This window comes from Ancylobacter sp. IITR112 (genome assembly GCF_041415945.1).
In the GTDB taxonomy this organism is placed as follows: domain Bacteria; phylum Pseudomonadota; class Alphaproteobacteria; order Rhizobiales; family Xanthobacteraceae; genus Ancylobacter.
In genome coordinates this window covers 2803005-2857827 of the sequence record NZ_JBGCUS010000001.1, presented here as the reverse complement: position 1 = coordinate 2857827, position 54823 = coordinate 2803005, and the positions used below count along the sequence as shown (strand labels likewise).

The following is a 54823-nucleotide window of genomic DNA, read 5'->3' as shown; positions in this document are numbered from 1 at the left end:
GCTTGCTTGTTCACGTCTCGTCTCCCGAAACCGGCACGGCGAGATGGCCGATCAGGGCCTCGATCACCGTGTCGACCATGACTTCCTGCGGCACGTCATGCGACACCACGGTAAGGTCGGCGCCCGCATAGACGGGGTAGCGCTGGTCGATCAGCCGGGCCAGCGTGCCTTCCGGGTCGTTCTTCAGCAGCGGCCGGTCGTCGCGCCGGCGCACGCGGCGCAGCAGCACGTCGAGCTCGGCCTTCAGCCAGACGCAGATGCCGTTGGCGGCGATGGCGGCGCGTGTGTCCGCGTTCATGTAGGCGCCGCCGCCGGTGGCGAGCACCATCGGCCCGGTTTCCAGCAGGCGGGCGATCACTTTCTTCTCGCCGTCGCGAAAGGCGGGCTCGCCGCGCAGGGCGAAAATCTCCGGGATGGTCATCCCTGCCGCCTGCTCGATTTCCGTGTCCGCATCGGCGAAGGGCAAAGCGAGGCGCCGGGCGAGGCGCTTGCCGACCGAGGACTTGCCGGCGCCCATCATGCCGACGAGCACGACGGAGCGCGTGCCCAGCAGCGCACGCAGCCGTTCCGCCTTCTCGTCCTGTTCGGGTTCCGCCGTCATCATCCTGCGCTCACTGGCTCAAGCGCGGACTAGCATCAGCGCGGGGGGGACGCAATGCGAGGCGGGCATCCCTCAGGTAAAGCCCGTGCTGTAACGCTCCGTTCAGACAGAGATGGCAGGCTGGGGCTGCTGCCGCCCGCTTCCAACGCCGCGCCCAACGGCCTTAGGATCGGCGGACCCGTCCTTCGAATCGTGCAGGGCCTGCTCAACCATGCCGAGCCTCATCCGTCTTCTCGTCATTCTCGGCATCATCGGCGGCATCGGCTATGGCACGCTGTGGGCGTTCGCCACGCTGGTGACGCCGCAGATGCGGGAAATGAGCATCGTGGTGCCGCAGGACCGTTTCGCCAAATGAGCGGGCGCGGGGCGGCGCAGCTTTTCCTCGACATGATGGCGGCCGAGCGCGGTGCCGGGACCAACACGCTCAGCGCCTATCAGCGCGACCTCGAGGATTATGAAGGCTTCCTCGCCACGCAGGGCCGCGATGCCGCCGGCGCCAGCACGCAGGAGGTGCGCGCCTGGCTCGCCGAACTTTCCGCCCGCGGCCTCGCCAGCGCCAGCGTGGCGCGCAAGCTCTCCGCCGTGCGCCAGTTTCACCGTTTCCTCTATGCCGAGGGCCATCGCGGCGACGACCCCGCCGCCGTGCTCGAAGGTCCGCGCCGCAGCCGGCCGCTGCCCAAGGTGCTGTCGCAGGAAGAGGTGAGCGCCCTGATCACCACCGCCCATGCCCGCGCCAGCGAGGCGGTGTCGAGCCGTGGAGAGGCCGCGCGGCGGGCGCGCACCGCCTGCTTCGTCGAACTGCTCTACGCCACGGGTCTGCGCGTGTCCGAACTCGCGGCGCTGCCGGCCTCGGCGGCAAATGCGCGGGGCGACGCCATCATCGTGCGCGGCAAAGGCCGCAAGGAGCGTCTCGTCCCGCTCGGCGCGGCGGCCAAGACGGCGATGGCGGCCTATCGCGCCGCGCTGGAGGCGGCGCGGGCGGATGGCGCGGAGAAGAATGCCGGCAAGGCGGCGCCGGAGCGCGGGCGCTGGCTGTTCCCCTCCGGGGGGGCGAGCGGGCACATCACCCGGCAACAGGTGGCGCTGGACCTGAAAGACCTCGCTCTGGCCGCCGGGCTCGATCCGGCGCGGCTCTCGCCGCATGTGCTGCGTCATGCCTTCGCCAGCCACCTGCTGGCGCATGGGGCGGAACTGCGCATCGTGCAGACGCTGCTCGGCCACAGCGATATTTCCACGACGCAGATCTATACCCATGTACTGGATGAGCGGCTGAAAAGCCTGGTGCGCGACCTGCATCCGCTCAGTGAGGGGAGCGGCGATTGAGCGCAGCCGCGCGCCTGCCTTGACGTCGCCACCCTCTCGGGGCAGCTTCCGCCCGATTTCGCGGGCTGCCGCTTCCGGTGGCCCCCCTTTCCTGTGAGCCGGTTCAATCATTTCCAATGCGCAGCTACCTCGATTTTGAGAAGCCCGTGGCCGAACTCGAGGCCAAGCTGGAAGAATTGCGCGCTATGGCGGCGCAGGGCGACGCGGTCGCCATTGGCGACGATATCGCGCGGCTGGAAGGCAAGGCGCGCGACGCGCTGCTCCAGCTCTATGCCAACCTCTCCCCCTCGCAGAAGACGCAGGTGGCGCGCCATCCGCTGCGCCCGCACTTCTCCGATTACGCCGCGGCGCTGTTCGAGGAGTTCGACCCTCTGGCCGGCGACCGCAAATTCGGCGACGACCACGCCATTCTCGGCGGTCTCGCCCGCTTTCGCGGCCGCGCCGTCTGCCTGATCGGGCAGGAGAAGGGCTCCAGCACCGAGACCCGCATCAAGCACAATTTCGGCATGGCCCGGCCGGAAGGCTACCGCAAGGCGGTGCGGCTGATGGAACTGGCCGACCGCTTCTCGCTGCCTGTCATTTCGCTGGTCGATACCGCCGGCGCCTTTCCCGGCCTCGATGCCGAGGAGCGCGGGCAGGCCGAGGCGATCGCCCGCTCGACCGATGCCTGCCTGTCGCTCGGCGTGCCGAATGTCGCCGTCATCATCGGCGAGGGCGGTTCGGGCGGCGCGATCGCCATCGCCACCGCCAATCGCGTGCTGATGCTGGAGCATTCCATCTACAGCGTCATCTCGCCGGAAGGCGCGGCCTCGATCCTCTGGCGCGACACCGCCAAGGCGCAGGAAGCGGCGATGAACATGAAGATCACCGCGCAGGACCTCCTGCGCTTCCATGTCATCGATTCCGTCATTGCCGAGCCGCCGGGCGGCGCGCATCGCGACCCCGAGGCGACGATGCGGGCAACGGGCGACGCCATCGAGGCGGCGCTGGGTGAACTCGACGGCATGGAGCCGGCGGCGCTGCGCAAGGCCCGCCGCGAGAAGTTCCTCGCCATCGGCCGCAATCTCTGAGCCGCCCCCCCCGGCGCGGGGGGGGGGGGCCTCGCCGGGCTGTGAACGGGGCGCGCGCGAGGCGGGATTGCGCGGGCGTCGGACGCAGTATAACGCTTGGCAAGATAACGTCTGGCGCAAGCGCCGCGTGCGTCGGGCAGTCGGGGAGATACCGGGTTTGCAGGGTCGAGCCTTTTCGAGCCGCTGGCGTCAGACGCGCAACCGGGGCCTTGGGGCTCGCTGGCGTGCCGCTCTGCTGGCCGGCTGCGCCGCGCTCGTGCTGGCGGGCTGCAAGGGCAGCGACGACAACTCGCCCATGTCGAAGGCGAGCAAGAGCCTTTCTCCGCAGACGCTGGCGCTGATCGACCAGAAGGGCATGACCAAGTCCAGCCCGATCGTGGTGCGGATCTTCAAGGAAGAATCCGAGCTCGAAGTCTGGAAGGAAACCACCAGCGGCGAGTATGCGCTGCTGAAGACCTACCCGATCTGCCGCTGGTCCGGCGAATTGGGGCCGAAGGTGCGCGAAGGCGACCGGCAGGCGCCGGAGGGTTTCTATGCCATCACGCCCGGCCAGATGAATCCCAATTCCAGCTATTACCTCGCCTTCGATCTCGGCTTTCCCAACGCCTATGACCGCGCCTGGGGCCGTTCGGGCAGCAATCTCATGGTGCATGGCGACTGTTCCTCGCGCGGCTGCTACGCCATGACCGACGAACAGGTGCAGGAAATCTTCGCCCTCGGCCGCGAGAGCTTCTATGGCGGCCAGCGCTCCTTCCAGGTGCAGGCCTATCCGTTCCGCATGACCACGGATAATCTGGTCCGCCACCGCAACAACCCGAACCTCGCCTTCTGGAAGATGCTGAAGGAAGGCAGCGACGTGTTCGAGATCACCAAGGCGCCGCCGAAGGTGGATTATTGCGGCAAGCGCTACGTGTTCAACGCCACGCCGACCGACCCGAACCAGAAGCTGCAGGCGAGCCTGCCCTGCCCGGACTACACGATGCCGGAAGGGCTGGAAGAAGAAGTCGCCGCCCGGCAGAAGGATGTCGCCACCAAGATCGCCAGCGCCGGCGCGCTGCAGCCCGTCGCCCCGGTCAAGACCGGCAAGGATGGCGGCATGCACAAGGTGTTCCTCGCCAAGCTGGAAAATCCCGAGCTTTCCGCCCCGGGTTCCCTGCCGCCGGTGGTGAAGCCGCCGGGCAGCGACTATGGCGTTTCCACCACCGAGCCGGCGCCGGCGGAGAGCATCGCGCTCGCCACCGCCGACACGGTGATGGAGAGCGCCACCGTACCCCTGCCGGCCCCGCGCCCCGACGACGCGCCGGGGGGCCCGCGCACGGCGGTGGCCGCCGCCCCGAGCACGGGCGGGTTTTTCGACAGTCTGTTCAGCGGGCTGACGTCGGCGCCGACCGCCTCCGCGCCCCCGGCTGTGGCTGCGGCGACGCCGGCCTCGGCGCCGACCCCGCCACAAGCGGGTGGCCCGTCTGACGCTACCGCGAATGCGCAGGCCCGGCCGCCGGAGCGGGCAGCGCTGCCGCAGCTCGCCGCGCTCGATGCCGGCAGCAATGGCGGCTTTCTCGACAGCCTGAAGAACCTGTTCGGCGGCAGCGCGGCGCCGGCAGAGGCGCCGCCGGCCGCGCCGATCGCCGATGTGCCGGTTCCTCCCGTCAAGCCGCCCGTGCCGCGGCAGGCGGCGGCGAGCCCCGCTCACCCGCAGGCCCAGGCAGCAACGTCGCCCGCCGCTGCGCCTTCGACTGGCGCCGCGTCGTCTTCCATCGTCTCGGCCAGCCCGGCGGCCGCATCCGGCGCGGTGCCGACCTTGCCGGGCGCCGCCGGCATCCTCGCGCCGGGCAGCTTCTCGGCGGTGCAGTAGGCGTCTTCTGCAGGGCGTCAGGCGAGGGGTGTGCTCTGGGCGCTGGCGACCCGCCAACCTGAGGGCTCTTGTCGCCAGACGCGGGTGAAGCGCAGCCTTGCCTCAAAGGGCGCCCCGCCCGCCGTGCCGGCCGCATCGGCGCGCAGCACCGCAAGCACCAGCCCGGGCGCGAGATGGCTTAGCCGGTAGTCGGAAAAGGCCAGCCGCTTCAGTCGGAAGGCGCCGGTGCGGTGCAGGTCGAGATCGTCCTCTTTGCTCAGCACATGGCCGAACTGGTTGACGAACACCAGATCGTCGGCCAGCAGCGCGTCGAGCGCGGCGACATCGCCCGCGAGAGCGGCGTCGCGCAGGCGCTGTTCGGCGGCGGCGACACGGGCCAGGTCGTCATTTAGAACGCCCTGCACCCCGTCACCCATCGCCCCGCCTCAGACGAACTTGCCGTGGCAGTGCTTGTATTTGAGGCCCGAGCCGCAGGGGCAGGGCTCGTTGCGCCCAACCCGGCCCCAGGTGGCGGGGTCGTTCGGGTCGCGGTTCGGCGTCGCGGCGTCGACGGCGGGGGCGAGCGTCGCCGCGGCGGCGATCTCGGCATCGGCGAGCGCGAATTCGTCCTCGCCGGTGGCGGCGTCGATATGGTGCGGCGCCATAGGAGGCATTTCCTCCGTCTGCGGCGCGGCCATCACCTCGACGCGCATCAACTGGGCGGTCACCGCCTCGCGCAGATTGGCGAGCATGGCCTCGAAAAGCTGGAACGCCTCGGACTTGTACTCGTTCAGCGGGTCGCGCTGGGCATAGCCGCGCAGGCCGATGACCTGGCGCAGATGATCGAGCGTCACCAGATGCTCGCGCCAGAGATGGTCCAGCGTCTGCAGGAGGATCGACTTCTCGACATAGCGCATGATGTCGGGGCCGTATTTGACCGCCTTCAGCGCCATGGCCTCATCGGCCCGGCGCTGCACGCGCTCGCGCATCTCCTCGTCGGCGATGCCTTCCTCCGCCGCCCATTCCTTGACCGGCAGGTCGAGGCCGAGCACACGCTGCAACTGCTCGGCGAGCCCGTCCGTGTCCCACTGTTCGGGATAGGCATTGGGCGGCACATGCTTGGTGACGATGTCCTCGATGACGCCGTGGCGCATCTCGGCCACCGTCTCGGCGACATCCTCGTCCTGCATCAGTTCCACGCGCTGCTCGAACACCACCTTGCGCTGGTCGTTCATCACGTCGTCATATTTCAGCAGGTTCTTGCGGATGTCGTAGTTGCGCGCCTCGACCTTCTGCTGCGCCTTTTCCAGTGCCCGGTTGATCCAGGGATGGACGATGGCCTCGCCCTCCTTGAGGCCGAGTTTCTGCAGCATGCCGTCGAGCCGGTCGGACCCGAATATCCGCATCAGATCATCTTCGAGCGACAGGAAGAAGTGCGAATGACCGGGGTCGCCCTGACGACCGGAGCGGCCGCGGAGCTGATTGTCGATGCGCCGGCTTTCATGGCGTTCGGTGCCGATGACATAGAGCCCGCCGGCTTCCAGCGCCTTCGCCTTCAGCTTGGCGACTTCCTCGCGGATGCGCGCTTCGGCGGCGGCACGCTGCTCGCCCTCCGGCATGTCGCCGAGCTCGTGGGTGATGCGCATCTCGGCATTGCCACCGAGCTGGATGTCGGTGCCGCGGCCGGCCATGTTGGTGGCGATAGTGACGGCGCCAGGCACGCCGGCCTGGCTGACGATGTAGGATTCCTGCTCGTGGTGGCGGGCGTTCAGCACCGCGAACACCTTGTCGTCCGCCGTGCCTTGGTCGCCGTCATAGAGCGGGCGGAAGGCGTCGGGATCGGAAAAATCCTTCTGCCGGAAGCCGCGCTGCTTCAGAAGTTCGGCCAGAAGCTCCGACTTTTCGATCGAGGTGGTGCCGACCAGCACCGGCTGGCCACGGCTCTTGCAGTCGGTGATGAGGTCGATGATGGCGTTATATTTCTCGCCCGCCGTGCGATAGACCTCGTCGTCATCGTCGATGCGCTGCACCGGCAGGTTGGTCGGGATCTCGACCACTTCGAGACTATAAATGTCCTGGAATTCCGCCGCTTCGGTATTGGCCGTGCCGGTCATGCCGGCCAGCTTCTCATACATGCGGAAATAGTTCTGGAAGGTGATGGAGGCCAGTGTCTGGTTCTCGGGCTGGACCTGAACCCGCTCCTTGGCTTCGAGCGCCTGATGCAGCCCTTCGGAATAGCGCCGGCCCGGCATCATGCGGCCGGTGAACTCGTCGATGATGACGACCTCGCCATTGCGGACGATGTAGTCCTTGTCGCGCTGGAACAGGGTGTGGGCGCGCAGCGCCTGGTTGACGTGGTGGACCACCGAGACGTTCTCGATGTCGTACAGGCTCTCGCCCTTGAGAATGCCGGCGTCGCGCAGCAGGGTCTCGATCTTCTCCATGCCGGCTTCGGTCATGGCGACGGAGCGCTGCTTCTCGTCGACCTCGTAATCCTCCTTCGACAGCTTGGGGATATAGGTGTCGATGGTGTTGTAGAAATCCGAGCGGTCGTCGAGCGGGCCGGAAATGATCAGCGGCGTGCGCGCCTCGTCGACCAGGATCGAGTCCACCTCGTCGACCACGGCGTAGAAGTGCGGGCGCTGCACCATCTGGTTCAGCTCGTACTTCATATTGTCGCGCAGATAGTCGAAGCCGAGTTCGTTATTAGTGGCGTAGGTCACGTCGCAGGCATAGGCCGCGCGGCGCTCATTGTCGTCCATGCCGTGATGGATGATGCCGACGGTGAGGCCGAGGAAGCGGTAGACCCGCCCCATCCATTCGGCGTCGCGCTTGGCGAGATAGTCGTTCACGGTGACGACGTGCACGCCCTTGCCCGTGAGCGCGTTGAGATAGACCGGGGAGGTGGCGACCAGCGTTTTGCCTTCGCCGGTGCGCATCTCGGCGATGCCACGCTCATGCAGCACCATGCCGCCGATCAACTGCACGTCGAAATGGCGCTGGCCGAGCGCGCGGCGTGCCGCCTCGCGCACCGTGGCGAAGGCGGGGACGAGGAGGTCGTCGAGGCTGGCGCCCTTGGCCAATTGTTCGCGGAAGGCGACGGTTCGCGCGCGCAGCGCTTCGTCGGAGAGCGCCTTGATCTCGGGTTCGAGCGCGTTGATGGCTGCGATCTTGGGCTGATAACCGCGCACGCGGCGGTCATTGGCCGATCCGAAGAGCTTTCGCGCGAGAGCGCCGAACATGAGACTTCCAATCCGAGTCCGCCAGGGGCAGGTGTCGGACGGGCGGTGACGGGCCGCCGCATCCTCTTGAGCAAGCTGCGGGCGCGAGAGCGCGGGCTGAAGCCTCATCGAGACGCCATTTACGGCCGAAATGGGTCTTCAGGGCCGGGCCGCCGCGAACGGCTTGCGGGTTCTTGCGTCACATAAGCGCGAGTGCCGGCGAGAACCCGCACCGCGTGCCACACTTATGAACGGGTTTGGGGGTTGTCAATCGCAGGCCGGACGACTGTTTCGCCAACCCGCAGGCCGTCGTCCCGGCGGTTCATTTCCCGACGCTCCGGCGGCGAAATATCCGGCATCGGTGATCTACCCGCTTGCAACCTGAACCGGGCTGGGCCAGCTTTCGCGGCCCCGCAGCGGCCAACCGAAATTGAGGAACGCTTCATGACCCGTCATCGCCCGCACACCGCGGCCAAGGTGGCCAAACGCCCCGCCGGCCTCGTGCGCGCCGGTCTTCTCGCCGCTCTCGTCGGCACGGCCGTGCTTCCGGCCCTGCCGGCCTTTGCCCAGGACGCCGCTCCGAAGCCCGCCGCTCCGAACGCCGCCGCTTCCAAGCCCGCCGCGCCGGCGACCACCGCTGCGCAGAGCGACGATCCCGTGCTCGCCACCGTCAATGGCCAGCCGATCCGCCGCAGCGACGTGGATGCCGCCGCCGCCGAACTCGCGCCCAACCTGCCGCAGCAGATCCAGGGCGCCGCGCGCGACGAATATGTGCTCGGCTTCCTCATCGACCTCAACGCCATGGCGCAGGCCGCCGAGGCGCAGAAGCTCTACGAGACCGAGGAATTCAAGCGCGAGATGGATTTCATCCGCAAGCGCGTGCTGATGCAGGCCATCCTCACCAAGGCCACCAAGGACGCGCTCACCGACGCCGCCCTGAAGCAGACCTATGAAGAGGCGGTGAAGCAGCAGAAGCCGGAGAAGGAAGTGCGCGCGCGCCACATCCTGTTCCGCGCCGATCCCAACGACAAGGCGGCGCAGGCCGCCGCCGAGAAGAAGGCGGAAGATGTCGAGGCCCAGCTCAAGAAGGGCGCGGACTTCGCCAAGCTGGCCAGCGAACTCACCGAGGACCCCTCGGGCAAGGCCGATGGCGGCGATCTCGGCTTCTTCACCAAGGAGCAGATGGTCCCGGAATTCGCCGAAGTCGCCTTCGAGCTGAAGCCGGGCGAGGTGTCGAAGCCGGTGAAGACCCAGTTCGGCTGGCACGTCATCAAGGTCGAGGAAGAGCGCGAGCGGCCGGTGCCGACCTTTGACGAGGTCAAGCCGCAGATCGAGCAGTTCCTGGCGCAGAAGGCGCAGGCCGAGGCGGTGCAGAAGACCCGCGAGGCCGCCAAGGTCGAGAAGACCGATGCCGCCCCCAAGCCTGGCGACCTGATCAACGCGCCCGCCGCGACCCCGGCCGCGCCGACGCCCTGATCTTCCGGTCGTCGCGCGGCCGGCGCGCCGCGCGACGACCTTTTTACGGCTCCCGAGACCGCAGCGAGTGAGAGCGTTCTGCCTGAGCAGCCGCTCATCCCCGACCGGGCTCCGGGCGCCTGTCAGTCGGCGAGCGGCAGGCGACGCAGCAACGTGTCGACGCTCTCGCGCCAGCTCAGCCACGGCATTCCGCTCGATTCCACCACCCGGCCGGCTCGCCATCCCGCCAGCCAGGCCTCCAGCGCCGTCTGCAGGTTCCGTGCGCTGGCTCCGTCGAAATAGGTGCCGTGGTCGCCGACCACTTCACGGAAGACCGGGATGTCGCGGGCCAATATGGGCAGATTGTGCCGTGCGGCCTCGATCAGCGGCAGCCCGAAGCCTTCGGCCTCGCTGGCGGCGAGAAGGCAGGTGCAGGTGCCATAGAGCCGCGTCAGCTCCTCGTCGCTGGGACGCTCGATCCAGATCAGCCGATTGCCCGCCTCGGGGTGAAGGCGCAGCCTCTGGATGAGCGCGTCGACCTTCCAGCCCGCCGTGCCGGCGATCACCAGCGCGGCGTCGCTGCCGGCGGACCACAGCCGCTCGAAGGCGTCCAGCGCCAGCGCATGGCCCTTGCGTGGTTCGATGGTGCCGACCATGAGGAAACGAGCACCGCCGCCCGGCGACGGGGCGGGGCTTTTCCTGCGCTCAGCCTGCGCCGTGCGGCTGGTTGCCGTCTCCAGATCCGCGCCGAGGTGGAACCAGTCGATGGCGGGCGCCCGCCCGGTGGCGGGCGGATGCGCGGCGAGGTAGTCGGCGAGTTCATCGGCCACCGCGCGGGAAATGCAGATCAACTGGTCATAGCGCGCGATCGTCTGCAGCCATTGCTCGAAGACCCCCTCGGGAATGGGAAAATAGGCCGGGAGCCGGATCGGCAGCAGGTCGTAGACGATGAAGGCGAGATGCATGCCGGCCGATGCCATCGCATCCAGCGCCCCCTGCATGCGCGGGAGGACCAGGAGCGGCAGGTCCGGCCCGAGCAGGACATCGCCGGGATAGATGTCGACGGGATCGTCCTCCGCCCACATTTCGGGGCGTCCGAGGAAAGCGCAGGTGAACCGGCGCGCATAGCGGAAGCGGCCGAGGGCGGGGTCGCCGAAAACCGGCTCCACCCGCCAACCCGCCGGCGGGTTCGTCAGCAGCACGCCAAGGATCGCCCGCACCACGCGCTGAATGCCGCTATTGGCATCGCCGCGCGAAAGTTCGCTGACATCGACCATCAACTGCCGCAGCCGTGCTCCGGTCGGCAGGCTGTCGGCGGCGGCCTGTGCGAGGGCGGCATCGAGGGCGGCATCAGGCGCCAATCGGGCGAATTCGGCGACCAGCCGGTGCCGGCCTTGCGCGCGGCGGCTGAAGGTCTCGATGGCGTCGCGATAGGCGCGGGCGCAGGCCTCGGGCGAGTGCTGCGCCGCGACCAGCGCCCGCCCTGCCTCGCCCAGTTTCGCGCGCATGTCGGGGGCCCCGATCAGCCGGTCGATGGCCGCCGCGAGATCGCCGGCCGCGAAGGCGTCGGGAATGCGCAGCACACAGTCCGCGGGCAGGTCGGCAAGGCTTCCATGCGCGTTCACGATCACCGCGAGCCCGTGGTTCAGGCAGTCGAGGGCGGCGGCAGAGCTTTCCCCGCGCGAGTGTGTCCTGAGCTGGATGGCGAGATCGGCCGCCAGCAGATGGTCGCGGAACCTCGCTTCATCGGTCCAGCCGGTGATGTCGACGCGGCCGGCCCAGGGGGTGCCGGCGATAAGCTGCATGATCTGCGCATGTTGGTCGCCATCATCGCCCACAAAGAGGAAGCGGACCTTCGGATTGGTGGAGGCGGCGGAGGCGAGCAGTCCCTCAATGAGGCGAAGCGGCAGCTTGGTCGGCGCGATATGGCCGAAACTGGCGATCAGCACCTCGTCATACCCGATGCCGAGGCGCGAGCGGGCCGCGCTTCGCGTGCCGTCGCCGGGTCGATGGAGCGTCCGGGCCAGCGGCACGACCTGCCAGTCGTCGACAGTCGCCGGGTGGTAGAAGCGCTGCGCCAGCCGGTGGGCATGTTCGGAGTGAACGATCACGCCATCCGCCGCCCGCACCGCGCGCGCATTGGTCGGCCAGACGCGGCTCGCCGTGCCGATGCTGTCCTGGCCCTCGGCCGCCGCGCCGAATGGGGGCAGTGCCGCATAGCCATGGTTTTCGGCCAGCAGCCGGAAGAAGCGGGGCAGCGAGGAGGCGCGCTCGATGCCGGAGAGGAAAAAGTCATGCAGGACGACGACGCCCGGCACGTCCTCCAGCAGCTCGAACATGTGGGCGTGGAAATGGGAATTTCCGAACTGGTAGAGCACACGATCGAAGCGGTCGGCATTGGCGCGCAGGAATGCGATGTCGTGTACACGGTAGCGGGCCGCCAGCGCGGGATCGACCGAGCCCGGCTCGCGCGCGATGAGCTCAATGTCGTAATACGCAGACAGGGCGGGTAGGAGATCGGCGCTGTAGAAGCTGATGCCGCTGCGCTCGGGCGGCAGGGGCGAGACGTAGGCCAGCCGCGGCTTGGCGCTGTCGGTCCCGCTTGTCCGCGCCGGCGTCGGCTGTGACAACCGCCCGCGCAGCGCGTCCAGCGCGCGCCGCGCCGTGTCATCCCAACTGAACCGCGCGGCCTGAGCGGGCGCCGACTCCCGCAGTGAAAGGCGAAAAGCCTCGTCCGTCAGCACCTTCTCGATCATCCGCGTCATGTCCGGAATGGAGCGCGGATCGAACAGCGCGTCCTCGCGGACGATGATCTCCGGCACGCTGGAAACATTCGCTCCGATGACCGGCGCACCGCAGCGCAGCGCCTCCAGCACCGGAAGCCCGAAGCCCTCGTACCAGCTCGGGAAGATGAACGCCGCGCACATATTGTAGAGGGCGACAAGCGTGTCGTCGGGCACATGGCCGGTGAGGATCACCGCATCCTCCGGCAGGCGGGCGGAGCGTGCATGGGCGCGAAGCCGCCGCTTGTCATCGTTGTGGGCGCTGCAGATGATGGCAAGCTGATGCGTGTCGATCACCTGCCGGGGAAGCGCGGCGAAGGCGCTGATGAGCGCGGGAATATTCTTACGGGGATCAATGCCGCCGGTATACATCAGGAAGGGGCGGGTGAGGCCAAGCTCCGCGGCGATCCCCTCGCGCTGCGCCGGGTCGAGCGCGAGCGGCCGGAAGCGGGGGGCGACATCTGAGCCAATGTTGACGACCCGCTCCGCCGGCAGGGCGAGATGCTCAGCCGCGTCGCGCGCCGTGCAGGCAGAGATGGCGAGCAACAGATCGGCCTTGTTCAGCGCCGCGAGCTGCCCCTCGTACCAGCGCCGGATCGCCGGATCGGCCAGATACGTGTCGGCGAAAAGGTGCGGGATGAGATCGTAAAGCACAATGGCTGTCGGGATGTCGCCCGTTCCGACCACGCAGTCCTCGGCGAAGCCTTCGAAAAGGCTGGTGACCAGAACCAAATCGGCGGCGCAATCGGCGATGACCGCGTTGCGCAGGGCAACCGCCGCCTGTCGCCTCTCGCCTCCCGCGAGGAAGCTGACGGGCGTCGGGGCGGTCCAGACGCGCATGCGGACATTCGGCCATGCGGCGAAGGCGCGCCGCAGGCCCATATTGTCCTCTCCGACCATGCCGTTCAGCAGCAGGATGAACTCGTCGTCCGGCGCGTGGCGCAGCAGGCCCTCCACCAGAGCGCGCGTATAGCAGCCGATGCCGCGCCGGGCGCTCGAGCGCGACTGGAGGCCTTGAAGGTCAATAAGGATGCGCATGCTCTCCCTCACCCTTCCGTCGGGGCGATGGCGCGTCGCGCCGCGATGCGTCGGGAAAGCAGCGCGGCCGCAGGGCTGAGATGAGGGGCCGATCCCGGCGAGGCGTCGGGTTCCCAGGAGGCACCGGAGCCGGGAGAACCCACCCATGCGCCGGGAAGGCCCTGATATTCCTCGCTGGCGAGCCATCGCTGGAACGGCCGGCGCGGCCGTCCATTTGCGTGGAAGATCACCCACCGGAACGAACCGCGCGGCTTGCCGCTGGTGTGAAAGAGCAGGCGGCGCAGCATCTTGGTCGGCCGGCCCGATTTGCGGAAGAGCAGTTTCTCCCAGGCCGGGCGGCGCATGGGCGGCGCCGTGCCGGCGCCTGGTGGGGAGGTCTGCTGCGCAAGTTGGGCGCGAAGCTCGTCGATCTGCCGCTCCAACTGCTTCAGCCGTGCCGCCGCGTCGCGGCTCGTGGCGCGTTCGTCCGCAAGCAGGCGCTCAAGCGCGTCGACCTGCCCGTCGTGCTTCACGAAATCGTCGAAGACATTGGGCGGGGCGGAGAAGGCCGCCGCGAGGGCCGCGTGTTCTCCGGCGAGGTAGAAACGGTTGAGGCCGTCCCAATAGACGCGGCGATAGCCTGCCGCGATCAGCAGTCCTTCCCAGTCCCGCGACGTTTCTTCCGGTGAATTGGGGCGCGTGGTCTCGATGACGATGAGCCAGGGGCGATAGCGGGCGAGGTCCAGCCCGCGCACCACCGCCGTTTCATGCCCCTCAACGTCGATTTTCAGAAAGTGAATCGTCTGGTCCGGCGCCAGATGCGCGTCCAGGAGCTCGGTGAGCCTGCGCCGGGGCACGTCGATGACCGACACCGCCCAACCCTGAGCGCGATGCAGTTCGGCCAGCGCGGGATCGACCGTTGTCAGGCCACTGTCACCGATGATGTGGAGCCGGGCGGTTCCCTCGCCATCGCTCGCCGCGACGCCCAGATTGAGGTCGCCCGGGCGCTTCGCCTCCAGCTCCGCCAGACGCTCGGGCATCGGCTCGATGTTCACCCCCCGCCAGCCGCGCTCATAGAAGGCGCGGGTGACGCTGTCGACATCCGGCGAAAAAGCGCCGACATCGACATAGAAGCCGCGGCCGACATGGGCGAGCGCCCGCCAGAGCATGACATCTTCATAATTCTGCGCGAACGAAACAAAGGCCACGGCATGTCTCCGAAGGCGGTGAGCGGCGCCACGCCGGCCGAACCCGTGGGCCGGCGGCGCAGGCGCGACGGCGCGCAGGCGGCGGTGCAAGCAGACCGTTCGGCCCCACGGAGGCGCGGGACTCCGGCTTGGCCGCCACGGCCGGCGCCTTAGCTGGCCGGTCCGCCCGGGCGCCAGTCATCATAATCCGACCGGGCCATCATGACCGCAAGCTCGCCAACCGTGACCTTTGGCTCCCAGCCGAGCCTCGTGCGGGCTTTCGTGGCATCGCCGATGAGAAGGTCGACTTCCGCCGGCCGGTAGAATGTCGGGTTCACCCGGACGGCAAGCTTGCCGCTCTTGCGATCCACCGCCTGTTCGTTCGTGCCCTCGCCGGACCAGTCGAGGCTGAGTTCGAGCGCTTCGGCCGCGAAGGTCACGAAATCCCGGATGGGTGTGGTTATGCCGGTGGCCAGAACGTAATCGTCAGCCGCTTCCTGCTGCAACATGCGCCACATGCCGTCGACATAGTCGCCGGCGAAACCCCAATCGCGCCGCGCATCGAGATTGCCGAGTTCGAGCGGGACGTGCTCGCCACGGGCGAAGCGGGCAAGGCCGAGCGTGATCTTGCGCGTGACCATCTCCGCGCCGCGCACGGGACTTTCATGGTTGAAGAGAATGCCGGATGAGGCATGCAGCCCGAACGATTCCCGGTAGTTCACCGTGATGTAATGGCCATAGGCCTTGGCCGCCCCATAGGGCGAGCGGGGATGGAACGGGGTCTCCTCATTCTGCGGCACTGCGCGCACGCGGCCGAACATCTCGGAAGTTGAAGCCTGGTAGAAACGCGCCTGTGGCGCATAGGTGCGCAGCGCGTCGAGCAGGCGGACGACGCCGAGCCCGTTCACATCGGCGACGTAGATCGGGTGGTCCCAGGACGAGCCGACAAAACTCTGGGCGGCAAGATTATAGACTTCGTCGAAGGGCGTGGCACGAATGACGCGGTTGATTCCGTTGATCTCGCCGAGATCGAGGTCGACCAGACGAACGTGATCGGCGATGCCGAGCTTCTTCAGGCGGGTGAGCTTGACCTGAGAATTGCCCCGGACCGCGCCTGTGACCTCATAGCCTTTTTCAACCAGAAGGCGGGCCAGATAACTCCCGTCCTGGCCGGTTATTCCCGTGATCAACGCCTTCTTCACACCGTACTCCCCACCTGCGAGGTCAATCTGGACGAGATTGACTATAAATACATGCCGGCGGCGCCTGTCCAGTGCAACCATTTCCGCATGATGGGTTGTTACTAATATCGCATCTGTTTCAAGATAGGTAAAAAGTCATTTGAGTATGCATGCTATATAATTTGCATAAATAATCACATTCTGATTATGCCCCAAAACAGGCGGCTCGATCAAATAATTTGTTTAATGATATTCGATGTGGCTTCAAATGAATGGGTGCTTTTCAAGTGGAAGAAGCCGGCACGCGCACGTTCCGCAGCGCCTTCCGGTGCGTCATAGATCTCTCGCAGGAGGCTGGCAGCATGGTCGATATTCGGTTCGGCCCAAGAAGAACCGCCTTCGGCGCCCACATAGTGCCGCTCCGTCACAGCGACGGCCCGATAGGTCACGGGAAATCCCGTCCGCTCATTGATGAAATCCCGCGATCCGCCGAAATCGGTGGCGACGACGCATTTGCCGTGCGCCAGCGCTTCCGCGCATCCGAGGCCGAAGCCTTCGGAACGATGAAGCGAGATGAAGACGTGGCACGCCTCCATCAGGGCCGACATATCCACCCGGGTGAGAGTCCTGTCGATGATCGCGATGCGTGGATCGTCCTGCGCGCAGTCAAAGAGTTGCCTTCGCGCCGGCTCGTCGGGCTGGCCGCGCGCCTTGACGACCAGACGGACATCTTCCCGCCCGGTCGGGAACGCGGCGCGAAACGCGCGTATCGCCCCGAGCGGGTTCTTGCGCGCGACATAGGAATCGAAGTCGAAGAAGGTGTGGATGGTGAGCGGCCCGGCGAAACTCTGCTGCGGGGGAGTGGCGGGCAGGTAAACGGGCTGCGGGACGAGGGGCACCGGCCTCGACAGCAGCTCTTCCAGCGCCGTGCGAATGAATGTGGTGGGCGCCCAGCAGGCATCGAAGGCGCCGAATAGCGGCTTCCAGGCGGTGGGAAGCCGCGGCAGTTCCCAATAGGGATAGACGATATTGCGTTGGCCTCGGCAGTTGCGAGGCGCGAACATGCCGACCTCGGCCGCACCGCAGATCGTCAGCGACGTGTCATGCCGCGATGCCCTGGCCAGCCGATCCGCCAGCACACATTCCGACATGCGGCCGGGAAGGGGGACATTGATCAGCCCGGCGGAAATGCCGCCGTGATCAAGCGCGGCCACCATGAGCCGCGCGGCTTCTCCCAGGCCGATCTCCGAGAGGAGGTAGCCGACAATGTCGAGCCCCGGCGGGCGGCATTGCCCGAGAAACTCATGCAGCCAGCATGGCTTTGGCAGCGCAGAAGGGCAATTGGCCGACCGGCAGAGGAGCGCGCGTCTTGCCCGCGCCAGAGACCCGCCAAAGATGTTCCTGGCTGCAAACGCCTGCAAAATACTGGCCTTTCGGGCGAAACGGGAACGGACGGACATGAGGGCGCCGCCGCAGCGCCTTCCGCCGGTTCCTCTCCGATCGTGCCGGCACGACATGCGACGGGGTGCAGCCTTTCGCCCTGGCGGCGCGCGCCCCGAAACAAGGGTAGCGTACGAGGCGGTGCCGCGCGCTTCAATCCCCGTTCCCATCGGCGCCTGATGTGGGAAGGTGGCTGCAACGCCGCAAGGCTGCCTTGGGTCCCGCCGGCGACGGCGGGAGGCGCCGCGCGGCGTTTGTTCGACATCGGGGCGTTCCTGAGGCGCGCCCAGGCCGAGAGGAGCGGAAGGTCCCCCGTGGCGCCGGCGGCGGCGCCGGCCGGCAGGCAGGCAGATCAGAGGGGGCCGAAACGCACTCGCAGGCGCAGCGGCGAGGACCCGCGCGCGGCGCCTCCCGCCATCGCGATCGGCGTTGGGAGAGCGGCCCCGTCGAAGATGATGCACGTCCAGGCCCCCGCAGGAAAAGCGGCTATGGCTTGCCTTCGCGCGCCGCAGCCTGCTGCCGTTCGACCAGAAATCTGCCGACAGTACGGCCGCGCCCGCCCCTTCGCACGGCCTCGCTCCCGCCGCCACGCGGGTTGTACACCCGCACTGGAAGGGAGAGGCCGGGTTTGTGAAACTCCAATACCTGCGTCGGCGCTGGCGAGATGAGCCTCTGTCGCAAGGCGCTTCTGATACCGTCAGGTCGAACCCTGGTTGCGGAACGGATTGAACAGGCTGGCGGGTCCGGGAAGCGGCGATGGCCGGGGGGGACGGGCCGCTCATATGCGCCCGCATTCGGCAGGGGGCGGGCACAGGTAGCGTGCCGCGCCGGGCGGCGCGGGGGCTCTCAGCGCCGCAGGCTGCCGCTGGGCTGCGCATCGCTCTCCGCATGCCACTTCGGCCGGACGCATCGGCGGGATCGAGGCGCGGCGGCGGCGGCGGCCGAGCGCTCCGCCGATCGCGGTGGGCGTGGCATGCCGCGCCCGAGCCTGGGCGCTGCCCTGCGCCGAGTTCCCCGAATCGGCTGCCGGCTGGAGCCGCCGCCCGAGGTCGCGCGCTGTGAACATGCCGCGCCGGGCGGCGAGGGGGCTCTCAGCGCCGCAGGCTGCCGCGGGGCTGCGCATCGCTCTCCGCATGCCACTTCGGCCGGACGCATCGGCGGGATCGAGACGCGGAGGCGGGATCGAGGCGCGGCGGCGTCGGCGGCCGAGCGCTTCGCCGATCGCGGTGGGCGTGGCATGCCGCGCCCGAGCCTCCGCGCGGTCGCGCGCCGAGTTGCCCCGAATCGGCTGCCGGCTGGAGCCGCCGCCCGAGGTCGCGCGCTGTGAACATGCCGCGCCGGGCGGCGAGGGGGCTCTCAGCGTCGCAGGCTGCCGCAGGGCTGCGCATCGCTCTCCACATGCCATTTCGGCCGGACGCATCGGCGGGATCGAGACGCGGAGGCGGGATCGAGGCGCGGCGGCGTCGGCGGCCGAGCGCTCCGCCGATCGCGGTGGGCGTGGCATGCCGCGCCCGAGCCTGGGCGCTGTCGCGCGCCGAGTTGCCCCGAATCGGCTGCCGGCTGGAGCCGCCGCCCGAGGCCGCGCGCTGTGAACATGCCGCGCCGGGCGGCGCGGGGGCTCTCAGCGTCGCAGGCTGCCGCGGGCGATGAGCCGGGCAACGGCGGCGAGGCTGGAGGGGTCGTCTTCCAGCCGCCGCAGCAGCAGGCGTCCCCAGACATAGCCGCTGACGAGGTCGAGGCCGGCGCTGGTGTCGAACTGCTCCGCCAACTCGCCGCGCCGGGCGGCGCGGGCGAAAAGATCGGCGAGCGGGTAGCTACGCTCGGCATGGAAGGCCCGCAGCATTTCGAGGCCGGCAGGATCGGCCTGGGCCTCAACTAGAAGCGCGGCGAAGGCTTCACCCGCCGCTGTCCCGCGCCAGAAAGCGATCAGGCGGCCCAGGGCGAGCACGAGATCGCCCTCAAGCGAGCCTGTATCTATGCCGGAGAGATCGAGCGGCTGACGGGCATAAATCTCGATCAGCAGCGCTGGCTTGCCGCTCCACCAGCGATAGATGGTCGGCTTGCCGGCGCCGGCACGGCGCGCCACCTGCTCGATGGTGAAGCCGGCATAGCCCTTCTCCGCCAGCACCGCTTCGGCCGCCTCCAAAATGGCCTCGGCGGCGGCCTTGCTGCGGCGCGGCCCGGCCGAACCGCGACGCTCGGGGTGGGCGGAGGGCTGCCGGGTCCGCAGGCGGGCGGTCGCAGAAACCATCTTCGTTAACCTTTGCCAGCACCGCCGCTCCTTGACGAATCCGACAGATGACAGGGCGACGACCATCGGGTCCCCGCACGACCACCGCCGGGCGGAAGACGATACGAAACGTTCCGATTCGCGAAACGATACGTTTCGTATCGTTACCAAGTCCTTGAACGGCTAACAATTTGCCGCCTATGCTGCGCTTCGCCGTGCCGTCCGCTCGGCCCTGCTCGTCAGCGCCGCGGAGCGTGGAAGTGGCGCCCTCAACTCGCGAATCACCAAGCCCTACGCCCAATTCCTTGTCGCCTGTTGCCGGCCAAAGGTAAAGATCGCCCGGGCAACGACGCCACGGTCCGACCTGCGGAGCGACCTGCCGGAACAGCAGCCTCGCAGGCGCCCGCGCGGCGCCGGCTCCGACGCCAAGCCCTCCCGGCATGCCAAGAGTGCAGGCCGGGAGGGGGCGCGTGGCGGGCGGTCCTCAACGCGGTGGGGCGGCTCCGCAGCGGGGGGCGGTCGCACCGGCGACGATCTCAAGCATCGGCCGCCCTGCGCTCGTCTGCGCCGCGTCGACTGGCCATGCCTTTGCTCTCGTCCGGGCGTCCGCCTGCGTCTGCTCGGGCCGAGCAGGTGGTTCTCAACGCGATGGAATGGCTTCGCAGCGGGGCGTCGGTCGCACCAGCGACGATCTCCAGCATCGGCGGCGCTGCGCCGCGCTCGCTTGCGCCGCGTCGATCTCCTTTTTCGGGGGCGGACGGCTAGGCGATGAGCGGAACCGGGGAGAGTGCGCGTGGTCGTGGTCCTCGGCGCAATGAGCAGCCCCGGGCTACTTACAGGACCGCGGTCTCTCAGTCCCCCCGTTGCCACGGTTCCCCCGGCGACGCGTGGATCGCGTACCGAGCAGAGGGCCGGGACGGGACCGCTCCGCTGGCGGTCCTCGACACGATGGGGCAGTATCTCGGGGCCGCCTTGCGGAACAGCGGTGGTCTTGAAGAAAGGCGCCATCCCGGTCTCTTGCGCCGCGGCCTCGATCTCCGCTTGCGCCGTTGATCGGTGCGGGAAGAGCGCAAGGCTGGAAGGGGGCGATGCAGCGGGAGGCCTGGCTGGCATCGGCCCGTCCCGCGGCGCTATCGTTGGAAAAAGGTGCAGTCTTGAAGAACTGGGCGGATTCGATCGTCGTCGCAACCTTGCCAACAATATTACGATGAAGAAGTCGAACCGGCGGTCGGACAGGTCGGGAAGGATGCTGACGTTGCTCTCGTCCGGGCGTCCGCCTGCGTCTGCTCGGGCCGAGCAGGTGGTTCTCAACGCGATGGAATGGCTTCGCAGCGGGGCGTCGGTCGCACCAGCGACGATCTCCAGCATCGGCTGCGCTGCGCTCGCTTGCGCCGCGTCGATCTCCTTTTTCGGGGGCGGACGGCCAGGCGATGAGCGGAACCGGGGAGAGTGCGCGTGGTCGTGGTCCTCGGCGCAATGGGCCGTGGCGGCCACCCTTGGGGACGCCCGGTTACAGCAATAAACGAAGGCCGCCGCGATGACGGCGTGGCGGCGAAGCCTCCGGCTCGTTCGCCGTGGCGGCTTGCCCGTCGGTGCAAATCGCTGCCGCGGAACAACAGACGCATGGCGCGCCGGCCGACGGCGCCCGCGTCGCGATGCCGGGGAATAACCTGATCCGAGCTTTCAGGCATACCGGACACAAAACCTGCCCCGCCAGGCGTCGTGCCGGCTCTTGCGGCTGAAGCCGGCGATCGTCTGGCAGCGTGTCCGGAGGTGTTGCCACGCAAGCGCCTGCCGCTCCCGCGCCGCTGGACGGTGCCGGCGATCAACCGCCGGTCGTCCGAGCCCGCTGCTTCCCCACGCACCGCCAACGTTGAGCGGCGGCTCGGCTTCCGCCTCGCCTCGTCTTGCGGATGTTGTGCTTCTCGGGCACATCCTTGGCGCCCTTGTCCCGCGATCGAGTTGCCGCCATGGCCCACGCCGCTCCCGTGTCTCCGCTTGCTCCCACCGTCACGCCAGATGTCGGCCCCGTCGCCGGGGTGCGGTTTGCTACCGCCGAGGCGGGTATCCGCTATAAGGGCCGCACAGATGTGCTGCTGCTGACGCTGGACGAAGGCACAACGGTGGCCGGCGTGTTCACCCGGTCCAAATGCCCCTCGGCGCCGGTCGAGTGGTGCCGCGCCAATCTCGCTCACGGCACGGCGCGGGCGCTGGTGGTGAATTCCGGCAATGCCAACGCCTTCACCGGCGCCAAGGGCCGGGAATCGACCGCGCTGACCGCCAAAATCGCGGCCAAGGCGCTCGGCTGCCGCGAGGAGGAAATCTATCTCGCCTCCACCGGAGTGATCGGCGAGCCGCTCGATGCCAGCAAATTCGAGGGTGTGCTGGAAGAGACGGCGACACGGCTTGCGCCCTTGCCGTGGATCGAGCCGGCCAAGGCGATCATGACCACCGACACCTTCCCCAAGCTCGCGACCGCCAAGGTCAAGATCGACGGCGTGGAGGTGACCATCGCCGGCATCGCCAAGGGCGCGGGCATGATCGCGCCGGACATGGCGACCATGCTCTCCTTCGTCTTCACCGATGCCGCCATCGCGGCGCCGGCGCTGCAGGCCCTGCTCTTCAAGGGCGTGGTCGACAGTTTCAACGCCGTCACAATCGACGGCGACACTTCCACCTCGGACACGCTGATGCTGTTCGCCACCGGCGCCTCCGGTGCGCCGCAGATCACCGATGCGAAGGACCCGCGCCTCGCCCGCTTCCGCAAGGCGCTCACCGGCGTGCTGGCTGACCTTGCCGAGCAGGTGGCGCGCGATGGCGAGGGTGCGCGCAAGCTGGTGAAGATCCATGTCACCGGCGCCACCTCCAAGCGCTCCGCCCGGCGCATCGCCATGTCGATCGCCAATTCGCCGCTGGTGAAGACGGCGGTGGCCGGCGAGGACGCCAATTGGGGCCGCATCGTCATGGCGGTGGGCAAGGCCGGCGAGCCAGCGGAGCGCGACCGGCTCTCCATCTCCTTCGGCGGCATCCGCGTGGCGCATGAAGGCGCGCGCGATCCGGCCTATGACGAGGCGGAAGTCTCCGCCTATATGAAGAACGACGTGATCGACATCGCCGTCGATCTCGGCCTCGGCCGGGGCGCCGACCGGGTTATGACCTGCGACCTCACAAAGGAATATGTCGCCATCAACGGCGATTACCGTTCGTGAGCGGCCCGGGGCAAGCGGCATGAAACTCGTTCTCGTCGCCGCTGCGGCGCTCATCGACGCCGATGGCCGCGTGCTGCTGACCGAACGTCCGGCGGGCAAGCAACTCGCCGGGTTGTGGGAGTTTCCCGGTGGCAAGGTGGAGCCCGGCGAGCGGCCGGAGGAGTGCCTGATCCGGGAACTCGCCGAGGAACTCGGCATCACGGTGCGGGAGCCGTGCCTCGCCCCGCTCAGCTTCGCCAGCCATACCTATGAGAGCTTTCAACTGCTGATGCCGCTGTGGGTCTGCCGGCGGTGGGACGGGCAGGTGCAGGGCCGCGAAGGCCAGCGCCTCGCCTGGGTGAAGCCGGGCCGGCTGCGCGATTATCCCATGCCGCCGGCGGACGAGCCGCTGATCCCGGTGCTGCTCGACCTGCTGGGGCCGGGGCGCTAGGCGCGAGCGGCGGCACGTGTAGGCGGCGGCCGGCGTGGTCGGCGCTACCCGCCCCCGGGCAGCTTGCCTTCCGGCACATTGAGCGCGTCCGCCAGCCTTGTCTTGGCGGAACCGGGCCGGAGCGGCTTCTGCTGGCTTTCGTGCGGCGCCCAGCCGGAAACCCACACGATCTCGAAGGTGGCGCGCAGGCGCCCGTCCGGATCGGCGAAGCGTTCGGCATAGACCTCGAACAGCCGCACCAGCGTCTTCTTCAGCAGCGGCGCGCGGCGCCGATCGGCCAGGGGGTTGGCCGCGCCCATGCGGCGCAGATCGTGCAGCAGCGCCAGCGGGTCGCCATAGCGCACCACCACGCGGTCGACATCGGTGACGGGCAAGGCGAGGCCGGCGCGCTGCAGCAGGCCGCCGAGATCGCGCAGTTCGACAAAGGGCGCGACACGCGGCGAGATGCCGCCCAGCGTGTCGCTCTCGGCAATGGCGAAGGCCTCGCGCAATTCGGCCAGCGTGCTGCCGCCGAGGAAGCCGGCGAGCATTAGCCCGTCGGGCTTCAGCGCCCGGCGGGTCTGCGCCAGCACGCCGGGCAGGTCGTTGATACTCTGCAGGGCGAGGGCGGAGACCACGAGATCGAGCGAGGCCGGCGCGAAGGGCAGGATTTCCGGGTCGATGACGGCATCGACATCCGCCCGTTCCTGCGGGCCGAAGGCGTGATAGCTCCCCACCATGCCGGTGTCCGCCAGCGCATCGCGCAGCGCGCGGGTCGGGGTGCCGAGATCGGCCACCGTATCGAAGCGCCGCTTGACCGCGCTGAGGCGGTCCACCAGGTCTTCCGCCACCCGGTCGAGCAGGAAGGTCTCCGGGCCGAGCTTCTGCGCCCGGCGGCGGCGCAGGGCCAGCGCCAGGGGATCGAACACGCGCTGCGGCGAGGGGGCGGTGGGGTCAGCGGACATGGCAGGCTCCTCGGTGAGAGCCATAGGGCGATGGCGCCGGCGGGTCAAAGGCGGGACGGTCGCACCGTCGCGGCGGGTTGGGGGCGCCCCCTACTGTGCTACTCTTGGCGCATGGTTACGTTGCAACCGCTGAGCCGCGAACCGACCGTCGACGAGGAGGCGCTGCCGCCGGCGCGGGCGGCGCGGCTGCGCGCGCTGGCGGGGCGGCTGTGGGGCGGGCTGGTCGATGTGGCGCTGCCGCCGGTGTGCATGGCTTGCCGGGCGGCGGTGGACACACCGGGGTGCCTGTGCGGGACATGCTGGAGCCGGCTCGCCTTCATCGCGCCGCCCCTTTGCGACCGGCTGGGCACGCCGTTGCCCTATGGCTTTGGCGAGGGGCCGCTGATTTCCCCCGCTGCCCGGGATGCGCCGCCCGCCTATGGCCGGGCGCGGGCGGTGGCTGCCTTTGGCGAGGTGGCACGCGATCTCATCCACGCGCTGAAATATGCCGACCGGCTGGATATCGCCCCGCCCATGGGGCGGATGATGGCGCGCGCCGGGGCGGATATATTGGCCGATGCGCAGGCGCTCATTCCCGTGCCGCTGCATCGCGGGCGGCTGTGGCGGCGGCGGTTCAACCAGTCGGCGGCCCTGGCGGGGGTGATCGGCCGCGCGACCGGGCTCCCGGTGCGGGCGGAATGGCTGGAGCGCCGGCGCGCGACGCGCCCGCAGGTGGGGCTCGACCGGGCGGCGCGGGCGCGCAATGTGCAGGGTGCGTTCGCCGTGCCGGAGATGGCAAAGGGCGAGCTCCGGGGCCGGCGCCTGGTACTTGTGGACGATGTGCTCACGACAGGGGCGACGATCGACGCCTGCGTCAAGGCGCTGCTGCGCGCCGGGGCGGGTCAGGTGGACGTTCTGGTATTCGCGCGGGTTGCTGATGGGGGTGACGCGCCCATATCATGACCGAGCAGGATCACGACCGCCCAGGCGGCCGACGGTTAGGACAAGCCTATGGCGAAGATCGAGATTTACACCACCTCAACCTGTCCCTATTGCCATGCCGCCAAGACGCTGCTCGGGCGCAAGGGTGTCGACTATGCCGAGGTCAATGTCACCGGCGACCCGGTGGCGCGCTCGGCCATGTCGAACCGTGCCAATGGGCGCACCAGCGTGCCGCAGATCTTCATCGACGGACGGCATGTCGGCGGTTGCGACGATCTTTACGCGCTTGAGGAGGCCGGCGAACTCGACGCGCTTCTGGCAAGCTGAGCGAGACTTCCACCTGAGATATCGACCATGACCACCTCCGACCCCGCCGTCCCTGCCGGCACTCCCCCGCTCGGTGCCCCGTTCCGCGCCGCGCTCATCCAGATGCGTACCGCCAAGGATGTCGCGGCCAATGTCGCGGCGGCTTCCGCGCTCATTCGCCGGGCGGCGGCCGAGGGGGCGAGCTACATCCAGACGCCGGAGATGACCGGCACGATGGAAGAAAACCGCGAGGCGCTGTTCAGGGTGCTGCATGCGGAAGAGGACGATCCGGCGCTGGCCGCTTTCCGGGCGCTCGCCGCCGAACTGAATGTGCATCTGCATATCGGCTCGCTCGCCGTGCGGGCGAGCGAGCATCGGGCGGCCAACCGCTCCTATCTGCTCGCCCCCGATGGCAGCATCGCCGCCCGCTACGACAAGATCCACATGTTCGATGTCGACCTGCCCAATGGCGATGTTTACCGCGAGTCCGCCGCCTACCGGCCGGGCGAACTCGCCATTGTCGCGGACCTGCCACAGATCCGGCTCGGCCTGACCATCTGCTACGATCTGCGCTTCCCGGCGCTGTTCCGTGCGCTGGCAGAGGCGGGCGCGGGGATGATCGCCGCGCCGGCCGCCTTCACCCAGTCCACCGGCGAGGCGCATTGGCATATTCTGCTGCGCGCCCGCGCCATCGAGACCGGCTGCTTCGTGCTCGCCGCGGCGCAGGGCGGCACGCATGAGAATGGCCGCAAGACCTTCGGCCACAGCCTCATCATCGACCCCTGGGGCACGATTCTCGCCGAAGGCGGCAGCGAACCCGGCATCATCGCCGCCGAGATCGACCCTGCCGAGGTTGCCAGGGTGCGCGGGCGGATTCCGTCGCTGTCGAACGGGCGGCGCTTCGAACTGGTGATGCCGGCCGACCAGAGCCGGCTGCACCTCGTCTCCGGTGGCGCGGCATGATCCTCTATCGCCTGTCCTGCGAGAAAGAACACAGTTTCGAAAGCTGGTTCCGCGATTCCGCCGCCTACGATGCGCAGCGTGCGCAGGAACTCGTCACTTGTCCGCTCTGCGGCTCGGCGGAGGTGGAAAAGGCGCTGATGGCGCCGGCGCTGGGGCGCGGCACCCGCAAATTCGCGGTCGAGGCGCCCGCAGAAAGCGTGACGCCCGAATCCGTCGATGTGGCGGCAGAGGCTCCCGCGCCGGTCGCGCTGATGTCGGAGAAGGAACAGCAATTGCGGGCCCTGCTGCGGGCCGTGCGCGACCAGGTCGTCGCCCATTCCGTCGATGTCGGCGACGAATTCGCCACCCGCGCCCGCCGCATGCATGAGGGCGAGGAGGAAAGGCGCGCCATTCGCGGCGAGGCGGACCCGGAGGAGGTGCGCGCGCTGATCGAGGATGGCATTGAGGTGCTGCCGCTGCCCGTGCTGCCGGACGAGCGGAACTGAAGGGGCTTTCGCCTGCCACGATCGCCGCCGGAATGCAGGAAGCTCTACGGCGCCGCCGCCTTCGCCTTCTCGATTTCCGGCAGGAGGCGCGTCTTCAGGCCTTCCGCGTCGAGCGGGCCGATGAACTTATAGGCGATGCGCCCGTCCTTGCCGATGACGAAGGTTTCCGGCACGCCATAGACGCCCCAGTCGATCGCGGTGCGCCCATTTGCGTCGACGCCCACCGCCGCATAGGGGTTGCCGAAGCGGCCGAGGAAGCGGCGGGCATTGCCGGCATCGTCCTTGTAGTTCAGCCCGACGAGACGGAAGCCCGGCATCTGCGACAGCTCGACCAGGAAAGGATGCTCGTCGCGGCAGGGCACGCACCAGGAAGCGAACACGTTCAGCACCGTCACCTCGCCCTTGAGCGCGCCGGAGGTGAGGCCCGGCACCGGCTGGCCGTCGCGCGTCAGTCCTTCCAGCGGCGGCAGATCGAGCGTCGGCGCCGGACGGCCGATCAGGGCGGACGGCACGCGCGAGGGATCGCCGGAGAACAGCCGGCCGTAGAACAGCCCGGCCAGAGCCAGAAAGGCGACGAGCGGCAGCAGCACCAGCAGCCGGCGGCCGGATCTGCCCGCTGGGGGCGGAGGCGAAGTCTCGGGCGGGGAAGTCTCGGGCGGGGTGTTCATGCCTCGGTGCGTCCGGCCGAGCGGCGGCGTACGCCACGCGCGTCCATCTCCTCCAGCCGGCGGCGCACGGAGCGGCCATCGACCACGATCCACAGCGCCAGGGCGCCGAGCGCGACGGCGCTCATGGCGTAGCAGGAAAGGATGAAGAAGCCGTGCTCGCCGAGCATTCAGTGGGCCTCACGCATAGGCAGCCTCGGCGGCGGCGCGCGCTTCCAGCACGCGCAGGCGGCGGCGGTAGATTTCGTTGCGCATCGCCGCCATGTGCAAAGCCAGCATCAGCAGGGTGAAGCCGATCGCACAGATCAGCAGCGGCCAGAGCAGGCTGGAATGGATGGTCGGGCCGTCCATGCGGAACACCGAGGCCGGCTGGTGCAGCGTGTTCCACCAGTCGACCGAGAATTTGACGATGGGCACATTGACGAAGCCGACCAGCGAGAGCACCGCCGCCGCGCGCCCGGCCTGATTGGGATCCTCGATCGCCGAGCGCAGCGCCAAGAGGCCGAGATAGAGCAGCAGCAGCACCAGCATGGAAGTGAGGCGGGCGTCCCATACCCAATAGGTGCCCCACATCGGCCGGCCCCAGAGCGAGCCGGTGAACAGACAGAGAAAGGCGAAGACCGCGCCGATGGGCGCCATCGCCTTGTGCGCCACATCCGCCAGCGGATGGCGCCAGACCAGAATGCCGAGGGCGGACAGCGCCAGCATGGAATAGCCGAACATGGCGAGCCACGCGAAAGGCACGTGGATGTACATGATCTTCACCGTCTCGCCCTGCTGGTAGTCGGCCGGGGCGCGGAAGGCGAGAAAGAAGCCGAGCGCCAGCGTCGCCAGCGCAAGGCCGGACAGCCATGGCAGCACGCGCCCGGAAAGGGCGAGAAAGCGGGTGGGGTTGGCAAGGTCCATCAGCGCCATAGCGCGGTTCTAATCCGCCGCTGGCCGCACGGCAACACGCCCGGGCCGTGTCGGAACGCGGATGTGACGCCACAGCCTCGCCAAATCTGCGCTATTGAAAGGGGGCGTCACCGACCGAACAGGATTCGAGCGCTTATGCCGCACATCTCGCCCGCCGCCACGCTTCTCCTCGCGCTCATCGCCCTGCCTGTGGGGGCCGCTTCCGCAGCGCAGGCGCGCTCGACCCAGGACGAGATGATGAAGCTAGAGCCGTCGGAGCGGGTGGAGCAAGTGTGCAACACGCGGGCGATGGGCGAGGTCCAGCGCGCCGGCAAGGGCATGCACCCGGACGAACTCGTCGCCTATGCTTATCGTGATCCCGTGGTGAAGGGTTGGAAGATCAAGGCACCCGGTGCGGCGGTGCGCTCGGGCGGCACCTGGTATCACATCGCCTATGAATGCGAGACGGCGCATGACGGGCTCGACGTGACGAGCTTCCGCTACACGCTCGGCGCCGCCATCCCGACGTCGGAGTGGGGCGCCCACTATCTCGTCGGACAGTGAGCGCCGCCCACGCGAGCGACGGCCTTACCAGGAGCGCAGCGCCCGCAGGGTGGGGGTCTTCTTGTCGAGATGGTCGGCCATGCGGCCGAGCAGCCGGTCGAGCAACTGCACCGCCTCCACCACCGCCGGGCCCTTGTTGAGCATGACGCATTCGGCGCGTGCGGCCATGGCGGCATCGGTCATTTCGCCGCGCGAGGGAATGCCGTCGCGCACCAGATCCTCCAGCACCTGCGTCGCCCAGATCGACGGCACCGCGCCCGCCTCGCAGATCCAGAGCAATTCCTCCTGCATCTCGGCGAGCCGCTCGAAGCCGATCTCGGCGGCGAGGTCGCCGCGCGCGATCATCACGCTGAACGCACCGGAGCGGGCGGCGCGGGCGATCAGGTCCGGCAGGTTGCGCACCGCCTCGGGCCGCTCGATCTTGGCCATCAGGCCGAGCGGGCGCTCGCGCCCGGCGCCGTGGCGGGCGATGGCGGCGTCGAGCAGGTCGAGATCCTCCGGCCGGCTGACGAAGGAATAGCCGATGAGATCGGCGCATTCGATGACGGTGGCGAGATCGGCATCGTCCTTGTCGGTCAGCGGGGAGAGGCCGAGCGCGGTGTCGGGCAGGTTGATGCCCTTCTCCGGCTTGAGCTTGGTGCCGCCGGGGCGGGTGTGGAGAATGCGCAGGATCGCCTCGCCCTCGCGTACGCTCTCCACCACCGCTTCCACCTTGCCGTCGTCATAGCGCACGCGGTGGCCGACCGCGAGGCGGGTGACGATCTCGGGCAGCGACACGGCGGCGCTGAACAGAGCGGCGTCGTCGACGCGCGGCTCGCCCTCGGCGACGAGGCGCAGCGTGTCGCCCGGCAGCAGGCGGCCGGACGGCTTGTCCTTGCGCATCGGCAGCACGGCGCCGGTACGGATCTTCGGGCCGGCAATGTCCATCAGCAGCGTGATGGACCTCCCCACCGCTTCGCCGGCGGTCCGCACATGTTCGGCCATCCGCCGCCAGGCCTGCGGGGTATCATGGGCGCAGTTGATACGGGCGACATCCATGCCCGCCCGCGCCAGCGCGAGGGTGAAGGCGGGGTCATCCGCCGCCTCGCTTGGCAGCGTGACCATGATGCGGGTGTAGCGCCCCTCCCGCTCCGAGCCGAGGCTGGCGACGGCCGCTTTGTCGAGACGCGCCTCGCCGGCGAAGAAGGCGGCTTCGTCGGGCGCCGTGAACGGAACGGGCCGGCCACACAGGGCGGCAAGCGCCGCCAGCACCGCGTCGAGCGTCGGCAGCACCCGGCTTTCCAGCCGCCCGAGCGAGGAGAGCCCGCGCCGCATCAATTGCCGCTGCAGCGGGCGCAACTCATGGCGGCGCAGGGCGAGGTAATGGGCGAGATTGTCGAGCGCCGCGTCCTCGCGCCCGGCCTCGCGCCGGAACCGCTCGATGAGCGGCGCGGCTTCCTCGATCACCGCCGCGCGCAGCGACAGCAGCGTCTCGAACAGGGCAGCGCTGTCGTTGGCGGCGTCGTCGGCGGGGGCGGAAGGGGCGGGGGTGTCGTGCGTCATGACCGGGTTCCTCGCGAGGCTGCGGCACGCTAGAATGGCGCTGTTACGCGGCTGTGACCTCCGTAGTCTCCCGCAAAAGGCCGGCAAAACTTGACTTGGCGGCGCGCGGCGCTTACCAAGCCGGCATCTCTCGCAGAACCCGCGAGCCGATCCGCCGCCCGGTCCATGAGGCCGGAGGTTAACGCCCGACAGCGCTGTGCGCCCTCGGGCGCCGTTTGGCATTGCGCTGTGAGCTGTGGGAAAGCACCGGAGCGAACGCATGTTCGATTCATTGACCGACCGCCTTGGCGGCATACTCGACCGGCTGAAACGACGCGGCGCCCTTACCGAGGCCGACGTGAACGAGGCCATGCGCGAGGTGCGCCGGGCCCTCATCGAGGCCGACGTGGCCCTCGATGTGGTGCGCTCCTTTACCGACAAGGTGCGCGCGCGTGCTGTCGGCGCGGAAGTCATCAAGTCGGTCACCCCCGGCCAGATGGTGGTGAAGATCGTCAATGACGAACTTGTCGCCATGCTGGGCTCCGACGCCAAGGCGATCGACCTCGACGCCGCGCCGCCGGTGCCGGTGCTGATGGTCGGCCTGCAGGGCTCGGGCAAGACGACATCGACCGCCAAGATCGCCAAGCGCCTGACCGAGCGCGGTAACCGCAAGGTGCTGATGGCCTCGCTCGACACCCGCCGTCCGGCGGCGATGGAGCAGCTTGCCACGCTCGGCACCCAGGTCGGCGTCGCCACCCTGCCGATCGTCGCCGGCCAGTCCGCCGTGCAGATCGCCCGCCGCGCCATGGAAGCCGCCCGCCTCGGCGGCTTTGACGTGGTGATGCTCGACACCGCCGGCCGCGTCACGCTCGACGAGGCGCTGATGGCGGAAGTGGCCGAGGTGAAGGCCGCGACCAAGCCGCACGAAGTGCTGCTCGTCGCCGACAGTCTGACCGGCCAGGACGCGGTGAACACCGCCAAGGCGTTCGACGCCCGCGTCGGTCTCACCGGCATCGTGCTCACCCGCGCCGATGGCGACGGGCGCGGCGGCGCCGCCCTTTCCATGCGGGCCGTCACCGGCAAGCCGATCAAGCTGCTCGGTACCGGCGAAAAGATGGACGCGCTGGAGGATTTCGATCCCCGCCGCGTCGCCGGCCGCATCCTCGGCATGGGCGATGTGGTCTCGCTCGTCGAGAAGGCGGTCGAGAATCTCGACGCCGAAAAGGCGATGGCCGCCGCTGAGCGCATGCGCAAGGGGCAGTTCGACCTCAACGATCTGCGCATGCAGCTCGACCAGATGGAGAAGCTCGGCGGCCTTGGCGGGCTGATGGGCATGCTCCCCGGCGTCGGCAAGATGAAGAACCAGCTTGCCGCCTCGGGCATGAATGACGGTGTGCTGAAGCGGCAGAAGGCGATCATCGATTCGATGACCAAGAAGGAGCGGCGCAACCCGAAGCTGCTCGACGCCTCCCGCCGCAAGCGCATCGCGGCCGGTTCCGGCACCAAGGTCGAGGACGTCAACCGGCTGATGAAGATGCACCGCCAGATGGCCGACATGATGAAAGCGATGGGCGCCCCCGGCGCCAAGCGCGGCCCGATGGCCGGGCTCGCCTCCATGTTCGGCCTCGGCGGGGGCGGCGGCATGCCGAGCCCCGAGCAATTGAAGCAGATGGCCGAGAAGATGCCGGGTGGCCTGCCCGGTGGCGGTCTGCCGCCGAATTTCCCTGGCAACATGCCCGGTCTTCCGGGGCTGGGCACCAAGCCGGGCGGGCTTCCCGGCCTGCCGGGCTTTGGTAAGGGGCCGGACAAGAAAAAATGACCGCCCTTATCGAGAAGATGGATGTCGGCGACTGGTTCGGGTTGGCCACTTTGGTCGTGGTTGTGGCCGTCAGTGTTTGGACCGCTTTCCATACTTCTGGTCGTGAAGGTAAACGGAAAGTTGCGGAGGCGCGTCTAAAGTGGAATGATCGCTTTCAAGAGTTGGCCGCAGAGTTACACGACACGTTTAGGGAAATAGAGCGTCTCGATCAGCTAAAGAGATACCCTATTTCCAGAAGAAGAAATCTCGATAAAGCTCAGAAATTGGCAAGTGAGCTTTTGATAATGATTAATCCGGATTCTGCTGACGAGGCCGGTCGGCAAGAGGCCAGAATGGAAACATATCTTGTGTCGAGGTTGGCCTCTTTTGGCCGACCTGTAGATCTCGAATACATAAGAACTTTGCGAGTTGTACTAAAAAGATCTTGGCAAAAGGCCAAGGCTGAATTCTAGAAAGGAAGACCTGAATGTCCCTCAAGATCCGTCTCGCCCGTGGCGGCGCCAAGAAGCGTCCCTATTACCGCATCGTCGTCGCCGATTCGCGCTCCCCGCGCGATGGCCGCTTCATCGAGAAGATCGGCACCTTCGATCCGCTGAAGCCCAAGGATGCGGCCGACCGCTTCACCCTCGACACCGAGAAGGCCAAGGCCTGGCTCGCCAAGGGTGCCCAGCCGACCGACCGCGTCGCCCGCTTCCTCGACAGCCTCGAACTGGTGAAGCGCGCCCCGCGCAACAACCCGACCAAGGCCGTTCCCGGCAAGAAGGCGCAGGAGCGCGCCGCCGAGGCCGCCAAGGCGGCGGAAGCCGCTGCCGCCGCCGCTGCTGCCCCCTCGGCCGAGTGAGGCTGGGCGAGCCCGCGCTGAGGAGCTCTCAGCGGGGGTAGACCATCATGCCCGGCCTTGGGCCGGGCATCTGCGACTTCCGGGCGTGCCGCGAAAGACGTGGATGGCCGGGACGATCCCGGCCATGACGATGGCGGGGTTCGTTCCTGCCGCCCGCGACTTCAGGCGACCGGCACATTTCAGAGCGAGCCCATGCCGCAGGACCGCATCCTCCTCGCCCGCATCGGCGCCCCGCATGGGGTGCGCGGCGAGGTGCGGCTATTCATCTTCGCCGAAGACCCGTCTTCGCTGCTCGACTATGCGCCGCTGACCGACGAGGCCGGAGCGCGGACCTTCCGCATCAAGACGCTGCGGCCGGCAAAGGAGCATTTCGTCGCCCGGCTCGACGGCGTCGACAGCCGCGAGGCGGCGGAGGCGCTGACCAATCAGGGTGTCTACATCGCCCGCGACCTTCTTCCCGAGCCGGAGGAGGAGGACGATTTCTATCATGCCGACCTGATCGGGCTTGCCGCCGAGACCACGGATGGCACGTTGTTCGGCAAGGTGCTGGCGGTGCATGATTTCGGCGCCGGCGACATTCTCGAAATCGCCCCGGAAGCCGGCGGCAAAACGCTCATGCTGCCCTTCACCAAGGCGGTGGTGCCGAGCGTTGACCTCAAGGCCGGCCGCCTTGTCGTCGATCCCGGCGAATGGGTGCGCGAGGAAGCCCCGCCGCCTGAGGCGGACCAGGGTTAGGCGGCGCTCATGTGGCGCGCCTCGCTCATCACCATCTTTCCCGGCATGTTTCCCGGCCCCCTCGGCCTGTCTCTGGCGGGACGCGCTCTGGCGCAGGGCGGCTGGGCGCTGGAGACGGTGGACCCGCGCGATCACGCCACCGACCGCCACCGCTCGGTGGACGATACGCCGGCAGGCGGCGGGCCGGGCATGGTGATGCGGGTGGACGTGCTGGCCCGCGCGGTGGACGCCGCCGCGCCGGAAGGCGACACCCGTCCACGCCTGCTGATGACGCCGCGCGGGACGCCTTTGACCCAGAAGCGGGTGCGTGAACTCAGCGCCGGCGACGGTGTCGTCATCGTCTGCGGCCGCTTCGAGGGGGTGGATGACCGGCTCGTCGCCGCGCGCGGGCTGGAGGAAGTCTCGGTCGGCGATGTCGTGCTCTCCGGCGGCGAGATCGGTGCGCTGGTGCTGCTCGACGCCTGCGTGCGGCTGCTGCCGGGGGTGATGGGGCATCCCGAATCCGGCACGGAAGAGAGTTTTTCCGCCGGCCTGCTGGAATATCCGCAATATACTCGCCCGCAGACTTTCGAGGGGATGGAGATCCCCTCCATCCTCACCGGCGGCGACCATGCCAAGGTGGCGCGCTGGCGCCGAGAGCAGGCGGAAGCGATCACCCGTGCGCGCCGGCCGGACCTTTGGGCCGCCTATCTCGCCGCGCGTGACGGTTCTGCGACGAAGGGGGAATGACAAACCCTTTCGTTTCGCGTATAGGGCGCGCCGTCACTACCAACTGACAACAGCAAGATGCGGGCGCCGGGCCTGACGTGCCACGGTCGATCCCGCCTGAGGTGATAGAAATGGTCGATATTATTCGCGAGCTCGACATCGAGCAGGTCGCCAAGCTTTCCGAAGTGCGCGCCATCCCCGATTTCCAGCCGGGCGATACCGTCATCGTCAATGTGAAGGTGAAGGAAGGCGAGCGCACCCGCGTGCAGGCCTATGAGGGCGTCGTGATCGCCCGCAATGGCGGCGGCATCAATGAGAGCTTCACCGTCCGCAAGATTTCCTACGGCGAAGGCGTCGAGCGCGTGTTCCCGCTCTACTCGCCGAACATTGACAGCCTGAAGGTTGTCCGCCGCGGCAAGGTGCGCCGCGCCAAGCTCTATTACCTGCGCGACCGTCGCGGCAAGTCGGCCCGTATCGCCGAGCGCCAGGACAAGAATGCCGGCAGCCGCAAGAAGGGCGCTGCCCCGGTCGCCGCTGCCGAGTGAGGCCGGCGCCGGCTTCAGCCGGCTGTCCGCACAATGTCCAGGGCGGCTTCGGCCGCCCTTTTCATTTGCGCTGGCGCGTCACTGGTGCGCCGGCGCGTCACTGGCCCGCTGTGACGGGAAAGTCGAAATAGGTGTCGGGGAAGGGCTCGTCCGCCAGCGTGTAGTGCCACCATTCCTCGGCATAGGGTTTGAACCCGTGCCGCTCCATCAGCGTCTTCAGCGTCAGCCGGTTGGCGGTGGCCGCTGAAGCAATCCCCTCGGCGCCGTGATGGGCCCGCACATCGAAGCAGTCATAGCCGGTGCCGAAATCGAGTGTGCCGTCGTCAAACCGCTGGCCCACGGGCAGGGCGCAGTCGGCGAGCGGATCGCCGGGTAGCCAGGGCCTGGCCGGGGCCGCGTCCAGCCGGACCAGGGCGAGATCCACCGTGCTGCCCCGGCTGTGGCCGGATTTCTCGGCAATGTAGCCGCGTGCGAACAGCTCGTCTTTCGGCACGCGGGGATAGAATTCCGGCTTCATCGTCACATCGCCCAGATCCTTCGCCCAGGCGACGAAATCGGCGACAGCCCGTGCCGGCCGGTAGCAATCATAGATCTTGAGCCCGAGGCCCTGCGGCGCGAGTTCTTCCGCCGCCTTGGCCAGTGCTTCCGCCGCCGGACGGGTGAGGATGCACTCGCTCGCCTCATAGCCGCGGATGGGCCGACCGACGAAGTTGTGGCTGCCGGTATAGCGGAGGTCGTACTGAACACCGGGGGCGAGGCTTTTCAGCCGCACGAAGCCGTCCGGCAGATCGGCGCTGTGGGCGGGGACGGTGAGGGCGGCCGGGACTGCGGCCGCGAGCATCAGCAGGAAGATCCGGAGCATGGCGCAACCTCGTGGACGGGGGCACAGGCGATGTGCCACCCGCATTGGCGGCTGTCCAGCACGGCTTCCCAGGCACGGTTCCGGTCAAAACCGGCTCACCGGCGCGGCGCGACATGGCGTATCTGACACCCGCTCTTCATGCAAATCGCAGCTTTCATGGGGATCGCGGTCTTCAGGCGGATCGCCATACACGCCGCCTCAAAGCGGAAGGGCGCCGCTTCAGCAATCGCGGATGTGCAGCACGCGGGTGTTTGTCTGCTGCTCGACCAGCAGAGTGCCGTCGCCCAGCATGGCCGCCTGCATGACGGTGGCGAAGTCCGGCTTGCGCAGCGGGCAGGTGATGAGGGTGGGGTGCTCGATCTTCGTCACCTCATGCGGCAGCATGTCCACCCGATTACCGGCCTCGACGGCGGCGAAGGTGGCAAGAGTTGCGGCAATCAACGCGATATCCGACAGGCGCATCGTCCACTCCCTTCCGGACATCAGCTTAGCTCCATGGCTGACGCTACGCCATATCGAATATAAAGAGAAAGAACCCGTGCTCCTTTGCCAGCAACAGCCCGTCTATACTTTTGAATACATTATTCCAGTCGCGGCCGCCACGCTTCACGTCCTCGTGCGGCGGCGCCCGTGGCGCCTAGGAGTGGCGGCGATTGTTTGCCGGGCCGAGACTTGCTAGAAGGGTTCCATGATGGCGCTTGGTTCCCCGATCACGGCTTCCTGCGGCGCGGCGATTTCGCCGGCGCCCGGTGCCGCGCGCCCGGAGGTCCGCCGCCGCCTGCCGACCACGATCGGCTTTGCCGCGGTTCCGGACCATGTCCGCCTGCCGGCGCGCTTTTTCGGACGCTTCACCGCCTGCGCGGTCGCCGGGCTTAGCTGAGCGCCGCCCGGAGCCGCCTTATGGCTTCGTGCTCCCGGCCGCGCTGCTGCCCGCCCCTGTTTTCCTCTTCGCAAGAGACGCCCAGCATGAGCACGTCCGCTCCCCGTACCCTGTACGACAAGATTTTCGACGACCACGTCATCGACCGCCAGGAGGATGGCACCTGCCTCCTCTATATCGACCGGCATCTCGTGCATGAGGTGACCAGCCCGCAGGCTTTTGAGGGGCTGCGCGCCGCAGGCCGTCGGGTGCACGCGCCGTCGAAGACGCTAGCCGTGGTCGACCATAACGTGCCGACCACCGATCGCCGCTTCGGCATTGACGATCCGGAAAGCCGCACCCAGGTGGAAACGCTGGCCGAGAACGCGCGCGAGTTCGGTGTCGAATATTTCAACGAACTCGACAAGCGCCAGGGCATCGTCCACGTCATCGGCCCGGAGCAGGGCTTCACTCTGCCCGGCACCACCATTGTCTGCGGCGACAGCCACACCTCGACCCATGGCGCGTTCGGCGCGCTCGCCCATGGCATCGGCACGTCGGAGGTGGAGCATGTGCTCGCCACCCAGACGCTGATCCAGAAGAAGAGCAAGAACATGCGGGTGCTGGTGGATGGCCGGCTGCCCGAGGGCGTGACCGCCAAGGATGTGACGCTCGCCATCATCGGCGCCACCGGCACCGCCGGCGGCACCGGCTATGTCATCGAATATGCCGGCGAGGTCTTTCGCAACCTCACCATGGAAGGCCGCATGACGGTCTGCAACATGTCGATCGAGGGCGGCGCCCGCGCCGGCATGGTGGCGCCGGACGAGACCACCTATGCCTATGTGAAGGACCGTCCGCGCGCGCCGAAGGGCGCCGCCTGGGACGCGGCGCTGCGCTACTGGGACACGCTGCGCACGGATGACGGCGCCTTCTTCGACAAGGAAATCCGCCTCGACGGCGCCGCCCTGCCGCCCATCGTCTCCTGGGGCACCAGCCCGGAGGACGTGATCTCGGTGGAAGGCGTGGTGCCCGACCCGGAGATGATCCACGACGCCGACAAGCGCGAGGCGAAGAAGCGCGCGCTCGCCTATATGGGCCTCTCCGCCGGCACCAAGATCACCGACATCGCCATCGACAAGGTGTTCATCGGCTCCTGCACCAATGCCCGCATCGAGGATCTGCGCGCCGCTGCCGCCATCGTGCGCGGCCACAAGGTGCGCGAGGGCGTGTCCGGCATGATCGTGCCGGGTTCGGGGCTGGTGAAGTTGCAGGCCGAGGCCGAAGGGCTCGACGCCATCTTCAAGGCGGCGGGCTTCGACTGGCGCGAACCGGGCTGTTCCATGTGCCTCGCGATGAATGCCGACAAGCTCGGCCCGGAGGAGCGCTGCGCCTCCACCTCGAACCGCAATTTCGAGGGCCGGCAGGGCTTCAAGGGCCGCACGCACCTCGTCTCCCCCGCCATGGCGGCGGCGGCGGCGATCGCGGGTCGTTTCGTCGACGTGCGCCGCTGGCCGCGGGCGGGCTGAACGCACGGGGAGGGCGGCGCGATGAGGGGCGATCCGTTCTGGGAACCACCGCCCGACGACCCCACGGAAGTGTGGGGCCGTCGCATCGGGCGGGGTCTGGCCGTAGTCGTTGCCTTCGCGCTCGCCGTCTATCTTCTCGTGACCTATCTGCGGTGAGACCATGAGTGCGGACTGGCTGAAGCGCGGGGCGCCGTCGCTGGGTGAGATGGAGGCGATGGCCGAGGAGGCCTATGCCCGCCTGCCTGAGGAATTCCGCGCCCTGTGCGGCAATCTCGTCATCCGCGTCGAGGATTTTCCCACCGACGAGGTGCTGAAGGAGATGGAGGCGGAGACGCCGTTCGATTTGCTCGGCCTGTTCCAGGGCATCGGATTGGCGCAGGGCTACGAACTGGCGACCGGCGTGCTGCCCAACATGATCTTCCTCTATCGCCGCCCGATCCTCGACTATTGGGCGGAAAATGAGGAGACGCTGGGCGACATCGTCACCCATGTGCTCGTGCACGAGATCGGCCACCATTTCGGCCTGTCGGACGAGGATATGGAGCGGATCGAGGAGGAGGCGGGCTAGCGCCTTGCTCCCGGATTGAATTTGACGGGCGCGTGAGCGTCCAGGAGAAGTGAGACATGGACAAGTTCACCACCCTGACCGGCGTCGCGGCGCCGCTGCATCTGGTCAATGTCGACACCGACATGATCATCCCGAAGCAGTATTTGAAGACGATCAAGCGCACCGGCCTCGGCACCGGGCTGTTCTCCGAACTGCGCTACAAGGAGGACGGCTCGGACAATCCCGATTTCGTGCTCAACAAGCCGGCCTACAAGGGCGCGCAGATCCTGATCGCTGGCGATAATTTCGGCTGCGGCTCCTCGCGCGAGCATGCGCCCTGGGCGCTGCTCGACTTCGGCATTCGCTGCGTGATTTCCACGTCCTTCGCCGACATCTTCTATAATAACTGCTTCAAGAACGGCATTCTGCCGATCCGGGTGACGCCCGAGCAATTGGCGGCGCTGTTCGACGATGCGGCGCGCGGCGCCAATGCCAAGATCACGGTCGATCTGGAAAGCCAGACCATCACCGGCCCCGATGGCGGCTCGATCTCCTTCGACATCGACCCGTTCCGCAAGCATTGCCTGCTCAATGGGCTGGACGATATCGGCCTCACCCAGGTGAAGGCAGACAAGATCGCGTCCTATGAGGAAAAGCTGAGCGCGGAGCGCCCCTGGGCGTGAGTGTTACGGCGCCGCTGCGGTGCAGCGCCCAGGAGGTTGTGAATGACCGAGCGTCGCCGCATCTCCTCCGGCTCCGCCTTCGAGGCGGCGGCGGGCTATTCCCGTGCGGTGGTGGATGGGAACGACATCTTCGTCTCCGGCACCACCGGCTATGATTATGCCGCCATGGAGCTGCCGGAGGATCTGGTGGCGCAGACCCATGGCTGCTTCCGCAACATCGCCGCTGCGCTGGCTGAGGCGGGCGCCAGCCTCGATGATGTGGTGCGCGTGCGCTACATCGTGACCCGGGCGGAATATGCCGACAGCGTGTTCCCGATCTTCGGCCAGTACTTCGCCAAGGCGCGTCCGGCGGCGACGCTTATCGTCGCCGGCCTGCTGCAGCCCGAGATGAAGATCGAGATCGAGGTGACGGCGCGCCGGCAGGGCTGAGCCGGAACTCCAACCAAGCCTCGGTCAAGCCTCAAAGCCTTTTCGCTTTACAGCGCCCGCGTCTCGGGATGGAATCGTTCAAAACGAGAACACCCCGGGAGACGCTCCATGTGCCACATCTTCGCCGGCCAGGCGCCCGAAACCTATGACAGCCAGACGCGCTCGGTGCGCATTGGCGGTCATTCGACCTCGATTCGGCTCGAAGCCGCGTTCTGGACCGTGCTGGAAGAGGTCGCCGCCCATCAGGGCATGAGTCTCGGCAAATTCGTCACCAAGCTGCATGACGAGGTGCTGGACCTGCACGGGGAGGTGCGCAACTTCGCCTCGCTGCTGCGCTGCTCCTGTCTGATCTATCTCACCGAGCTGCGCCCGGCCAAGATCGCCCCCGCCGCCGCGCATGAGCGCTATCTCTGCGAGAGCTCGCGGGTGCATCTCCACGCGGCCGAATAGGCGGCGCGCGCGTTGCGCCGCCCGGCAATGCACATCGTGGTGATGTGTTAGCTATCTACCACCTGCCGGTCCCTCTGCGGCCTAGCATCCTCGTCAAGGCGATCTGCGTCGCCGAATGAGGTTCAAGGTCGGAGGTACAGGTGGCGAAGGCCATTCATTCGATGATCCGCGTGCTGGACGAGGCGCGCTCGGTGGATTTCTACGCGCGGGCCTTCGGGCTGACGATCGCGCAGCGGCTTCCCTTTGACGGCTTCACGCTGGTCTATCTGCGCAACCCGGAAGCCGATTTCGAGGTCGAGCTGACCATTAATCACGATCGCAGCGAACCGTACGCGCTGGGCGACGGCTACGGCCACATCGCCTTCGTGGTGGATGATCTTGAAGCGGAGCATGCGCGCTTCACGCAAGCTGGCCTCAATCCGCAGCCCGTCAAGGAATTCTTCCATGAGGGATCGCTGCTGGCCAAGTTCTTCTTCGTCACCGATCCCGACGGTTACAAGATCGAGGTGCTGCAAAAACACGGCCGCTACCGCTGAAGGACCGCGCCGGCACGCCAAGCGGCGCGGAATACATCAATAATACATAAAATTACCCTGGGAGGTAACAATGCCAACACTGATCGACAGGCGCGGCCCTTCACGCCGGGCCGTGCTCGCCGGCCTCGGCGCCGCCGGCGCGCTGATGGTGAGCGGCGCGGCGGTGCTCAACCCCCGCGAGGCGTGGGGGCTTGAAGTCACCGCGCTGAAGCCGGAAACCATGCGCACGCTCATCGTGATGGCGCGCGATGTCTACCCGCATGACCGCATCCCCGACCGCTTCTACGCCATCGCCATGAAGCCCTATGAGGCGGACGCGGCCAAGGACCCGGCGCTGAAGGCGCTGGTGGAGGACGGTGTCGTCACGCTCGACACGCTGTCCAAGGCCAAATACGGCACGGCCTATGCCGATATCGGCTGGGAGGACCAGCGCGTGGCGGTGCTGCGCGAGATCGAGGACAGCGCCTTCTTCCAGAAGGTGCGCGGCGGCCTCGTGGTCGGCCTCTACAACCAGGAGGAGGTGTGGCCGATCTTCGGCTATGAGGGCTCCTCGGCCGACAAGGGCGGTTACATCGACCGCGGCTTCAACGACATCGCCTGGCTGTGAGGGGAGGCTCAACCCATGTCCGCACCCTTCGATCTGAATGATGATTCCGTCGTCGTCATCGTCGGCTCCGGCGCCGGCGGCGGCACGCTCGGCACCGAGCTGGCGCTCAAGGGCATCAAGGTGGTGATCCTTGAAGCCGGCCAGCGCCACAACATGGAAGACTTCGTCAACAACGAGTGGGAGAGCTTCGCCCAGCTCGCCTGGAAAGACATGCGCACCACGTCCGGCTCGTGGCGGGTGCACAAGAACTTTCCCAATCTCCCGGCCTGGATCGTCAAGGCGGTCGGCGGCTCCTCGGTGCACTGGGCTGGCGCGTCGCTGCGCTTCCAGGAACACGAGTTCAAGACCCGCACCACCTATGGCGACATTGACGGCGCCAACCTGCTCGACTGGCCGATCACGCTGGCCGAGATGGAACCGTGGTACGCCAAGGCCGAGGACCGCATGGGCGTGACCCGCACCAACGGCATTCCCGGCCTGCCCGGCAACAACAACTTCAAGGTGTTCGAGGCCGGGGCGAAGAAGATCGGTTACCAGGAGGTCTCGACCGGCCGGATGGCGATCAACAGCGAGCCGCGCGCGGACCGGGGCTCCTGCCAGCAGATCGGCTTCTGCTTCCAGGGCTGCAAGTCGGGCGCGAAATGGTCGACGCTGATCGCCGAGATTCCGCGCGGCGAGGAAACCGGCAATCTGGAAGTGCGCCCGCAAAGCATGGTGCAGAAGATCGAGCACGATGCTTCGGGCAAGGTGACGGGCGTGGTCTATGTCGACAAGGACGGCAAGACCCAGCGCCAGAAGGCACGCATCGTCGCGGTGGCCGGGAACTCCATCGAGAGCCCGCGCCTGCTGCTCAATTCCGCCAGCGCCATGTTCCCGGACGGCCTCGCCAATTCCTCGGGGCAGGTGGGGCGTAACTACATGCGCCACATGACGGGTTCGGTCTACGGCATCTTCGAGAAGCCGGTGCACATGTATCGCGGCACCACCATGGCCGGAATCGTGCGCGACGAGGCCCGGAACGACACCAAGCGCGGCTTCGCCGGCGGCTATGAGATGGAGACGCTGTCGCTCGGCGTGCCCTTCATGGCCGCCTTCCTCGATCCCGGCGGCTGGGGGCGCTCCTTCACCTCCGCCATGGACGGCTATGTCAACATGGCCGGGTTGTGGATCGTCGGCGAGGACATGCCGCAGGAGACCAACCGCGTCACCCTCAATACCGATGTGAAGGACCAGTACGGCCTGCCGGTGGCCAATGTGCATTTCGACGATCACCCCAATGATGTCGCGATGCGCAACCACGCCTATAGCCGTGGCGCGGCGATCTACGATTCGGTGGGCGCAGTGCGTACCTTCCCGACGCCGCCTTACCCCTCGACCCACAATCTCGGCACCAACCGGATGAGCGAGAAGCCGCGCGACGGCGTGGTGAACAAGCACGGTCAGACGCACGACATCCCCAACCTGTTCATCTCCGACGGCAGTCAGTTCACCACCGGCGGCGCGGAGAACCCGACGCTGACCATCGTGGCGCTGGCGCTCAGGCAGGCGGACTTCATCGCCGGGGAAATGTCGCGCAAGACGATCTGATCCGATCGCGCGCGCCAGCCGTAAGTGTCATGCCGGAATGCCCTCCGGCCACCACCCGTGGGTGACGCCTATACTCGTCTCACTCAGCCGTCGGCGTGTCGCGCCGGCGGCTTTTTCTTTCGCCCGCGACGCGGGCTGTGGCGCGTCTGGCCGGCACCTGTCTTGCCAGCGTCAGGCTAAGCGATTAGCAACGCTTCGCCCGCGCCCGAGCGCGCGCGCCACAGGCGAATGCGAGGAAACCATGGCGACCCACAAGCTCCTGCTTCTTCCCGGCGACGGTATCGGCGTCGAAGTGATGGCCGAGGTGAAGCGGGTCATTGACTGGCTCGACCGGCGCGGCGTCGCTTCCTTCGCCATCGAGGAGGATCTCGTCGGCGGGGCTGCCTATGATTCCTGCGGTCAGCCGATTTCCGAAGAGGCGATGGCCAAGGCCTTTGCCGCCGATGCCATTCTTCTCGGCGCGGTGGGCGGCAGCAAATGGGCCAATGTGCCTTATGAGGACCGGCCGGAAGCGGGACTCCTGCGCCTGCGCAAGGATCTGCAGCTTTTCGCCAATCTGCGCCCCGCCGTCTGCTATCCCGCGCTCGCCGACGCCTCCAGCCTGAAGCGCGATCTGGTCGAAGGGCTCGACGTGCTGATCGTGCGCGAGCTGACCGGCGGCGTCTATTTCGGCGAGCCGAAGACCATCACCGATCTCAGTGACGGCCAGAAGCGCGCCATCGACACCCAGGTGTATGAATCCTACGAGATCGAGCGCATCGCCCGCGTCGCCTTCGAGCTGGCCCGCACCCGCCGCAACAAGGTGGTGTCGACGGAAAAGCACAATGTGATGAAGACCGGCCTGCTGTGGAAGCAGGTGGTGAGCGAGGTGCACGGCTCCAGCTACGAGGATGTCGATCTGGAGCACCAACTGGCCGATTCCTGCGGCATGCAATTGGTGCGCGCGCCCAAGCAGTTCGATGTCATCGTCACTGACAACCTCTTTGGCGATATCCTCTCCGACGTGGCGGCGATGCTCACCGGCTCGCTCGGCATGCTGCCCTCCGCCTCGCTCGGTGGAGTGGAAGAAGTTTCCGGCCGCCGCCGCGCGCTCTATGAGCCGGTGCACGGCGCCGCCCCTGATATCGCCGGCAAGGGCATCGCCAACCCGATCGCCATGATCGGCTCGCTGGCCATGGCGCTGCGCTACTCCTTCGGCGAATTGGACGCGGCCAACCGCATCGAGGCGGCGATCGCCGGGGTGCTGGCGGGCGGCGTGCGCACCGCCGACATCTATTCCGAGGGCAAGACCCGCGTCGGCACGTCCGGCATGGGCGACGCCATTCTCGCCGAGCTCGACAAGGCGGCCTGAACCGCCCGCGACATCCCGCGATAAGAAAAGCCCGGCTGACGCCGGGCTTTTTTCTGTCGCGCCGTCGGTTGCATGAAAAAGCCCGGCACGGGCCGGGCTTCGACAGCGTTGGACGGTTTCGTCGCGAAAGGCGGGCGAATCAATAGCCCGGCAGGTCGAAACGGCTCGGCAGCGGCCAGCGGATGCCGGTGATGGTGCTGTCGTCGCCATATTGCGGGTAAACGGGCTGGGCGACGTAGATATAGTTGAGGTCGCGCGCCGTGCCGGGCTTCACCACCGGGCCGGGATCGAGATAGGAGCGCGGCGGCAGCTTGCGGATGATGATGCGGGTGCCGTTGTCCTGCGCCTGGACAGGGGCCGTGGCGACCACGGCGGAGCCGGCGACAACAGCGGCAAGGGCGAACAGGGCGACACGCATCTCAACCTCCAGGAAACGGTCGCGTCGCGCGGCGCGGACGGTCTCGTTCGGTACAACATTGCCCGGAACTTATCGTTCCGTCGAGATGAGGAAAGTCCTAATTGCGGCGATCGGCGACGAAATGCGCCGCTTCTTTCAGAAGTGTGGCTGCGCTGCCAAAGCCGGCGAGGGCGGTTTCGGCCTCCTCCACCAGCCGGGCGAGCTCCGCCCGGGCGCCCTCGACGCCGAGCTTGCCGACCAGCGTGGCCTTGCCGGCGGCGGCGTCCTTGCCCACTGCCTTGCCCACCAGCCCCGCCTCGCCCTCGACATCGAGCAGGTCGTCGGCGATCTGGAAGGCGCGGCCGACCGCGCGGGCGTAGCGTTCGAGGCTAGCCCGCTCCGAAGCGCTCGCCCGGCCGAGCAGCGCTCCCGCTTCGCAGGCGTGGCGCAGCAGCGCGCCCGTTTTCATCGCCTGCAGCTCGATGATGGAATCGGCCGGCAGGTCGAGCGGCACGCGGTGGAGCGGCCCTTGCGCGAATCGCCCCTCGGCGGCGAGGTCGAGCATCTGCCCGCCGATCATGCCGGCGACACCGGCCGCGCGGGCCAGGCTGGCGACCAGCGCGAGCCGAATGGTAGGGTCGGTGTCCTCTCCCCCGGAGGCGAGTATTTCGAAGGCAAGGGTCAGCAGCCCGTCACCGGCGAGAATCGCCGTCGCCTCATCATAGGCGCGGTGCACGGTCGGCCGGCCGCGCCGCATGTCGTCATTGTCCATGGCGGGCAGGTCATCATGCACCAGCGAGTAGCAATGGAGACACTCCAGCGCCGCCGCCGCCGGCAGCGCCTGCGCGGGCGCGACGCCGAACAGCGCCGCCGATTCGATGACCAGGAACGGACGCAGCCGCTTGCCGCCAGCCAATGTGGCATGCCGCATCGCCGCCGCCAGCCGCTCGCCGGGCGCGCCGGCGCGGGTGATGGCGCCGTCGAGATAGGCGGCGACGGCCTCCGCGGTGCGGGCGAGGGCAAGCGGCAGGGCGGGGCGGCTGTCGGTGGCGGGCATCGGGACCGAGGGATCGCGCGAGAGGGGATGTGCGTTGCGTGCCCGAGCCGGGCGGCGCGGTCAAGCGAGGCGATGGCCGCATCGCGGGTCCGGTCGACCGCCGGTGGCCGGGCGGCTAGACTGGCGGGGTCGGGGAGAGAGCATGGGTCGGGTGTGGAGCTGGGTGTGGAAGATCGCGCTGGTGGTGGTCGCGACGCCGCTTGTGCTCGGGCTGCTCTATAATGTGCTGCCGGCGCCATCGACGCTGATGCTGGGCCGCTGGCTCTCCGGCCAGAGGGTGGAGCGCGTCTGGCTGCCCTTCGCCGACATCTCGCCCAACCTGGTCCGCTCGGTACTGGCCTCGGAGGATGCGCGCTTCTGCACCCATTCCGGCATCGACATGGTGGAGTTGCAGGGGGTGATCGACGAATCGGACGGGCTGAACGCGCCCCGCGGCGCCTCCACCATCACCATGCAGCTCGCCAAGAACCTGTTCCTGTGGAACGGCCGCAGCGTCATCCGCAAGGGGCTGGAGCTGCCGCTGGCGCTGTATCTCAACCTGGTGATGTCGAAGCAGCGCCAGCTCGAAATCTATCTCAACATCGCCGAATGGGGACCGGACGGCGAATTCGGCGTCGAGGCGGGCGCGCAGCGGGCCTTCGGGCGCTCCGCCCGCGATCTCAGCTCCCGGCAGGCGGCCCTGCTGGCTGTGATGCTGCCCAATCCGCACCGGCGCGACGCCGGCAAGCCCGGGCGGGGGCTGAACCGGCTGGCGGGCAATCTTCAGGCCCGCATTCCGCGCGAGGGGGCGGAACTGACATCCTGCCTGTGACGAGCCGCCGCCGTGCGCGAAGCCTGCGACAGAATTGCGTCAGCCCCTTTCGCTCGCGCCTATGAGTCTGTATAAGCCGCCACTCGAATTACGCACCATCCGGCGCGGCCCTTCCGACTGGGCGTGAGCCAGGCCGGGACAGGAGAAGACCATGGCAGTTCCGAAGAAGAAAACCAGCCCGTCGCGTCGCGGCATGCGCCGTTCCGCCGACGCCCTCGCCAAGCCGACCTATATCGAGGACAAGGATTCGGGCGAGCTTCGCCGTCCCCATCACCTCGACCTGAAGACCGGCATGTATAAGGGCCGGCAGGTGCTGAAGGTCAAGGCCGAGGCCTGATCCGCCGCGCCTGTGTGCCGATCTGTCCGAAGCCGGCCCTCGGGCCGGCTTTCGCGTGTCCGGCCGGTGCATTTGCCGCGCGGTGGTAACGATCCGGAAGCGTTGGTGCCGTATTCTTGTAAGGGGGCCACTGATAATGTGCGCTCGCCCCCCAAGTGTACCCGCCTCGGGCGCGTTCGAACGGAGAGCCTGTCGTGTTGCGTCGTGCGAGCCGTGGATCATCTCAGGCCTTCGCCTGGCTGCTGGCGCTGGTGCTGGTCGCGCCGGTGCTGGCCGGCTGCGCCGGGCGCCCGGGACCGGACGCGCTCACCGTCATCGAGAATGACGATGTCAGCATCAGCACCCACACGTTGCTCGTCGCCTCGGCCCGCGCGCGCGATCCGCGCCCCGGCGTGTTCTACAGCGGAGAGCGCACGCCGGAACTGAGCTTCGCCAAGATCGAGGTTAGCGTACCGCCCACTCACAAGCCGGGCATGGTGGAGGCGCCGACGCAGTCGCCGCCCAATCCCGCGACCGACATGGTGGTGCGCGAGGCGGAATATCGCGAGACGCCGAAGGAATTTTCCGCCGACCTCCAGCGCGAACTGGCGAAGTTCCCGGCCGGCAGGCGGCAGGCGGTCATCTTCGTCCACGGCTACAACACGCTGTTCTCTGAGGCGCTGTACCGGCTTACCCAGATGGCCGAGGATTCGAAGGCGACGGGCGTGCCGGTGCTGTTCACCTGGGCCTCGCGTGGCGAAATCTCGGATTATGTCTACGACAATAACAGCGCCACCGCCGCCCGCGACCGGCTGGAGGAGACGATACGGCTCGTCTTCGCCAGCGGCGCCGACCAGGTGAGCATCGTCGCGCATTCCATGGGCAATTGGGTCACGGTGGAAGCGCTGCGGCAGATTCAGATTTCCGGCAAGCGCCTGCCGGTGGAAAAGATCGGCAATATCGTCCTGGCCGCGCCCGACATTGATGTCGATGTGTTCAAGAGCCAGCTCAAGCGCTTCGGCAAGCCGCCCAAGCCGTTCCTTGTCATCGTCTCCAGCGATGACAAGGCGCTGGCCTTTTCCGACTTCATCGCCGGCGACAAGCCCCGTCTCGGGGCCTACACCCACGACACCGAACTGGTCGAACTCGGCGCGATCGTTGTCGACATGTCCAATGTGAAGTCGCTGGATGGCTTCAACCACGCCAAATTCGCCCAGTTGGCGGAACTCGCCCCGGAACTGCGCGGGATGATCGCCCGCGCCGCACAGCAGGGCGATGCGAAGGTCGATCTGGCCGGCATCCGGGTCTCCGGGCTCGATCGTGCCCGCGCCGCTGCGATCACCGCCGGACTGCCGGTAGTGCCGGTGCCGGCATCGGCGAGCGCCCGCAACGGTGCGCCGGCGCTCGACACTTCGGGGGCGGTCGTCAGCGCCAGCGCGGTCCCGCAGCCCTAGCCGCCGGGGCTCGGCGCCTCAGGCGCGATGCCGAAAGCGGGCATCAGCCCGCCCTGGCGATCACTCCTTCTTGCCGCCATCCCCGAGCTTGTCGAGCCGCTTCTGCATATCCGCCACCTGGCGCCGCAGCTCATCGAAATCGTCGGGCTGCGGACCGGCCTGTGTCGTGGGAGACGAGGCGGCCTCCTCGCGCCCATTGGGCAGGAACATCTTGAAGGTCCGGTCGAACATTTCCATGTTGCGCCGCACCTGCTCTTCCAGCATGCCGAAGCCGCCCATGCCGGGGAGCCCGAGCGTCTTGGAGAAGTGCTCGCGCAGGTTGTTCTGTTCCTTGCTGAAGTTCTCGATCGACATGTCGAGGTAGCGGGGAACCAGCATCTGCATGCTGTCGCCATAGAAGCGGATGATCTGGCGCAGGAAATTGATCGGCAGCAGATTCTGGCCCTTGCCTTCCTGCTCGAAGATGATCTGGGTCAGTACGGAATGGGTGATGTCGTCGGAGGTTTTGGCGTCGTAGACGACGAAATCTTCGCCGTTCTTGACCATCTGCGCGAGATCTTCAAGCGTCACATAGGTGCTTGTGCCGGTATTGTAGAGGCGGCGGTTCGCGTATTTCTTGATGGTGACGGGTTCGGTGGATTTTGCCATTGTGATCCAGTCGCCTTGATCGTTTCCCATTGAAAATCCTAGGACGTTTCCCGGCGCCCGGCTACAGGAATTGTGGCGCTCGCGAGATGCCCCGCGCGCAGCGCGTGCGCTGCACCCTGACGTGGCGTCAGTAAAATCAGCGTGGCATTGACATGGATCACAGGTGGCCACCACGATGCTGTCACACCTAAACAACAAGGTGAGGCGCCGGCCGGCAGGCCGTGCCCGCATCCAGGCCCGTACCGGAGGACGTCATTCATGAAAGACGGCATCGTCATCGTCGGCGCCGCCCGCACCGCTGTCGGCGCGTTCAACGGCGTGCTTTCCTCGCTGCCCGCCCATGAGCTGGGCAAGGTCGCGATCAGCGCGGCGCTGGAGCGCGCCGGTGTCGCGCCCGGCGAGGTGAGCGAGACCATCATGGGCCAGATCCTCACCGCCGGCGCGGGGCAGAACCCGGCGCGCCAGGCGTCGGTGGCGGCCGGCATTCCGGTGGAAAGCCCCGCCTGGGGCGTGAACCAGCTCTGCGGCTCCGGCCTGCGCGCCGTCGCGCTCGGCTATCAGGCGATCCTCAACGGGGACAGCGAGATCGTCGTCGCCGGCGGCCAGGAATCGATGAGCCAGGCGCCGCATTGCGCCCATCTGCGCAACGGCACCAAGATGGGCAGCCTCGAGATGGTCGATACCATGATCAAGGACGGCCTGTGGGACGCCTTCAACGGTTACCACATGGGCACCACTGCCGAGAACGTTGCCCGCCAGTGGCAGATCACCCGCGACGAGCAGGACAATTTCGCCGTCCGCTCGCAGAACAAGGCCGAGGCGGCGCAGAAGGCGGGCCGGTTCAAGGACGAGATCGTCCCGGTCACGATTTCCTCGCGCAAGGGCGACGTGATCGTCGCCGATGACGAGTATCCGCGCCACGGCGCCACCATCGAGACGATGACCAAGCTGCGCCCGGCCTTCTCCAAGGACGGCACGGTCACCGCGGGCAATGCGTCGGGCATCAATGACGGCGCCGCCGCCGTGGTGCTGATGTCCGCCGCCCGGGCCGCCAGCGCCGGCAAGACGCCGCTGGCGCGCATCGTCTCCTGGGCGCAGGCGGGCGTCGATCCCGCCATCATGGGCTCCGGGCCGATTCCCGCCTCCCGCCGCGCGCTGGAAAAGGCCGGCTGGAGTGCCGCCGATCTCGACCTGATCGAGGCCAACGAGGCCTTCGCGGCGCAGGCCTGCGCGGTGAACAAGGATCTCGGCTGGGATACCGACAAGGTGAACGTCAATGGCGGCGCCATCGCCATCGGCCACCCCATCGGTGCCTCGGGAGCGCGCATTCTCACCACGCTGCTCTACGAGATGGAGAAGCGCGACGCCAAGAAGGCGCTTGCCACGCTGTGCATTGGCGGCGGCATGGGCATCGCCATGTGCCTTCAGCGCGACTGAGGCGACAGGGTCACGGCGGCTTCACACCGTGACCACTGGCGGCAGGGCGGGCTTTCCGCCTTGCCGTGCGAAAGAATCGACGTACAACCGTCGCGAGTTCCCTAGGGAAAGGGACGCCAGAGGGGGGAGACATGGCGCGTGTTGCATTGGTCACGGGTGGGACGCGCGGCATCGGCGCGGCCATCTGCAAGGCCCTGAAGGGGGCGGGCTATTCCGTTGCCGCCAATTATGCCGGCAATGACGCGGCGGCTGCCGCGTTCACGGCGGAGACCGGCATTCCCACCTTCAAATGGGATGTCTCGGATTTCGAAGCCTGCAAGGCAGGCATCGCCGCAGTGACGGCGGCGCTCGGGCCGGTCGAGGTGCTGGTGAACAATGCCGGCATCACGCGCGACGGCATGCTGCACAAGATGTCGCCGGAGAACTGGCACGCGGTGATCAACACCAACCTCACCTCGGTGTTCAACATGTGCCGCAACGTGATCGAAGACATGCGCGAGCGCGGCTTCGGCCGCATCGTCAACATCTCCTCCATCAACGGCCAGAAGGGGCAGATGGGGCAGACCAATTATTGTGCCGCCAAGGCCGGCGAGATCGGCTTCACCAAGGCACTGTCGCAGGAAGTCGCCCGGAAGGGTGTCACCGTCAACGCCATCTGCCCCGGCTATATCGCGACGGAAATGGTGCTGGCGGTGCCGAAGGACGTGCTGGAGAAGAGCATCCTGCCGCAGATACCCGTCGGACGGCTCGGCGAGGCTGAGGAAATCGCGCGCTGCGTCGTGTTTCTCGCCGCCGATGAGGCCGGATTCATCACCGGCTCGACGCTCTCCGCCAATGGTGGCCAGCATCTCGCCTGAGACGACCGCCGCCGCCCGCCGGTGAGGCGCGCGGCGGCTGCCCGTCAGCGGGTTTCGGTCTTAAGCACCTTGCCGCTGGTACGGTCGATGTCGATCTCGATCTCGCGCTGGTCGGCATTCCTGCCTTCCACCTCCCATTTGCCGTCATCGAGCTCGATCTTGGTGACACTTGCCACGCCATTGTCACGGGCAATGCGCAGCGCGTCCTCAATGCCGGTCGTCGGGGTCTGGGCGAGAGCGGGCGCGGCGACGAGCACGCAGGCGGTGAGGACGGGGGCCAGGGAGAGGACCAGGGCGCGGGGCAGGGGACTGACGGGCGTCGTCATGAGAGACTCCTGAAATTGAAGATGACGTTAGGGTAAGAAGCGCCTGCCACTGCGGTTCCCCCGCTGCGGCCGATTGTCGTCATCTCGGCGGAAGCGGCCCGGGCGATGGGAGCGGTGGAGGGGCCAGTGCACCACCGGGTGCAGGGCCGGATCTCGGGCCATATGGCCGACCTCTTGGTCGACCTCTTGGCCGACCTCTTGGTCGACCTCTTGGTCGACCTCTTGGCGCCGGCCGCCGGCCCGGCCATAAGGGGCTCCCGCAAAGGTGTCACATGCCCCGTTCCGCTCCGCTCGAATCCGTGCCCGTCCCTGTTCCGTTATCGCGCCGCACCGCGACCGCCATAGGGTTCACCGCCATCCTGCTGTGGTCGACGCTGGCGCTGGCCACCTCCTCCACCGGCGCGGTGCCGCCCTTCCTGCTCACCGCGCTGACCTTCGCCATTGGCGGCGTCGTCGGCCTCGTCACGGCGGTGCTGCGCGGTGTCGGGCTTTCCGTGCTGCGCCAGCCCTGGCCGGTGTGGCTGCACGGTGTGGGCGGCTTGTTCGGCTATCACTTCTTCTATTTCTCGGCCCTGAAGCTGGCGCCGCCAGCGGAAGCTGGCCTGATCGCCTATCTCTGGCCGCTGCTCATCGTGCTGTTCTCCGCCTTCCTGCCGGGCGAAAAGCTGCGGCCGGCGCACATCTTCGGCGCGCTGATGGGCCTTGCCGGCACGGTGGTGCTGCTCGGCGGCCGGGCCGGCGGCTTCGGTTTCGCGCCGGAATATGTGCCCGGCTATCTCGCCGCCGCGTTCTGCGCGGTGATCTGGTCGGTCTATTCCGTCGCCTCGCGCCGCTTCGCCGGGGTGCCGACGGAAGTGGTGGCCGGCTTCTGCCTCGCCACCGCAGCGCTCTCCGCGCTCTGCCATGCGCTGTTTGAACCCGCGGTGTGGCCGGTTGGGGTCGGGGAGTGGCTGGCCGTGGTCGCGCTCGGCATCGGCCCGGTGGGCATCGCGTTCTACACCTGGGACATCGGCATGAAACGCGGCGACATCCGGCTGCTCGGCGTGATGTCCTATGCCGCGCCGGTACTCTCCACCCTGTTGCTGGTGGCGGCCGGATTCGCGGCGCTGAGCTGGTCGCTCGGGCTCGCCTGCGCGCTCATTGTCGGCGGTGCGGCGGTGGCGACGCTGCTGGCGCGGCGGTAGCGACGGACAGGGATCAGCCCGGCGACCAGCCGGGGGCCGCGAGCTCAAATCCGGCGAAATGGAAGCCCGGCGCCACAGTGCAGCCGACCAGAGTCCAGTCACCGAGGCTGCGGGCGGACTGCCAGGCGGCCCGGGGGACGATGCGCTGCGGCTCCTCGCCGGCGTCGATGCCCGGGCCGAGAAGATGCGGCACGACCGGGCCGGCCGCTTCGGCGGCGATGCTGAGTTCCAGCGGCGCGCCGGCATGCCAGTGCCACATCTCCACCGCGTCCACGCGGTGCCAGTGCGACACCTCGCCCGCGGCAAGCAGGAAATAGATCGCGGTCGAGGCCGCGCGCCCGTCCGGCGTCTGCTGGCTGTCGCGGAAGGTCTCGCGATAGTGCCCGCCTTCCGGGTGCGGGACAAGGCCGAGCTGGGCGATAATGTCCTGGGCGGAAAGGCCGGCGCGGCGCATCGCTCAGCCCCGGAAGCTGTTCTTCAGGTTGCGTAGTTCGGTGAACACCGCGCCCGGCTCGGCGCCGGGCAGGCCGATGCGGGCGGCGAGGTCGGGATCATCGGCGCGCAGGAAGGGATTGGTCGCCTTCTCCGCGCCGATCGTGGTCGGCAGGGTCGGCTGCCCCGCCTCCCGCTGCGCCTCGATCTCCTTCAGCCGTGCGGCGATGGCGGCGTTGTCCGGGTCGACGCTGAGCGCGAACCGGGCATTGGCGAGCGTGTATTCGTGTCCGCAATAGACCGCGATGTCGTCGGGCAGGGTGCGCAGCCGCGCCAGCGATTCCCACAGCACCGGCGGATCGCACTCGAAGGGCCGGCCGCAGCCCATGACGAACAGCGTGTCGCCGGCAAACAGCAGCCTTTCTTCCTCGAACAGGAAGACGATATGGCCCTTGGTGTGGCCGGGCGTTTCCATCACCCGACCCACCAGCCCGCCCACGGCCACGGGGTCGCCGTCCACCACGGCGAAGTCGAGGCCGGGAATGGTGTCGCGCTCGGCGCGCGGGCCGATCACCGTCGCGCCGAAGCGCTCCTTCAGCGCCTCCACCCCGGCGATGTGATCGGTATGATGATGGGTGACGAGGATGTGGGTCAGCGTCCAGTCCTCGCGCTCCAGTGCGGCCAGGACGGGGGCCACCTCCGGCACGTCGATGACGGCGGTGGCCTCGGTCACGGGATCGCGCAGCAGCACCGCGTAATTGTCGGCGAGGCAGGGGATGAGCCGCAGTTCGGCGGGCATGGCGACCTCGAAAATGGTGGCTCGGGAAACAGCGGGACGACACGCCGCCGCCGTCAGTGTAGCAGGCGCGGGCGAAGCGTCAGCGACATTCCTGGGCGGCGCGGTCAATAGCGGCCGAGACGCCGCTGAGCGAATAGGTGTCGGTGGTGACGTTGCCGCGCGCGGAAGTGCTCTTCACCACAACATCCCGACCTTTGCGCAGCGCGTCGACCAGCCGGGCTTCCTCGGCCACATTGCGCACCCAGGCGCCGGTGCCGCGGGTGTAGAGATCGAAACTGTTTGACCCGATGGTCAGTGTCGCGTCGGTGCCTTCCTTGAGCGTGAAGCCCATGACCACGCTCACTTCGCCCTTCACATTCTCGGCGGTGCGGGTGGAGATGAAGAAATAGGCGGGATCGCGCTTCAGCCCGGCCGGCATGCGGGTCTTCGGCTGGGAGAGGGCGTAGCAAATCTTGCCGCTGCCGCTGGTGTCGAGATAGACGCCCCAGTCGCCGGACTGGGTGACCAGCTTGGGCGCACCCTGGGCACTGGCTCCGCCGATCCCGATCAGTGCCATTGCCAGGCCGGTGAGTGCGGCGCGCACGGTGCGTCGTGCCATGGTCTGCATCCTCCGTATCCGAAAGGCCGCCGGGGCGGCTTGCGTGATTCTCCGTCTCAGCGGCTCAGGGATATCCGCGCTCTTGGCGGCTGTGAACCCTTGGCGGTGCAAACGGAAGTGTTCACGCTCAATTGGCGAAAGGGCGGCGGCGAATTGATGGCAGTTCCGCCCTTTGCCG

The 54823-nt window shown here is 67.8% G+C and carries 57 protein-coding genes (1 of these 57 running past the window's edge); 34 read left to right on the top strand and 23 right to left on the bottom strand.

Annotated features, from left to right (window positions below; genetic code table 11):
- On the bottom strand, positions 1-14 hold the 5' end (the start) of the coding sequence (aroB, locus tag AAC979_RS13670) for a 3-dehydroquinate synthase (protein WP_371347424.1). 1126 nt of this gene lie to the left of the window's left edge; 14 of the gene's 1140 nt are visible here — the first part of the coding sequence; the start codon lies at positions 12-14; its stop codon lies beyond the left edge, outside the window.
- Positions 11-601, bottom strand: coding sequence for a shikimate kinase (locus tag AAC979_RS13665; RefSeq protein WP_371349057.1), 591 nt, complete (start codon positions 599-601; stop codon positions 11-13). Before AAC979_RS13665 ends, aroB begins: the two co-directional genes overlap by 4 nt.
- Before the next feature lie 211 nt (positions 602-812).
- On the opposite strand from AAC979_RS13665, the gene AAC979_RS13660 reads away from it, so the two are divergent.
- The 4 genes from AAC979_RS13660 to AAC979_RS13645 all read left to right on the top strand — a co-directional run bounded on the left by AAC979_RS13660 (position 813) and on the right by AAC979_RS13645 (position 4846).
- On the top strand, positions 813-956 hold the full coding sequence (locus AAC979_RS13660; RefSeq protein WP_371347423.1) for a hypothetical protein: 144 nt from the start codon (positions 813-815) through the stop codon (positions 954-956).
- Complete coding sequence (locus AAC979_RS13655) at positions 953-1924, top strand: tyrosine recombinase (RefSeq protein ID WP_371347422.1); 972 nt, start codon at positions 953-955, stop codon at positions 1922-1924. The genes AAC979_RS13660 and AAC979_RS13655 overlap by 4 nt, the downstream gene beginning before the upstream one ends.
- Positions 1925-2040: 116 nt before the next feature.
- Positions 2041-2994, top strand: coding sequence for an acetyl-CoA carboxylase carboxyltransferase subunit alpha (locus tag AAC979_RS13650; protein WP_371347421.1), 954 nt, complete (start codon positions 2041-2043; stop codon positions 2992-2994).
- Between the two features lie 295 nt (positions 2995-3289).
- A complete protein-coding gene (locus AAC979_RS13645; RefSeq protein WP_371347420.1) occupies positions 3290-4846 on the top strand; it encodes a L,D-transpeptidase family protein in 1557 nt (518 codons plus the stop codon).
- Between the two features lie 17 nt (positions 4847-4863).
- On the opposite strand, the gene AAC979_RS13640 is transcribed toward AAC979_RS13645, so the two are convergent.
- Together AAC979_RS13640 and secA are read right to left on the bottom strand one after the other, a co-directional pair.
- Positions 4864-5262: a nuclear transport factor 2 family protein gene (locus tag AAC979_RS13640; RefSeq protein ID WP_371347419.1), complete on the bottom strand. Its 399-nt coding sequence runs from the start codon at positions 5260-5262 to the stop codon at positions 4864-4866.
- A gap of 9 nt (positions 5263-5271) precedes the next feature.
- Positions 5272-8067, bottom strand: coding sequence for a preprotein translocase subunit SecA (gene secA / locus AAC979_RS13635; RefSeq protein WP_371347418.1), 2796 nt, complete (start codon positions 8065-8067; stop codon positions 5272-5274).
- A gap of 423 nt (positions 8068-8490) precedes the next feature.
- Here secA and AAC979_RS13630 point away from each other — a divergent pair, with 423 nt between their 5' ends.
- Positions 8491-9522: a peptidylprolyl isomerase gene (locus tag AAC979_RS13630; protein ID WP_371347417.1), complete on the top strand. Its 1032-nt coding sequence runs from the start codon at positions 8491-8493 to the stop codon at positions 9520-9522.
- Between the two features lie 122 nt (positions 9523-9644).
- Here AAC979_RS13630 and AAC979_RS13625 read toward each other — a convergent pair whose 3' ends face one another.
- The 5 genes from AAC979_RS13625 to AAC979_RS13605 form a co-directional block, all read right to left on the bottom strand.
- Positions 9645-13322: a glycosyltransferase gene (locus AAC979_RS13625; protein WP_371347416.1), complete on the bottom strand. Its 3678-nt coding sequence runs from the start codon at positions 13320-13322 to the stop codon at positions 9645-9647.
- A gap of 8 nt (positions 13323-13330) precedes the next feature.
- Positions 13331-14509, bottom strand: a complete 1179-nt coding sequence (locus AAC979_RS13620) for an FkbM family methyltransferase (protein ID WP_371347415.1) — start codon at positions 14507-14509, stop codon at positions 13331-13333.
- Positions 14510-14658: 149 nt separating this feature from the next.
- On the bottom strand, positions 14659-15690 hold the full coding sequence (locus AAC979_RS13615; protein WP_371347414.1) for a GDP-mannose 4,6-dehydratase: 1032 nt from the start codon (positions 15688-15690) through the stop codon (positions 14659-14661).
- A gap of 209 nt (positions 15691-15899) precedes the next feature.
- Positions 15900-17129: a glycosyltransferase gene (locus AAC979_RS13610; RefSeq protein ID WP_371347413.1), complete on the bottom strand. Its 1230-nt coding sequence runs from the start codon at positions 17127-17129 to the stop codon at positions 15900-15902.
- A 1601-nt stretch (positions 17130-18730) separates the two neighbouring features.
- On the bottom strand, positions 18731-19360 hold the full coding sequence (locus AAC979_RS13605; protein WP_371347412.1) for a TetR/AcrR family transcriptional regulator: 630 nt from the start codon (positions 19358-19360) through the stop codon (positions 18731-18733).
- 1949 nt (positions 19361-21309) lie between these two features.
- Here AAC979_RS13605 and argJ point away from each other — a divergent pair.
- The gene (argJ, locus tag AAC979_RS13600) at positions 21310-22548 is read left to right on the top strand and encodes a bifunctional glutamate N-acetyltransferase/amino-acid acetyltransferase ArgJ (RefSeq protein ID WP_371347411.1); all 1239 of its coding nucleotides are present in this window, start codon (positions 21310-21312) and stop codon (positions 22546-22548) included.
- A gap of 19 nt (positions 22549-22567) precedes the next feature.
- Positions 22568-22978, top strand: coding sequence for an 8-oxo-dGTP diphosphatase MutT (gene mutT, locus AAC979_RS13595; RefSeq protein WP_371347410.1), 411 nt, complete (start codon positions 22568-22570; stop codon positions 22976-22978).
- A gap of 44 nt (positions 22979-23022) precedes the next feature.
- On the opposite strand, the gene AAC979_RS13590 is transcribed toward mutT, so the two are convergent.
- On the bottom strand, positions 23023-23922 hold the full coding sequence (locus tag AAC979_RS13590; RefSeq protein WP_371347409.1) for a methyltransferase domain-containing protein: 900 nt from the start codon (positions 23920-23922) through the stop codon (positions 23023-23025).
- A gap of 120 nt (positions 23923-24042) precedes the next feature.
- On the opposite strand from AAC979_RS13590, the gene AAC979_RS13585 reads away from it, so the two are divergent.
- The 4 genes from AAC979_RS13585 to AAC979_RS13570 are packed head-to-tail and all read left to right on the top strand — an operon-like array spanning position 24043 to position 26597.
- A complete protein-coding gene (locus AAC979_RS13585; RefSeq protein WP_371347408.1) occupies positions 24043-24864 on the top strand; it encodes a ComF family protein in 822 nt (273 codons plus the stop codon).
- A 48-nt stretch (positions 24865-24912) separates the two neighbouring features.
- The gene (gene grxC, locus AAC979_RS13580; protein ID WP_371347407.1) at positions 24913-25170 is read left to right on the top strand and encodes a glutaredoxin 3; all 258 of its coding nucleotides are present in this window, start codon (positions 24913-24915) and stop codon (positions 25168-25170) included.
- 27 nt (positions 25171-25197) lie between these two features.
- The gene (locus AAC979_RS13575) at positions 25198-26112 is read left to right on the top strand and encodes a carbon-nitrogen hydrolase family protein (protein WP_371347406.1); all 915 of its coding nucleotides are present in this window, start codon (positions 25198-25200) and stop codon (positions 26110-26112) included.
- Positions 26109-26597 (top strand): DUF1178 family protein, encoded by a 489-nt coding sequence (locus AAC979_RS13570; RefSeq protein ID WP_371347405.1) that lies wholly within the window; start codon positions 26109-26111, stop codon positions 26595-26597. The genes AAC979_RS13575 and AAC979_RS13570 overlap by 4 nt, the downstream gene beginning before the upstream one ends.
- Before the next feature lie 44 nt (positions 26598-26641).
- On the opposite strand, the gene AAC979_RS13565 is transcribed toward AAC979_RS13570, so the two are convergent.
- The 3 genes from AAC979_RS13565 to AAC979_RS13555 are packed head-to-tail and all read right to left on the bottom strand — an operon-like array spanning position 26642 to position 28177.
- A complete protein-coding gene (locus AAC979_RS13565) occupies positions 26642-27265 on the bottom strand; it encodes a DsbE family thiol:disulfide interchange protein (protein WP_371347404.1) in 624 nt (207 codons plus the stop codon).
- Positions 27262-27432, bottom strand: a complete 171-nt coding sequence (ccmD, locus tag AAC979_RS13560) for a heme exporter protein CcmD (RefSeq protein WP_371347403.1) — start codon at positions 27430-27432, stop codon at positions 27262-27264. Before ccmD ends, AAC979_RS13565 begins: the two co-directional genes overlap by 4 nt.
- A 10-nt stretch (positions 27433-27442) precedes the next feature.
- Positions 27443-28177, bottom strand: a complete 735-nt coding sequence (locus AAC979_RS13555) for a heme ABC transporter permease (protein ID WP_371347402.1) — start codon at positions 28175-28177, stop codon at positions 27443-27445.
- A 135-nt stretch (positions 28178-28312) separates the two neighbouring features.
- Here AAC979_RS13555 and AAC979_RS13550 point away from each other — a divergent pair, with 135 nt between their 5' ends.
- Entirely contained in the window at positions 28313-28720 is a 408-nt protein-coding gene (locus AAC979_RS13550; protein ID WP_371347401.1) for a DUF930 domain-containing protein, read from the top strand.
- A 24-nt stretch (positions 28721-28744) separates the two neighbouring features.
- Here the strand turns inward: AAC979_RS13550 and AAC979_RS13545 are convergent, their stop codons facing one another.
- Entirely contained in the window at positions 28745-30262 is a 1518-nt protein-coding gene (locus tag AAC979_RS13545; protein ID WP_371347400.1) for a pyruvate kinase, read from the bottom strand.
- Between the two features lie 259 nt (positions 30263-30521).
- On the opposite strand from AAC979_RS13545, the gene ffh reads away from it, so the two are divergent.
- The 6 genes from ffh (at position 30522) to rplS (ending at position 34889) form a co-directional block, all read left to right on the top strand.
- Positions 30522-32060 carry a signal recognition particle protein gene (gene ffh / locus AAC979_RS13540; RefSeq protein ID WP_371347399.1) on the top strand — a complete coding sequence of 513 codons (1539 nt, stop codon included), beginning with the start codon at positions 30522-30524 and terminating at the stop codon, positions 32058-32060.
- The gene (locus AAC979_RS13535; protein ID WP_371347398.1) at positions 32057-32512 is read left to right on the top strand and encodes a hypothetical protein; all 456 of its coding nucleotides are present in this window, start codon (positions 32057-32059) and stop codon (positions 32510-32512) included. The genes ffh and AAC979_RS13535 overlap by 4 nt, the downstream gene beginning before the upstream one ends.
- 14 nt (positions 32513-32526) lie before the next feature.
- The gene (gene rpsP / locus AAC979_RS13530; RefSeq protein ID WP_371347397.1) at positions 32527-32901 is read left to right on the top strand and encodes a 30S ribosomal protein S16; all 375 of its coding nucleotides are present in this window, start codon (positions 32527-32529) and stop codon (positions 32899-32901) included.
- Positions 32902-33093: 192 nt separating this feature from the next.
- On the top strand, positions 33094-33636 hold the full coding sequence (gene rimM / locus AAC979_RS13525; RefSeq protein ID WP_371347396.1) for a ribosome maturation factor RimM: 543 nt from the start codon (positions 33094-33096) through the stop codon (positions 33634-33636).
- Positions 33637-33645: 9 nt separating this feature from the next.
- Positions 33646-34365, top strand: a complete 720-nt coding sequence (gene trmD / locus AAC979_RS13520) for a tRNA (guanosine(37)-N1)-methyltransferase TrmD (RefSeq protein ID WP_371347395.1) — start codon at positions 33646-33648, stop codon at positions 34363-34365.
- Between the two features lie 110 nt (positions 34366-34475).
- Entirely contained in the window at positions 34476-34889 is a 414-nt protein-coding gene (gene rplS / locus AAC979_RS13515) for a 50S ribosomal protein L19 (protein WP_371347394.1), read from the top strand.
- A 97-nt stretch (positions 34890-34986) separates the two neighbouring features.
- On the opposite strand, the gene AAC979_RS13510 is transcribed toward rplS, so the two are convergent.
- Positions 34987-35751, bottom strand: coding sequence for a M15 family metallopeptidase (locus AAC979_RS13510; protein ID WP_371347393.1), 765 nt, complete (start codon positions 35749-35751; stop codon positions 34987-34989).
- A gap of 219 nt (positions 35752-35970) precedes the next feature.
- A complete protein-coding gene (locus AAC979_RS13505; protein WP_371347392.1) occupies positions 35971-36234 on the bottom strand; it encodes a hypothetical protein in 264 nt (87 codons plus the stop codon).
- A gap of 205 nt (positions 36235-36439) precedes the next feature.
- Between AAC979_RS13505 and AAC979_RS13500 the strand changes: the two genes are divergently transcribed.
- From AAC979_RS13500 to leuB, 10 genes are all read left to right on the top strand, one after another.
- Entirely contained in the window at positions 36440-36631 is a 192-nt protein-coding gene (locus tag AAC979_RS13500; protein WP_371347391.1) for a hypothetical protein, read from the top strand.
- Positions 36632-36717: 86 nt separating this feature from the next.
- Positions 36718-38139, top strand: coding sequence for a 3-isopropylmalate dehydratase large subunit (leuC, locus tag AAC979_RS13495; protein WP_371347390.1), 1422 nt, complete (start codon positions 36718-36720; stop codon positions 38137-38139).
- 160 nt (positions 38140-38299) lie between these two features.
- Positions 38300-38707, top strand: coding sequence for a metallopeptidase family protein (locus tag AAC979_RS13490; protein ID WP_371347389.1), 408 nt, complete (start codon positions 38300-38302; stop codon positions 38705-38707).
- 56 nt (positions 38708-38763) lie between these two features.
- The gene (gene leuD / locus AAC979_RS13485) at positions 38764-39369 is read left to right on the top strand and encodes a 3-isopropylmalate dehydratase small subunit (protein WP_371347388.1); all 606 of its coding nucleotides are present in this window, start codon (positions 38764-38766) and stop codon (positions 39367-39369) included.
- A 42-nt stretch (positions 39370-39411) separates the two neighbouring features.
- Positions 39412-39798, top strand: coding sequence for a RidA family protein (locus tag AAC979_RS13480; protein ID WP_371347387.1), 387 nt, complete (start codon positions 39412-39414; stop codon positions 39796-39798).
- A gap of 108 nt (positions 39799-39906) precedes the next feature.
- A complete protein-coding gene (locus AAC979_RS13475) occupies positions 39907-40248 on the top strand; it encodes a ribbon-helix-helix domain-containing protein (RefSeq protein ID WP_371347386.1) in 342 nt (113 codons plus the stop codon).
- Positions 40249-40388: 140 nt separating this feature from the next.
- Entirely contained in the window at positions 40389-40784 is a 396-nt protein-coding gene (locus tag AAC979_RS13470) for a VOC family protein (RefSeq protein ID WP_371347385.1), read from the top strand.
- Positions 40785-40854: 70 nt separating this feature from the next.
- Positions 40855-41391, top strand: coding sequence for a twin-arginine translocation signal domain-containing protein (locus tag AAC979_RS13465; RefSeq protein WP_371347384.1), 537 nt, complete (start codon positions 40855-40857; stop codon positions 41389-41391).
- Between the two features lie 15 nt (positions 41392-41406).
- Positions 41407-42978, top strand: coding sequence for a GMC family oxidoreductase (locus AAC979_RS13460; protein ID WP_371347383.1), 1572 nt, complete (start codon positions 41407-41409; stop codon positions 42976-42978).
- Positions 42979-43219: 241 nt separating this feature from the next.
- Entirely contained in the window at positions 43220-44329 is a 1110-nt protein-coding gene (gene leuB, locus AAC979_RS13455; protein WP_371347382.1) for a 3-isopropylmalate dehydrogenase, read from the top strand.
- Between the two features lie 139 nt (positions 44330-44468).
- On the opposite strand, the gene AAC979_RS13450 is transcribed toward leuB, so the two are convergent.
- A complete protein-coding gene (locus AAC979_RS13450; protein WP_371347381.1) occupies positions 44469-44747 on the bottom strand; it encodes a hypothetical protein in 279 nt (92 codons plus the stop codon).
- Between the two features lie 97 nt (positions 44748-44844).
- The gene (locus AAC979_RS13445; protein WP_371347380.1) at positions 44845-45783 is read right to left on the bottom strand and encodes a polyprenyl synthetase family protein; all 939 of its coding nucleotides are present in this window, start codon (positions 45781-45783) and stop codon (positions 44845-44847) included.
- 142 nt (positions 45784-45925) lie between these two features.
- Between AAC979_RS13445 and AAC979_RS13440 the strand changes: the two genes are divergently transcribed.
- From AAC979_RS13440 to AAC979_RS13430, 3 genes are all read left to right on the top strand, one after another.
- A complete protein-coding gene (locus tag AAC979_RS13440) occupies positions 45926-46594 on the top strand; it encodes a transglycosylase domain-containing protein (protein ID WP_371347379.1) in 669 nt (222 codons plus the stop codon).
- A gap of 151 nt (positions 46595-46745) precedes the next feature.
- Positions 46746-46931, top strand: coding sequence for a 50S ribosomal protein L32 (gene rpmF / locus AAC979_RS13435; protein ID WP_018387408.1), 186 nt, complete (start codon positions 46746-46748; stop codon positions 46929-46931).
- Positions 46932-47125: 194 nt separating this feature from the next.
- A complete protein-coding gene (locus tag AAC979_RS13430; RefSeq protein ID WP_371347378.1) occupies positions 47126-48364 on the top strand; it encodes an alpha/beta hydrolase in 1239 nt (412 codons plus the stop codon).
- A 60-nt stretch (positions 48365-48424) separates the two neighbouring features.
- Here the strand turns inward: AAC979_RS13430 and phaR are convergent, their stop codons facing one another.
- The gene (gene phaR / locus AAC979_RS13425; RefSeq protein ID WP_371349056.1) at positions 48425-49012 is read right to left on the bottom strand and encodes a polyhydroxyalkanoate synthesis repressor PhaR; all 588 of its coding nucleotides are present in this window, start codon (positions 49010-49012) and stop codon (positions 48425-48427) included.
- Positions 49013-49270: 258 nt separating this feature from the next.
- Between phaR and AAC979_RS13420 the strand changes: the two genes are divergently transcribed.
- Positions 49271-50449 carry an acetyl-CoA C-acetyltransferase gene (locus tag AAC979_RS13420; RefSeq protein WP_371347377.1) on the top strand — a complete coding sequence of 393 codons (1179 nt, stop codon included), beginning with the start codon at positions 49271-49273 and terminating at the stop codon, positions 50447-50449.
- A 131-nt stretch (positions 50450-50580) separates the two neighbouring features.
- Positions 50581-51306 (top strand): acetoacetyl-CoA reductase, encoded by a 726-nt coding sequence (gene phbB, locus AAC979_RS13415; RefSeq protein ID WP_371347376.1) that lies wholly within the window; start codon positions 50581-50583, stop codon positions 51304-51306.
- A gap of 44 nt (positions 51307-51350) precedes the next feature.
- Here the strand turns inward: phbB and AAC979_RS13410 are convergent, their stop codons facing one another.
- Complete coding sequence (locus tag AAC979_RS13410; protein ID WP_371347375.1) at positions 51351-51632, bottom strand: PepSY domain-containing protein; 282 nt, start codon at positions 51630-51632, stop codon at positions 51351-51353.
- Between the two features lie 272 nt (positions 51633-51904).
- Between AAC979_RS13410 and AAC979_RS13405 the strand changes: the two genes are divergently transcribed.
- On the top strand, positions 51905-52816 hold the full coding sequence (locus AAC979_RS13405; protein ID WP_371347374.1) for a DMT family transporter: 912 nt from the start codon (positions 51905-51907) through the stop codon (positions 52814-52816).
- 13 nt (positions 52817-52829) lie between these two features.
- Here AAC979_RS13405 and AAC979_RS13400 read toward each other — a convergent pair whose 3' ends face one another.
- From AAC979_RS13400 to AAC979_RS13390, 3 genes are all read right to left on the bottom strand, one after another.
- Positions 52830-53270 (bottom strand): cupin domain-containing protein, encoded by a 441-nt coding sequence (locus AAC979_RS13400; RefSeq protein WP_371347373.1) that lies wholly within the window; start codon positions 53268-53270, stop codon positions 52830-52832.
- Between the two features lie 3 nt (positions 53271-53273).
- Positions 53274-54047, bottom strand: a complete 774-nt coding sequence (gloB, locus tag AAC979_RS13395; protein WP_371347372.1) for a hydroxyacylglutathione hydrolase — start codon at positions 54045-54047, stop codon at positions 53274-53276.
- A gap of 79 nt (positions 54048-54126) precedes the next feature.
- Positions 54127-54645 (bottom strand): invasion associated locus B family protein, encoded by a 519-nt coding sequence (locus AAC979_RS13390; RefSeq protein ID WP_371347371.1) that lies wholly within the window; start codon positions 54643-54645, stop codon positions 54127-54129.
- Positions 54646-54823: the final 178 nt, after the last annotated feature.

Coding starts and splice junctions, on each gene's coding strand:
- AAC979_RS13665 (WP_371349057.1), bottom strand. CDS start 601: ATGACGGCGGAACCCGAACAGGACGAGAAGGCGGAACGGCTGCGTGCG.
- AAC979_RS13660 (WP_371347423.1), top strand. CDS start 813: ATGCCGAGCCTCATCCGTCTTCTCGTCATTCTCGGCATCATCGGCGGC.
- AAC979_RS13655 (WP_371347422.1), top strand. CDS start 953: ATGAGCGGGCGCGGGGCGGCGCAGCTTTTCCTCGACATGATGGCGGCC.
- AAC979_RS13650 (WP_371347421.1), top strand. CDS start 2,041: ATGCGCAGCTACCTCGATTTTGAGAAGCCCGTGGCCGAACTCGAGGCC.
- AAC979_RS13645 (WP_371347420.1), top strand. CDS start 3,290: ATGTCGAAGGCGAGCAAGAGCCTTTCTCCGCAGACGCTGGCGCTGATC.
- AAC979_RS13640 (WP_371347419.1), bottom strand. CDS start 5,262: ATGGGTGACGGGGTGCAGGGCGTTCTAAATGACGACCTGGCCCGTGTC.
- secA (WP_371347418.1), bottom strand. CDS start 8,067: ATGTTCGGCGCTCTCGCGCGAAAGCTCTTCGGATCGGCCAATGACCGC.
- AAC979_RS13630 (WP_371347417.1), top strand. CDS start 8,491: ATGACCCGTCATCGCCCGCACACCGCGGCCAAGGTGGCCAAACGCCCC.
- AAC979_RS13625 (WP_371347416.1), bottom strand. CDS start 13,322: ATGCGCATCCTTATTGACCTTCAAGGCCTCCAGTCGCGCTCGAGCGCC.
- AAC979_RS13610 (WP_371347413.1), bottom strand. CDS start 17,129: ATGTCCGTCCGTTCCCGTTTCGCCCGAAAGGCCAGTATTTTGCAGGCG.
- AAC979_RS13605 (WP_371347412.1), bottom strand. CDS start 19,360: ATGGTTTCTGCGACCGCCCGCCTGCGGACCCGGCAGCCCTCCGCCCAC.
- argJ (WP_371347411.1), top strand. CDS start 21,310: ATGGCCCACGCCGCTCCCGTGTCTCCGCTTGCTCCCACCGTCACGCCA.
- mutT (WP_371347410.1), top strand. CDS start 22,568: ATGAAACTCGTTCTCGTCGCCGCTGCGGCGCTCATCGACGCCGATGGC.
- AAC979_RS13590 (WP_371347409.1), bottom strand. CDS start 23,922: ATGTCCGCTGACCCCACCGCCCCCTCGCCGCAGCGCGTGTTCGATCCC.
- grxC (WP_371347407.1), top strand. CDS start 24,913: ATGGCGAAGATCGAGATTTACACCACCTCAACCTGTCCCTATTGCCAT.
- AAC979_RS13575 (WP_371347406.1), top strand. CDS start 25,198: ATGACCACCTCCGACCCCGCCGTCCCTGCCGGCACTCCCCCGCTCGGT.
- AAC979_RS13570 (WP_371347405.1), top strand. CDS start 26,109: ATGATCCTCTATCGCCTGTCCTGCGAGAAAGAACACAGTTTCGAAAGC.
- AAC979_RS13565 (WP_371347404.1), bottom strand. CDS start 27,265: ATGAACACCCCGCCCGAGACTTCCCCGCCCGAGACTTCGCCTCCGCCC.
- ccmD (WP_371347403.1), bottom strand. CDS start 27,432: ATGCTCGGCGAGCACGGCTTCTTCATCCTTTCCTGCTACGCCATGAGC.
- AAC979_RS13555 (WP_371347402.1), bottom strand. CDS start 28,177: ATGGCGCTGATGGACCTTGCCAACCCCACCCGCTTTCTCGCCCTTTCC.
- AAC979_RS13550 (WP_371347401.1), top strand. CDS start 28,313: ATGCCGCACATCTCGCCCGCCGCCACGCTTCTCCTCGCGCTCATCGCC.
- AAC979_RS13545 (WP_371347400.1), bottom strand. CDS start 30,262: ATGACGCACGACACCCCCGCCCCTTCCGCCCCCGCCGACGACGCCGCC.
- ffh (WP_371347399.1), top strand. CDS start 30,522: ATGTTCGATTCATTGACCGACCGCCTTGGCGGCATACTCGACCGGCTG.
- AAC979_RS13535 (WP_371347398.1), top strand. CDS start 32,057: ATGACCGCCCTTATCGAGAAGATGGATGTCGGCGACTGGTTCGGGTTG.
- rpsP (WP_371347397.1), top strand. CDS start 32,527: ATGTCCCTCAAGATCCGTCTCGCCCGTGGCGGCGCCAAGAAGCGTCCC.
- rimM (WP_371347396.1), top strand. CDS start 33,094: ATGCCGCAGGACCGCATCCTCCTCGCCCGCATCGGCGCCCCGCATGGG.
- trmD (WP_371347395.1), top strand. CDS start 33,646: ATGTGGCGCGCCTCGCTCATCACCATCTTTCCCGGCATGTTTCCCGGC.
- rplS (WP_371347394.1), top strand. CDS start 34,476: ATGGTCGATATTATTCGCGAGCTCGACATCGAGCAGGTCGCCAAGCTT.
- AAC979_RS13510 (WP_371347393.1), bottom strand. CDS start 35,751: ATGCTCCGGATCTTCCTGCTGATGCTCGCGGCCGCAGTCCCGGCCGCC.
- AAC979_RS13505 (WP_371347392.1), bottom strand. CDS start 36,234: ATGTCCGGAAGGGAGTGGACGATGCGCCTGTCGGATATCGCGTTGATT.
- AAC979_RS13500 (WP_371347391.1), top strand. CDS start 36,440: ATGATGGCGCTTGGTTCCCCGATCACGGCTTCCTGCGGCGCGGCGATT.
- leuC (WP_371347390.1), top strand. CDS start 36,718: ATGAGCACGTCCGCTCCCCGTACCCTGTACGACAAGATTTTCGACGAC.
- AAC979_RS13490 (WP_371347389.1), top strand. CDS start 38,300: ATGAGTGCGGACTGGCTGAAGCGCGGGGCGCCGTCGCTGGGTGAGATG.
- leuD (WP_371347388.1), top strand. CDS start 38,764: ATGGACAAGTTCACCACCCTGACCGGCGTCGCGGCGCCGCTGCATCTG.
- AAC979_RS13480 (WP_371347387.1), top strand. CDS start 39,412: ATGACCGAGCGTCGCCGCATCTCCTCCGGCTCCGCCTTCGAGGCGGCG.
- AAC979_RS13475 (WP_371347386.1), top strand. CDS start 39,907: ATGTGCCACATCTTCGCCGGCCAGGCGCCCGAAACCTATGACAGCCAG.
- AAC979_RS13465 (WP_371347384.1), top strand. CDS start 40,855: ATGCCAACACTGATCGACAGGCGCGGCCCTTCACGCCGGGCCGTGCTC.
- AAC979_RS13460 (WP_371347383.1), top strand. CDS start 41,407: ATGTCCGCACCCTTCGATCTGAATGATGATTCCGTCGTCGTCATCGTC.
- leuB (WP_371347382.1), top strand. CDS start 43,220: ATGGCGACCCACAAGCTCCTGCTTCTTCCCGGCGACGGTATCGGCGTC.
- AAC979_RS13450 (WP_371347381.1), bottom strand. CDS start 44,747: ATGCGTGTCGCCCTGTTCGCCCTTGCCGCTGTTGTCGCCGGCTCCGCC.
- AAC979_RS13445 (WP_371347380.1), bottom strand. CDS start 45,783: ATGCCCGCCACCGACAGCCGCCCCGCCCTGCCGCTTGCCCTCGCCCGC.
- AAC979_RS13440 (WP_371347379.1), top strand. CDS start 45,926: ATGGGTCGGGTGTGGAGCTGGGTGTGGAAGATCGCGCTGGTGGTGGTC.
- rpmF (WP_018387408.1), top strand. CDS start 46,746: ATGGCAGTTCCGAAGAAGAAAACCAGCCCGTCGCGTCGCGGCATGCGC.
- phaR (WP_371349056.1), bottom strand. CDS start 49,012: ATGGCAAAATCCACCGAACCCGTCACCATCAAGAAATACGCGAACCGC.
- AAC979_RS13420 (WP_371347377.1), top strand. CDS start 49,271: ATGAAAGACGGCATCGTCATCGTCGGCGCCGCCCGCACCGCTGTCGGC.
- phbB (WP_371347376.1), top strand. CDS start 50,581: ATGGCGCGTGTTGCATTGGTCACGGGTGGGACGCGCGGCATCGGCGCG.
- AAC979_RS13410 (WP_371347375.1), bottom strand. CDS start 51,632: ATGACGACGCCCGTCAGTCCCCTGCCCCGCGCCCTGGTCCTCTCCCTG.
- AAC979_RS13405 (WP_371347374.1), top strand. CDS start 51,905: ATGCCCCGTTCCGCTCCGCTCGAATCCGTGCCCGTCCCTGTTCCGTTA.
- AAC979_RS13400 (WP_371347373.1), bottom strand. CDS start 53,270: ATGCGCCGCGCCGGCCTTTCCGCCCAGGACATTATCGCCCAGCTCGGC.
- gloB (WP_371347372.1), bottom strand. CDS start 54,047: ATGCCCGCCGAACTGCGGCTCATCCCCTGCCTCGCCGACAATTACGCG.
- AAC979_RS13390 (WP_371347371.1), bottom strand. CDS start 54,645: ATGGCACGACGCACCGTGCGCGCCGCACTCACCGGCCTGGCAATGGCA.